The sequence below is a fragment of the Marinobacterium ramblicola genome (genome assembly GCF_019084545.1).
Classification (GTDB): domain Bacteria; phylum Pseudomonadota; class Gammaproteobacteria; order Pseudomonadales; family Balneatricaceae; genus Marinobacterium_D; species Marinobacterium_D ramblicola.
In genome coordinates this window covers 1-57671 of sequence record NZ_JAHREP010000019.1, presented here as the reverse complement: position 1 = coordinate 57671, position 57671 = coordinate 1, and the positions used below count along the sequence as shown (strand labels likewise).

Sequence of the window (57671 nt, the reverse complement as noted above, 5' to 3'; positions counted from 1 at the left end):
GCTGCTGGAGCGACCTGCGCGATGCCGCGCAGGTGCTCAAATCCCGTCACCTGAGCGAACTGCTCGGTGACGATAACCGCTTCGATGCGCTGACCTTCGAGCACGACGGTCTGCTGCTCGACCTGAGCCGCCAGCGTCTGTTGCCGGAGACGCTGGATCAACTGGTCGCACTGGCCGATGCCTGTCAGTTGAAGCAGAAGATCGACGACCTGATCAGCGGCGAGCCGGTCAACTGCACCGAGGGCCGCGCAGCGCTGCATACGGCACTGCGTACGCCGGCCGGTAAAAGCCTGAGCGTGAATGGCGAGGATATTATCGCCGGCGTGCAGTCGACCCTGGCAAAGATGGAGGCCCTGGTCGCCACCCTGCACTCGGGACAGTGGCGCGGATACAGTGGCGAAGCGATCGACACCGTGGTCAATATCGGTGTCGGCGGATCCGATCTCGGCCCGCTGATGACCTGTCGTGCACTGAGTGACTTCAAACCGAAAGCCGCACAGGGGATAGAGCTGCATTTCGTGTCATCGATGGATGGCAGCCAGCTATCCGGACTGCTCAGTCGCCTCAATCCGGCCACGACGCTGTTCGTACTCTCGTCCAAGTCGTTCACCACCATCGACACTCTGGCCAATGCCGCGACCGCCCGCCAGTGGCTGGTCGATGCCAGCGGCCTGGACAGCGACGTGATTCTGCGCCACCACTTCATCGGTATTACCGCGCAACCGGAGAAAGCCGGCGAATGGGGTATCCCGAGTCAGAACCAGCTGCTGTTCTGGGATTGGACCGGTGGGCGCTATTCGATGTGGTCTGCGATCGGGCTGCCGATCGCGATCTCCATCGGCATGGAGGGTTTCCGCCGTCTGTTGGCCGGTGCCCACAGCATCGACACTCACTTCCACCAGGCACCGCTACGCGAAAATCTGCCCGTACTGCTGGCCCTGGTCGGCATCTGGAATATCAACCTGCTCGATATTCACGCCCATGCGATCCTGCCCTACGACGGTCGCCTGGCCCACCTGCCCGCCTATCTGGAGCAGCTGGAGATGGAGAGCAACGGCAAGAGCGTGCGTCTGGATGGCAGCGCCACCGAAGGACACACCTGCCCGGTACTCTGGGGCGAGATCGGCCCCAACGCCCAGCATGCGTTCTACCAACTGCTGCACCAGGGTACCGAGTCGGTGATGTGCGACTTCATCGTGCCGGCCAAGCGCTACACCGACCGCGGTCAGGAGCTGCAACAGCAGCACCGCCTGGCACTGGCCAACTGTCTGGCCCAGGCGCGCGTGCTGGCACTGGGCGACAAGGCGTTGGCCGACGACAGCGCGGACGCTGCGCCACCCTGGAAACGCTATCGCGGCAATCAGCCCAGCACTGTCATCCTGCTCGATGAGCTGACCCCCTATGCCCTGGGCCAGCTGATCGCCATGTATGAGCACAAGGTGTACACCCAGGCGGTTATCTGGGGTATCAATCCGTTCGATCAGTGGGGCGTGGAACTGGGCAAGAAGATGGCCACCGCGATGCTGGACGAACTTGACAATCCCGACCGCTCGGCGTCACTGGACAGCGCTACCCGCGGCCTGCTCCTGCGCATCAACACCCTGCGCGAGCAAGCCTGAGCGGATGACAGGAGCTGAGAATGAAGATCTGTGTATGGGGCGATGAGCTCGCCGCCTGGATCGCTGCGGCGCAGTTGGCGAGCTACGGCAACGATATCATCAAGGCGGGATCGGCGCTGGCACCGGCGGAGAGCGCCATCCGCATCGAGCCGGGGCTGATGGACCGGCTTGAGCAGGGCATTATCGGTGGCCAGATCCGCTCCAGCGAGGAGGAGGATCCGTTCTCCGCCGAGATCCATTGGCTCGCGATCGCCCCCGGCGAGCTGGAAGCGGCCGGCGAGATCGTCGCTCACCTGGCAGCGGTGCATCAGGGCTCGCTGCTGGTGGTCAACCAGAGTAACCTGGGCACCGGCGCCAGCGATCAGCTGCAGTCACGGCTGGATGAAAACAAGCAGCAGCACGTGGTCTATCTGCCGGACATGCTGCAGGGCGGTCAGGCGATGCGCCAGTTTGCCCATCCTGAGGTGATGCTGGTCGGTTGCGAGAACGACTCGGCCGGCACCATGTTTACTGCGCTGATGCGCCCGTTTACCCGTGAGGGTACCGAACTGCGGTTGATGAGTCGGCGTGAAGCGGAGTTCACCAAATTCGCCATCACCGGCATGCTCGCCCTGCGTCTGGGCTACATCAACGAGCTGGCGATGCTGGCGGATCACGTCGGTGTCGATATCGAGACCGTGCGCGATGGCATGAGCACCGACCAGCGCGTCGGCCCCTACTACCTGTCGCCCGGCTGCGGCTTCGGTGGCCAGCACTTTACCCAATATATCGAGGGTCTCGCCGGGTTGCTCAGCAAGACCCGCGGTTCGACACTGCTGGAAACCGTGCTCAAGCAGAACGAACAGCACAAGGAGCTGCCGTTCCGCAAACTCTGGCAGCACTACCAGTGCGATCTGCATGGCCGTCGCATCGCGCTCTGGGGTCTGGCGTTCAAACCCGGGGTGGCGACGGTGGAGAGCGCGCCCAGCCTGCGCGTGGTCGATGCGCTGCTGGCCCAGGGTGCGACCATCCAGCTGCACGACCCGGAGGCGCTGGAGGATTTCCGCTTCCATTACGGCGACCACCCCCAACTGGTGTACTGCGCCAAGCCATACGAGGCGGTAAACGGCGTGGACGCCCTGTTGCTGCTGACCGCCTGGCCCGAATACTGGTCGCCCAACTATACCGAGTTGCACCGCCTGATGCGCGAGCCGGTGATCGTCGACGGCCGCAACGTTTACGACCCTCAGTTGCTGCATGACCTGGGCTTCACCTACTACGGCGTCGGTCGCGCCAGCCACTGAAACGACTTGGATCCAACCCGATTGAACAGGCGCGACGAAAAATTGACACCGGCCGAGCTGAGCTGGCAGGACAACACCCCGGTATCGGTGCAGTTCGACGACATCTACTTCAACAAGGCCGGCGGACTGGCGGAGACCGAGTACGTATTCCTCGCCGCCAACCAGCTGGATACACGCTGGCGGGAGCTGGCGCCGGGGTCCCGGTTCACGCTGGCGGAAACCGGCTTCGGTACCGGGCTGAATTTCCTCTGTGCCCGTCGTCTCTGGCTGGCGCAGGCCCCGGAGTCGGCCCGGCTGCACTACATCTCCTGTGAAAAACACCCACTTCTGCCGGAGGATCTGGCCCAGGCGCTGGCGCAGTGGCCGGAGCTCGAGTCCGGCGCCCGTCAGTTGCTGACCTGCTGGCCTGCACCGCTACGCGGTTTCTATACCCTGGTGTTCGACGGCGGGCGCATCCTGCTGACCCTCGCCTTTGGCGACGCCGCCGAGATGCTGGCCGAGCTCGACGGCCAGGTCGATGCCTGGTTCCTCGATGGCTTCGCACCGGCGCGCAACCCCGGCATGTGGAGCCCGGAACTGTTCCAGCAGATCGCCGCCCATTCACACATCGGCACCACCTTCGCCACCTTTACGGCGGCGGGACTGGTCCGTCGCGGCTTGGCCGAGGTTGGCTTTGCTGTCAGCAAACTGCCCGGTTTCGGGCGCAAGCGGGAGATGCTCAACGGCCGCTTCGAATCCACCCCTGATGCCGCCCCGCAACGCCAACCCTGGCTGGCCCGACCGTCGCCGCTGGCCAACACTGAGCGACATGCCATTGTTGTCGGTGCCGGTATCGCCGGTTGCAGCGCTGCCGCCGCGCTGGCCCGACGCGGATGGCGGGTCGATCTGCTGGAGCGTAACGCGGCCCCCGCCCTGGAGGGCTCCGGCAACCCCCAGGGCGCGCTGTTTATCAAGCTCGCCACCCGGCCGACCCGGCAGAGCGAGCTGCATGTGGCGGGCTTGCACTACTCCGCGGCCCTGATCCGCAGGTTGGCCGATCAGCAACCCGAACTCGGCGATATCTGCGGCGTATTGAGCTTGGCGCTGAGCGACAAAGAGGCCCGGCATCAGCAGCAATTGGCCGACTCCGGGATCTATCCCGAGCAGCTGGCCCGTCAGGTTACGCAGCAGCAGGCCTGCGAACTGGCCGGGCTCGAGCTCAGCGCCGGCGGGCTGTACTTCCCCGAGGCAGGCTGGGCGTCGCCGCCGCTGCTGTGTCAGCGCCTGCTCGCCGACAGCACCATCCGTTGCCACTTCGATACGCCGGTGCAATCACTGCACTATAACGCGGAATCAGCCCATTGGGAGATCAACGGCGGTGCGCATTGCGCCCCGGTGGTGATCGTCTGCAGCGCGGCCGAAGCCAATCGTCTCGAACCGCTGGCCAGTTTGCCGCTCAAACCGATTCGCGGCCAGACCACGCAAACGGAGCAGCCCGAGCACCCGGCACCGCTGAAACGGGTGGTGTGCGGCGAGGGTTATATCTCGCCGGCGCTTGACGGCCGTTACTGCTTTGGCGCCAGCTTCAAACTGCATGACCTGGCGCTCGATATCCGCGCAGAGGAGCATCAGGCCAATCTCGACCTGCTCGAGCGGGCCATACCGGAGTTGGCCCGGGCGCTGGACATCACAAAGGCAGAGGGGCGCGTGGCCTACCGCGCGACGACACCCGACTACCTGCCGATCGTCGGCCCGGTGCCGGAGTTTGACTGGGTAGAGCAACGCTTCGCCCGTTTAAGACAGGATTCCAAGTGGCGCTTCGAACCCGGCATGCGCCACCTGCCCGGCCTGTACGTCAATGCCGGTCATGGATCGAAAGGGCTGGTCAGCTGTCCAATAAGTGCCGAGTTCATCGCGGCACTGGTGGATAACGCCCCCCTGCCACTTCCCCGCAGGGTGGCCGACGCGCTGAATCCGGTACGCTTCGTGATCAAGAATCTGATCAGACGGACGATATAGTACCAACAGTCCTTACGCGAGGTTACACCATGGCGTTGGTTGTCTATGACCAGGGGTATCGAATCCAGACCCCTGTCTCGGCGCTGTTCAAACCCAAGGGCGTCGATCAGCTGACCGAGCTCAGCCGTACCACATCGCTACCGGAAAGCGACGATATCGCCCGCGACGAAGCCAAAGAGCTCGAAGACGCCCTGGCCAATGCCGGTCGCCAGAGCCGGCAGCGACGCCTGCCGGGCGCCGAACAGCAACCGGAGAGTCCGAACACCTATGGCAATTCGGGCTATGGCGATCGCGAGCGGCGCAAGAAAGGACTTACGGCGCGGCAGTTGATGGTGTCGCCGGTCTACACCACGCGCACCGCCGACACCCTGAACAGTGCAGCGCAGAAGATGCAGGCACACAATATCCACCATCTCGCCGTTGTCGACGAGGAGGGTCTCCCGCTGGGGCTGCTGTCGGATCGGGATATCGAGCCCTATGGCAACAACTCCGCACTGCCGGTATCCCAGGCCTACCAGCGCCAGGTGATCGTTGCCGCGCTGGATACCGAGCTGTCGGTTCTCGCCGCCACCTTCGTCAACTATCCGGTCCGCGCCATTCCGGTTATCGATGAAGAGGAGCGGGTGATCGGCATCATCACCCGCTCCGACCTGCTGAGGCTACTGATCAATAACGCCCGGGTCGAAAGCTGGGCTTGAAAAACTAGCGGCCGTTCGAGCCCGGGGGCAGGCGGTTACTGCCAGGCGCTGCCGATGGCGGATCCGATTGGGGGGTCGTATTGCCGTTGCCCGAAAACAGACGACCAAGGAAACCGAACACCCGCTTGATCCCTCGCCACAGCTTGGGCAGTACCCAGATCAGGAACAGCACGAACAGGATCAGCGCACCGATAAACCACCAGGGGTGGTTGAGTGCCGTCCACAGCCCACCGATCACGATCAGGTCTTCGCTGATCGATGCCGTCCAGTTGGTCACCGGCTCCGGCGAGGTATTGATCATCACCCGCGTACCGGCCTTGAGACTGTGACTGCCGGCAGCGAGCGAACCACCGACCAGCGCCGCGGCCAGCCCCACCGCCGGTGACAGGTCACCTACGGCACCGGCTGCCAGCGCGGCGCCCGCGGGAATCCGAACGAAGGTGTGCAGGGTGTCCCAGCCGGTATCCACGCCGGGCACCTTGTCGGCAAAGAACTCCACGCAATACATCAATCCGGCCGCCATCAGCACCAGCGGATCGGAGACGATCTCCAGCCCCGGCGGCAGCGTGATATGGCCCATATTGGCCAGCACGCCCAGCATCAGCACCGTGGCATAGAGGTTGATACCGCTGGCCCAGGCAACGCCCATCGACAGCGCGATCAGGCTGGTGATCTGATCAAGTTGCTCCACGGCAACCTCCTTCTACTTATCTATCCTGTCCTTGGCGACTATAGAGCACTCAGCTGTACTTTCACTGAACAGCAACACGGCCTCGCCGGAACGCAGCCGCGCCAGCACCTGCTCGACGCGGCGCTCCAGCGAAACCTCACTTTCACCATAGTCGGTGCCGTCGCGGGTCACAAACTCCTCGATCAGCCCGCGCAGCGCCTCGGGCGACAGCTGCTGCCAGGGGACTATCACGCGCCCCGGCCCTCGGCGTCCAGCAGTGCCAGCAGCTGCGCCTCATCGAGTACGCGGACACCCAGCTGTTCCGCCTTGGCCAGCTTGGACCCGGCCTTGTCGCCGGCCACCACGGCCGAGGTCTTCGCCGATACGCTGCCCGCCACCTTGGCCCCCAATGCCTGCAGCCTGGCCTTGGCATCGTCACGGGTCAGGCTCTCGAGGGTGCCGGTGAGCACCCAGGTTTCCCCGGCCAGCGGCAGGCTCTGCAGCGGCTGCTCGGCCTTGCACTCCCAATGCATGCCAAACTCACGCAGCTGATGCTCCAACGCCCTGGCATTGTCACGCCAGTGCGCATCGTTCAGACGCTCCTGCAGCCCGACACGGGCCCTGCTGCCGAAGCGGGGGATGGCGCTCAGTGTAGCTTCATCGGCCGCGAGCAGTGCATCGAGGCTCAGGAAACGATCGGCCAACAGCGCAGCCCCTGTCTTGGCCACCCCGGCGATGTTCAGCTTGTCGATCAGCTCGGCAAAGCTGATGCTGCCCTGCAGTTCCGGCGCCAGTGTGCCCGGCTCGCCAGGCTTGACTCCAAGTGAAAGCAGATCTCCGATCACCCGGGTGTTGTGCTCATCCTGCATGAAGTTGTGAATCTCATGCGCCACCTCCAGACCGATATCCGGCAGCCAGGTCAGCAGTTCCGGCAGCGCCTGCTGTATCCTGCTCAGGCTACCCAGACTGTTGGCCAGTACCCTCGCGGTCTCCTCGCCGACCTCGGGAATCCCCAAGGCATAGATAAACTTGTCCAGCGTCACCGTCCTGCTGTCATCGATCGCTTTGATCAGGTTGTCACTGGAGAGCTCGGCAAAACCCTCCAGGCGCAGCAGCTGGCTTTTGCTCAAGCGGTACAGGTCGGCCGGCGATGCGACCATTTCGCGCTCCACCAGCTGATCGATATTCTTCTCGCCCAGGCCGTCGATATCCATCGCCTTGCGTGACACGAAGTGGATCAACGCCTGCTTCAGTTGCGCCTGACAGGCCAGACGCCCCACGCAGCGGTAGATCGCCCCTTCACTGACCTGCTGTCCGCTCTTGCCACGTTTGACCAGCTGGGTGCGCTCGATCTCCGAGCCGCACACCGGACAGTGTTCGGGCAGTTGCACCCGTCGCTCGTCGCCGGTGCGTCTTTCGGTAACCACGCTGACGATCTGGGGAATCACGTCACCGGCCCGGCGCACCATAACGTAATCACCGATGCGCACATCCAGGCGGGCGATCTCGTCCATATTGTGCAGCGTGGCATTGCTCACGGTGACGCCGCCGACAAACACCGGTTCCAGACGCGCCACCGGTGTTACCGCGCCGGTACGGCCGACCTGGAACTCCACGTCATTGAGACGGGTGATCTCCTCCTGGGCCGGGAACTTGTGTGCAATCGCCCAGCGTGGCGCGCGGGCGACAAAGCCCAGCTGCTGTTGCAGTTCGCGATCATCCACCTTGAATACCAGACCGTCGATGTCGTACGGAAGCAAGGCCCGCTTCCGCTCCATCTGCCGGTAGTACTCCAGACACCCCTCGGCACCCTCGACCACCCGCATCTCCGGGTTGATCCTGATGCCCCATTCTCGTAGCAGTCGCAGGGTTTCGCTGTGGCTGGCCGGCAGCTCTCCGCCCTCCACGATACCGGTGCTGTAGCAGCAGAACTCCAGCGGTCGCTTCGCGGTAATGGCAGGGTCGAGCTGACGCAAACTGCCGGCGGCGGCATTACGTGGATTGACGAAGGTCTTCTCGTCACGCGCCCTGGCCTCGGCGTTGAGCGCCTCGAAACCCGCCTTGGGCATGTACACCTCGCCGCGCACCTCAAGCCGTTGCGGCCACCCTTCGCCCATCAAGCGCAACGGAATATTGGCGATGGTACGCACATTGAGGGTGATATCCTCGCCGGTATAGCCGTCGCCGCGGGTGGCGCCGCGCACCAGCACCCCCTGCTCATAGATCAGGCTGATCGCCAGGCCATCGAGCTTGGGCTCGCAGGCGAACCGGAGTTTGGCCGTGTCCACGCCCTTGAGCCGGTCACCGATACGGCGGACGAAGGCGCGCAACTCGTCGCCACTGAAGGCGTTGTCGAGCGACAGCATCGGCAGCTCATGAGCCACCTCGGCGAAGCCGCCGCTGGGTTTGGCGCCCACACGCTGGGTCGGCGAATCGGGTGTGATCAGCTCCGGGTTGGCCTGCTCCAGCTCGCGCAGCTCGCGGAACAAACGATCGTATTCCGCATCGGGGATGCTGGGCTCATCGAGTACGTAGTAACGGTGGTTATGCAGATCGATCTGTTCACGTAGCGCCTGAATTCGCGCCGAAACGGAGGTGTTCATCGGTCAAAAGCTATCTCTGGAGGGGAGCCTGGGAAAGCCTGTCGTTCGCAGCCGCGAACGACAGGGCCATACGGGCCATCTGCTTCAGTGCGCGCGCTTCACCCGTTTGTGGATCTCGAAATCACGGATCCGCTCGCGGTAATGTTCCTTGGTTTGCGGGCGCATCACCGAGCGGTCGCCATCGAGCAGTTCGGCATCCAGGTGGCGAGCCAGGGTTTCCGCCGTCGCCAGCATGCACTCGTACGCTTCCAGCGGGTCGGCCGGATCGTGCATCGACATGAAGAAGGTCACGGCCGGCAGCTCGGCATTATCCATCGTATCCAGGTCAAAGGTACCGGGCTGCAGGGCATTGGCCATGTTGAACTGCAGCGCACCCTGGGCGTTGGGCCGCTCGTAGCGGTGGAAGATCCCCATCTCGCCGAACTCCAGGCCGCAGGCATCGACGATCCTGTGGATCACCGCGCCCGGCAGCACCTCACCACGCCTGGCAACGACAAAGATCACCAACATATCTTCCGGATTGGGGGTGATCGCCGGTGCCGGACGCTTGGGTGCCGACTCGGCCTGCGCCTGGCTCGGCCTGGTGTCGGCCCGCACGCCGGTATGAGACGCCTCTTGCCGAGCGGCAACAGCGGCTTTCTGCTCCGATACGGATTCCGTTTCGGCACTCTGTTCCGCGCCGTCAAACGGCAGTTCCGGATGCCTGTCCGCATTGCGCCGCCGTTTCGAGGATTCCCGTTTCGGGGCGGAAGCCTGCTCTTCAGCACTTGTTACCGGCGCCTGTGTCTCTTTAGCTTGAGTAGCAGTGGCTTGAGCACGCACGCGGTCCATCAACACCGGAATCGGCTGTTCAGGATCGAACTCGAAGCTCATTGCGAAGGGCGGGTCATCCTCTTCATCGAGGCGGATGTCGTCATGTCGGGATTCGTCACGCTGCGCGCGCAACGGTGCGGCTGCACGCTGCTCTCGCGGCTCGGGCTCCGGCTCGGTTGCCGATAGGCCAGGTTCTGCGGTCAGTGCCTCGGCGTCCGCCGACTGGTCAACGCTCTCCGGCCGCTGCGGCCCGCGTTCAGCACGCAGGGGGCGGGGCTCGACCGGTACATCGTCGAACAGGGGGTCCATTTCATGCAGCGGGTTGGGCGCCGGCGACCGGGGCGGCTCAGGGGGTTCATGCTTCGATACGTCGCCGGATTGATCCGGTGCACGCCCGCTGGAGACGACGTCTACCACCGCCGGCTCGAACTCCGGCAGGCGATCCGATTCGTCTTCCAGATCGCTGGAGTCGGCCGCAAACGTGGGTTCATGCCGCTCATGCTCGGCAGCGTGCGTGCGACGCCTGGCGCCGCCGTTGGGCAACTCCGGGTTGGATTGCGGAACATCCTCTGCCGAGCCGTCACCGATCGCCGAGCGGTCGATATCCATGCGGATACGATTGCGATTACCCCGGATACGACGCCAGCCGTCAAACAGAATCAGCGCAATTACCAGAATTCCGCCAATGATAAGCCATTCGCGCAGACTGATCTCCATGATTAGGCTCTATTCCTATCCGCTATCTGATTCATGTTCTAATTATTGGGTACCAGACTACTCTACTACCCTGTCGATCACCAGTTTAACCGACTGTGCCCCGGTGCCAACAGTGATCGGTGACTGGCTGCCGATCAGGTCACCGGGCGCGGCGATCGCCTGGCCCGTGTTACTGATACGCGCTCCAATTTCGACTGTATCGACACTGGAGAGTTCAGCACCGGGCATCATCGCCAGGCTGTCGTTCAGCTCCACCTCCAACGGTAGATCCGATACCTTGCGCCGCACCGCGGCCAAAGGCATGCGCCCCCCCACGGGACGGGCATAGATGAACACCACCTGGTCGGGCGTCACCCGGGCCTTAAGTTCATCGGCGATGTCGACACTGACGGTGATCACCGGGCCAGTGACGGCCGGCATCTCCGGCACCGGCTCGCCGGCCGCCGCCAGCTGCTGCCGCGCCTGATCGATACCGGAGCGTAATGACTGTGCGGCGTCGCCGGAGGCACCCGGCAACGCCCGCCCCCAGTAGTCGATCGCTTCACGGTACCGCCCCTGTTCGTAGGCATCGATACCGAGAATGCCCAGCGCCGCGATATCACTCGGGTCCAGCGACAGGGTGAGATCGATCTGTGCGCGCACCTCGTCGGTCATCCTGCCTTCGGATTGGAAGTAGAGCGCCTGCGCAATCTGCCCCTGCACTCCGGCATACTGCGGCGCATCTTCGGGCAGGATCTCGAGCACCTTGCGAAACGCCTGCAGCCCCTCGTCGAAACGCCCTTGATTAACGTAGGTGTTGGCCAGCAGATACCAGCCCTCGGCGTTCTCGGGATTACGCTCGAGCTCCTGCTCCAGTTGAGCCAGCGCCTCCTCCAGCGTGGTCGGTGCCGGTGGCGGATTGAGCGAGACCTCGAGATCGGCGGCCCGCCCCAGATGCTGATAAAGGCCGAGCGCCGCTACCGGAACCAGCATCGCCAGCAACACCACGGTGATCAGCTGAGCCGTGTTCGGTCGTGGATGCTCAAGCACCTTGCCGGGCTGTTCGGCATCGATCAGCAGGTTGCGCTCCAGCTCGAGCTTGAGGATATCGAAGTTTTCCTCATCCAGCGTGCCGGCATCGCGCTCACTGGCCAACTCGGCCAGGCGTTCACGGTAGATCTCGATGTTCTGATGCTGGCGATCATCCGCCTGCGCCGCCGCGCTGCGGCCCCGTCGGGAGGCACTCAACAGTGGCCAAAACACCACCGCCACAGCGATCAGGGTCAGCAGCGCGATTGCGCCCCAGAGTGCCATCATCGTTTTTTATCCTGTTCCAGCAGTTGATTCAGTCGCTCACGCTCGGCGGCATCCAACCCGACCTTGGGGCCTTCGGCAGTTGACTGGCGCCGCCGTCTGCTGATCAGCAGCACGGCCAACGCACCGATGCCGAGCAGTACGAACGGGCCGTACCAGAGAATCCAGGTCATCTCCGTTACCCGCGGACGGTAGAGCACGAACTCGCCGTAGCGGGTAACCATGAAGTCGATCACCTCGTCGTCGCTGGCGCCCTGATTCAGCATGCGGTAGACCTCGCGCCGCAGGTCGGAGGCGATCGGCGAGTTGGAGTCGGCGATGTTGTTGTTCTGGCACTTGGGGCAGCGCAGCTCTTCGGTCAGCTGCTGAAACCGCTCCTCGGTGGCCTTGTCGTCAAATTCGTAGGCTTCGATGGTGGCCTGCGCGGTTACCGAACCCAGTGCCAGCAGCCCGCCCAGCAACAGGGAGTGCAGCCATGACTTCATGACGCGCCTCCGGTAGCCAACTGATCCATCACCTGCTTGAGCTGTTTCCAGACCTTGGCATCGACGGCGCCGACATGGCGGTAGCGGATCACGCCCTGGGCGTCGATCACATAGGTTTCAGGCGCACCATAGACCCCCAGGTCGATACCGAGAGCACCATCCTGATCGAGGACAACCTCGGTATAGGGGTCGCGGTAGCGCTTGAGCCACTCCCGTGCCTTCAGCGGCTCGTCCTTGTAGTTGATGCCGTAGATGGTCACCCCCTGCTGCGCCAACCCGTTGAGAAAGGCATGCTCCTCCTTACAGGTCGGACACCAGGTGGCCCAGATATTGACCAGGGCCGGCCGCCCCTTCAGGTCCGCCTCGGTCAGCGTCCGCTCCGGCTCGGTCAGCGAGGCAAGCTGGAACTGTGGAAACGGCTGATTCAGACGTGCCGAGGGCAGCTCGGTCGGGTCGATCGACAGTCCGCGCCAGAGAAAATAGCCCAGGCCGATAAAGATCAACAGCGGTACAAAAAGCAAAATACGACGCATAGTCACTCTTTCCTATCCAGGTATTCAGGCGCCGGCCAAGTCTCGACGCGCCTGTTTACGGTAACGCGGGTCGGTGGCGGCCAACAGCCCGCCGACGGTCATCATCAGGCCACCGAGCCAGAGCCAGCGTACGAAGGGCTTGTACTGCACCCGCACGGCCCAGGCATCACCGCCCAGCGACTCACCAAGCGCCACATACAGGTCGCGGAACAGGCCCGGATCGATCGCCGCCTCGGTCATCACGTTGCCCCGCGCGGTGTAAAGGCGTTTTTCCGGATACATTTCGGTGTAGGTTTCGCCCTTGTACAACACCCGGATCACCCCGGTATCGGAGTGGAAGTTGGGACCGTCGACCTTGCGGATACCGTCGAATACGAACTCGTAGTCGTTGAACTGTTTGCGGTCGCCCGGCTCCATACGCAGATCGCTGTGTTCGCTGAACGTCGAAACCAGTGCGATACCAACCATCAGCACCGCGATACCGCCATGCGCCAACATCATGCCGTAGTAGGCGCGCGACTGGGCGAAGATGGCGGCCAGGCCCGCGCTTCTATTGCGCATCCGGTTTAGCAGATCCCGTGCGCCGGTGAACACCACCCACCAGGCCAATACCAGCCCCAATGAGGTCCAGAACCCGGGCCATTGCGGCAACAGAAACAACGATACACCACCCGCCAGCAACGCCAGCACACCCGGCAACCAAAGCTGCTTGATCAGTAGTTGCAACGATGTCTGTTTCCAGCGCAGCAGCACCCCGATCCCAAGCGTCAGCACCAACAGCGCACCCAAGGGCACGAACAGGGCATTGAAGTAGGGAGGTCCGACCGAGATCTTGCCCAAATTGAGCGCATCGACCAGCAGCGGGTAGAGCGTGCCCAGCAATACCGTGGCGCAGAAAACGGTCAGCAGAACGTTGTTGATCAGCATGAAGCTTTCGCGCGACAGCAAAGCGAAACTCGACTCGCTTTTCACATGGGACGCCTTGATCGCGTAGAGCAGCAGCGAGCCGCCGATGGCGATGGCCAGCAGCGCGAGGATGAAGAACCCGCGATCCGGATCGGACGCAAAGGCGTGCACCGAGGTCAGCACACCGGAACGCACCAGGAAGGTACCGAGCAGGCTAAGGGAGAAGGCAAAGATCGCCAACAGCACGGTCCAGCTTTTGAATACACCACGTTTTTCGGTCACCGCAAGGCTGTGCACCAGCGCGGTACCGATCAGCCAAGGCATCAGCGAGGCGTTTTCCACCGGATCCCAGAACCACCAGCCGCCCCAGCCAAGCTCGTAATAGGCCCACCAGCTGCCCAGTGCGATACCCAGGGTCAGAAATGCCCAGGCGATGATGGTCCAGGGGCGTGACCAACGCGCCCAGGCGGCATCGAGCCGCCCGCTTAGCAGTGCGGCGATGGCAAAGGCAAAGGCCACCGAGAAACCGACATAGCCCATATACAGCATCGGTGGATGCATGATCAGGCCGATATCCTGCAACAGCGGGTTGAGATCGGCGCCCTGCTCCGGGATTCTCGGCAGATAGCGCTCGAACGGGCTGGAGGTCAACAGGATAAACAGGGTGAAACCGATGGTGATCAGGCCCATGACAGAGAGCACCCGGGCCTGGATATCTTCCGGCAAATTCCCGCTCTTCAATGCCACCGCCACAGTCCAGCCGGTCAGAATCAGCAGCCACAGCAGCAGCGAGCCCTCATGTCCGCCCCAGACCGCGCTCAGCCGGTAGTACCAGGGCAGGGCCGTATTGGAGTTGCTGGCCACGTATACGACCGAGAAGTCGCTTTGCAGAAACGACCAGCTCAAGCAGAGGAAACTGAACAGCACGAAACCGAACATGGCGATCGCCAGCGGCCGTGCGTAGCTGCACCAAAGGGCGTTGCCGACCGTCGCGCCGACCATCGGCACAGTACCCAACAAAACCGCCAGACAGGCGGTCAGAATCAGCGCATATTGACCAAGTTCAGGGATCATTTATTGAACTCCTGACCCGCGGGTTTAGGCATTTTACCCGCCTTTTCCAACGCGTCCGCCACCTCTGGCGGCATGTAGTTCTCATCATGCTTGGCCAGCACTTCCACCGCTTGCAGCACGCCCCGGCTGTCCAGTTCGCCCTGGGCGACTATACCCTGACCCTCACGGAACAGGTCCGGCAAGATGCCGGTGTACTCGACCCGCACGGTCTTCTCGTAATCGGTGATATCGAAACTGACCGCCAGACTCTCGGTGGAGCGCTGTACACTGCCATCGACGACCATGCCGCCGGCACGGATACGGGTACCCTCGGGCGCCTCGCCCGCGGCGATCTGGGTTGGCGAGTAGAACAGGTTAATGTTCTGATTCAGGGCGAACAGGGTCAGCCCTACCGCAACACCAACGCCAATGACGATAAATAGAACAATCAGCAGACGCTGCTTGCGTTTCGGATTCATGAGCCCTGTTTCTCCCTCAGTAAACGGCGGGTCAGCTGTACACGCAGACGCTTACCGGCCTGCAGCGGTACGATCAAGTTAGCCAGAATCACCACCAGCCCAAGCCCATAGCTGAGCCAGACATACAGGCCGTGCCCGCCCATCGTCAGAAATTCGGATATGGAATTGAAGCTCACGTCTACCTCACTCGAACCACGTGCTTAAACAGCAGATTTAGACAGCAGAAGTTCCTTGACCCAACCGGCACGGCGCTCACGACGCAAGATCTCGTTGCGCAGGCGCATCATCAGTGTCACGGCAAAGAAGGCATAGAAGCCGATCACCATCACCAGCAGCGGCAGCCACATCTCCACCGGCATCGCCGGTTTTTCGGTCAGTTTAAAGGTTGCCGGCTGGTGCAGCGTGTTCCACCACTCGACGGAGTACTTGATGATCGGAATGTTGACCAGTCCCACCAGCGCCAGTACAGCGGTTGCCTGTGCAGCGGTAGACTCGCTCTCGATGGCGGAGTTCAACGCCATGACGCCGAGATAGAGGAAAAACAGAATCAGCATCGAGGTCAGACGCGCATCCCATACCCACCATGAACCCCAGGTCGGCTTACCCCAGATCGCGCCGGTCAGCAGTGCCAAAACCGCCAGCGAGGCCCCGATCGGCGCACAGGATTTGGCCACCATGTCGGCCACCTTCATCTTCCAGATCAGGCCGATGGCACCGGCGATCGCCATCAGCATGTAGCAGGACTGGGCAAGGATCGCCGATGGCACGTGCAGATAGATGATCCTGAAGCTGTTGCCCTGCTGGTAATCGGCCGGTGCAAAAACCAGGGCCCAGATGGTACCGCCGATCAGCAAGCCCAGCGCAAGCGCCGTAAACCAGGGCAGCAGTTTGCCGCAGATCTGATAACACCAGCGCGGCGAAGCCAGTTGATAAAACCAGCGAGGCATCCATTTCTTATCCGACATATCTATCCACTCACCGAAATTCTTAACGCCGCGCCGATCGCCAGCGGTGCGAGTGCCAGGCCCAGCGCCAGCAACGCACCGAGCAGCGCCAGATAGCCGCCCAGCGGCAGTCCGGTTACCGCGGCCTGTACCGCGCTGGTGCCGAAGATCAGCACCGGTATGTAGAGCGGTAGCACCAACAGCGAAATCAGTACACCACCGCGTTTGAGCCCCACAGTCAACGCCGCGCCGATCGCTCCGACCAAACTCAGCGTCGGCGTACCGATCAGCAGGCTCAGCATCAGCCCCGGCATCCCCTCGGCGGGCAGGAACAGCATCACCGCGATCACCGGCGCCACCAGGGTCAGCGCCAGTCCGCTGAGCATCCAGTGCGCCAGTACCTTGGCCAGTACCACGATAAACAGCGGCTGCGGACTGAGCAGCAGCTGTTCCAGCGAGCCGTCGTCATAGTCCGTCCGAAACAACGCGTCCATCGACAGCAGCGTGGCCAGCAATGCCGCCACCCAGAGCGCGCCGGGCGCCAGTTGCGCCAGGAAACCGGGTTCCGGGCTGACGCCCAGCGGAAACAGCGTAATCACCATCAAAAAGAAGATCAGCGGGTTGACCAACTCGCTCTTGCGGCGAAGCGACAACAGCAGATCTCGCCTCAGCGTCGCCATAAACAGCCCACCGGGCCCGATCTGGGCCTGCTCGGCTGCGGCGTTAGTAAGCAGATCAGCCATCAAGTTCCACCCTGCCGATCCAGATTTATCGCGCGCACGGCGCTACTCCCCTGCAGATCCTGGTGCGTGGTCAGGATTACGCTGCCGCCGCGGGCAATATGGCGGCCGATCAGCGCCTCTTTCGCTGCCACCCCGCGCTTGTCGATGGCGGTAAAGGGTTCGTCGAGAATCCACAACGGCGCATCGCTGAGATAGAGGCGCGCCAGAGAGACGCGTCGATGCTGGCCTGCCGAGAGCGAGTGACAGGGCACATCCTCGAAGCCGCGCAGTCCGACCTGCTCCAGCGCCTCGCTGACCCGGGAGGCATCGAGCGCGGGGTGCAGGGCACAGTACCAACGCAGGTTCTCCTCCGGCGTCAGCAACGCCTTGACCCCCGGTTGATGCCCGAAATAGAGCAGCTCGCGGCGAAACTGGTCGCGCACACGCTCAATCGGTTCGCCACGCCAGTAGATCTCACCCTCATAGTTACGCGACAGACCGCTGAGAATGCGCAACAGGGTGGTTTTTCCGCTGCCGTTGGCGCCCTCGATCTGAACGATCTCCCCGGCATCGACGGAGAACCCCAGGCCATCGAAAAGTACACGGTCATCCCGCTCGCAGAACAGGTTTTCCACTTGTAACATCGGCCCGGACAAACAGTGACTCTCCACCCAAGATTTTTCGCCGCCAGCAGCGATCAATGCATACTTCAGTTGTGCCGGCGCTGGCCGACATTTTTCAAACGCGCCATTATAAACGGATTCCCCCTCGGCGTCAGGCAGGAAGGGGACAACCCGGGGCCGATTCGGTCTAAGGTTGTAGATTTTTGTATGGTTTTGTAAACCCTCGGCCTACATCGGTCTTCAGTGGAGAGAACAGGTTGGCAGTTACGCTCAGTGTGCAATCGATGCAAACACTCAGCCGTCCCGGTGACGGTCAGGGCGTCGACCTGCGCGCACAGCTCGACGCCGGCCGCACGCTGAGCGCGAGTGTAAAGGAAGTTGTCGTCGATACGCAGCGCCCGAACCTGTTCCGGATCAAGGTTGAAGTGCAAAACATGCTGATGGAGCTGATGACCTCTCGCCCCCTCGTCATCGGTGCCCAGGTAACGCTGAACCGTGCGGGCGACGGGCAACTGCTGCTGAGTCTGGCCGGCCAGGCCGGTACCACCGGGCGCGCCGAAGCCCCACCGCAAGCGCCGGCGCAGCAGACACCAGCCTCGGGAAGCAACAGCGGCATTCGACTGCAGATCCCGATAGCACAGCTGCAAAGCGAAGCGCTCCAGCGCGCTTTGCCGCTGAATCAACCACAACTCGGCAGAGTGCTGCCCAGCGTCACCACTCCCGCGGAACCGGCCAGCGGTAGCGCACCCGCCAATACTGCGGCGACAACCGGCACTCAGACGCCTGCGCCGGCGGCATCGGGCGCCGCCAGCGGCGTGGCACCATCCGCTACCGGATCGGCTGCAACCCCAACCTCTTCCGCTGCACAACAGAGCAGTCAGCCAGGCGTGGCAGGCCAGATCAACACCCTGCGCAACGGTGAACAGCCACAACCGGCAACAACCAGCCAGCCGGACAACCCCAGGCCAAGCTCGACGGCGGCGACGGCCAGCACAGCATCGAATGCCGGCACCCCGTCGCCCGCCGGTACGACGACCGCCGGTTCGACAACCGCAACGACGACGCCATCGCCAGCCTCGGCTCAGCCGCAGACTCAGACACAACCCCAGCCGCCGAACCCGGCACCGCCGCAATCAACACTCCAGGCCGCCGGCGCCTCGTCAGATCAGCCCCGCGGCGCGGAGAGCGCACCTCCCCGCCAGCCCCCGGCAGCGCCTGCGACGCGGCCGCTGCCTGCCGCTGCTACCGACACAGCATCCGGCGCCGCATTGAACAGAAGCGGTCCCAACCCGGTACAGATCTCGATCAACGGTCAAACGATCGAGCTGCTGACGCCGCGACCGCTGCAGGCGGGCATGACGATACAGTTGACGCGGACAGACCAGGCCAATGTACAGCTGGAGATACTCCCTCCCCGGATCGCACCGGACGCTCAACAACGCCTGCAGGAGGGACTGCAGCAGATTTTGCGTGACAGCCTGCCACAACAGATTCCGATGGCGGAGGCGTTCAATCAGTTACGCCAGCTCGACCGTGCCAGCGGAGGCACAGGGCGACAGCAGGATGCGATCGGTCAGGTGGTTCGCTCGATGCTTAGCCTGTTCAGCGTCTCCACCAAGCCCGACGCTCAAACCACTCGCCAGGCCGTCGAGCAGCAGCTTCACTCCAGCGGACTGATCGCAGGCAAAAAAGGCGCCCAGCAGTCAAACGAAGGCGGTCCGGCAACACTGAAGGATCAACTTGCGCGCCTGCAGCAGCTCGGTGAACGCCTGCCACCGGAAGCGCGCGAGCGACTCCAGTCACTGTTGCAGGGGATTCAGGCGCGCACGGCCACGCATCAGGCTTCGAGCCTGCAACACTGGCAGGATCTGCCGGACGGCAGCGTCGAACGCCAATACCGGCTCGACCTTCCGGTACGAGTGCATGAGCAGCAGCTGGACAATACGGAGATCCGCATCACCCAGCACAAACGGCGCGACGAACAGGACAGGTTCATATCAGAGTGGTCGATCAATCTGCACTTTGATCTGCAGGATCTGGGGGCGATCGACAGCCGCATCAGTCTGCAGCAGGAGTGGCAACTCAGTGCGCGCTTCTGGGCCGAGCACGGAGCAACCGCGCAACTGATCCGCGACAGACTGGAGGTTTTTGCCAACCATTTAAGCAGCTGCGGCTTCGAGATCGATACCCTGCATGTGCAGCAGGGACGTCAACCGCGTGAAACCAACCCTCCTGTCAGTCGCCGACTGGTGGATCTGCATACATGAGCGAACTGGACGAAGAGTTGAAGCGGCGCAGAGCCATTGCGCTGAAATATGACCCCGAAACCGGTGCCGCACCGCGGGTTACCGCCAAAGGCAGCGGTCTGATCGCGGAGCAGATTATCAAGCTCGCCCGCGAACATGACGTGCACATTTATGAAAGCCCGGAACTGCTGGAGGTGTTGATCCGTCTTGAGCTGGGCGACGAAATCCCGGAATCCCTCTATCGCGCAATTGCCGAGGTGATCGCCTTCGCCTACGGGCTCAAACCCCGACCGGATAGAGAGCAGGAACCGAACCAGGCTCAGTGACGTGAGGGCAGCGACGCTTCGTTATGCAGCTCGCGGTGCAGCAACGCCATCAGCTCAGCCTCTGGACGGCCGATACCGCAGCTGCGGACAAGATCATCCACGTCGGCCCCCATCTCCATCAGCCGCGCCGCCTGATTATAGGCCAGCACCCCTGGATCCCTGTTCTCCAGCTCCTGCTGTTTCTCCACGGTGATATTGAGCTTATGCTCGATCGCCAAGAGACGATTGCCCATGCCGATGGAACCGTTGGTCATCGCCCGGATCTCGTTGCGCAGTACGTTGATCAGCGCCTGATGACGACGCTCCTGCCGCTGGACACGCACCAGCAGATAGGCGCAGAGCGCAGCGGTCAACAACGTCAGCGCCGCCAGAACCAGCAGCATAGTGTTGGAGCCCAGCAGATCGGTCACGCCGACATCGCCTCGAACTCTTCGACCATCTGGTCAATATCGAGAATCGCACAGCGTTCGGCCATATAGGTCCCCAGCAACCAGGAGCGATGATCCTTGTCCTGGTTCAGATTGACCTTATCCATCGGAATCTGCAGCGACTTGACCAGACCATCGCAGGCCAGCGCCCACTTGCGACCATGGAGGATCACGATCTCCTCATATTTGGAGTGTTCCGGCTGGTAACGTTCAGGGATCAACCAGAGCGCCGTATCGACCACCAGCGTCTTGCCATACTCGGGACCAAAAGCCCCCAACACCCAGTCCGGATGCCCCGCGATATCCAGTGACAGGTCGTTCATCTGCAGTGCGCCTTCGATACGGTCGAAGTTAATCGCCAGCTTAAGGCCATGCATATCGATCAACACGCAGTTCAACACCTGCACAGGTGTTTTTCGTGCCGGCGCTGACGCTTGGGGCGCAGCTACTACTTCGCGTTCTACCACAGGCTCTGCCACAGGTTCGGGCTCGGGCTCGGGCTCGGGCTCGGGCTCGGGCTCGGGCTCTACAGTATAAAACTTCTCGTCCACAGCCGGGTCAACTTCAATATCGTCAAAGAACCCGTCACTCTGCCGAGGTGCCTCAGCCTCGGCATCGGCCTGCATGTCGGCGGTCTTGTCGCTTGCCTCAGATTTAGGAATATACCCCTCTTCCAGCTCGGTATCGGCCAGCAAGGCTTCGATATACTCAAATACGACTTTTTTCTGATCAGCCATCGACATTACCCTGTCTGCGTCTCTCCAGCAGATTCCTCAGCAGTTTGGCATAAGCGTGCACACCACGACTACCGGCATCCAGCGACGAGGGCACCAGGCCCTTGAGACTGGCGTTACGGAACTTGGTATCGATCGGCACCACCGCCGTGGAGATGTTCTCCTCATAAAGCCGGTGCAACTCGCGCAAGCTGCTGACCGACGCCTGGGTGCGGCGATCGTAAAATGTCGGCACGATGGTATATTCCAGCTTGTTGCGACGGGCACGGTTGACCATCTCGATGGTCCTGATCATCCGCTGCAACCCTTTCAGGGCAAGAAACTCGGTCTGTACCGGCACCAGCAGATGATTGCAGGCGGCCAGCGCATTCACCATCAACACACCGAGCACCGGCGGGCTGTCGATCAGCGCGAAATCGTAGCTCTGTTTCTGCGTTGCCAACGCCTTGGCAACCTGCAGCCCCATCCCCTCTTTACCCACCGCCCGCCGCTCCAGCGTAGCCAGCGCCGTGGACGCAGGCATCAGGTGCACGCCGTCCCGGTTGGTATCGACGATCAGGCCACGTGTACGCTCGGGCTCGACCTGCAGCTGCTCGAAAAGGTCGTAGACACTGTGCTCCAGCTCGTCCGGATCGTAACGAAAATAGCTGGTCAGCGATCCGTGCGGGTCGAGATCGACCAGCAACACCTTATAGCCAACCTCCGCCAATAGACCCGCCAGCGTAACGACGGTCGTCGTCTTGCCGACCCCCCCTTTCTGGTTAGCAACAGCCCATACCTGCATAGAGTCTCTTCCCGTTATTGTTCCGGCTTCGCCTGTCGAAACAGTATCCCATCTTCCGTTTCTATCTGCTCCAGCGCCCCTGAGGCGTCCGGAGCGTTGCGCTCATTGAGCAACATGGTACTGACCGCATCCGAACTGACCTGCTCGCTGCCGTAGGAGACCACGGCCCGCCGCACCTTTTCGTTACGCGATACGACGATCACGATGCGCCGGTTCAGCCTGCGTCCCTCCGCCGTGCGATTGCTGTAGGCCGGCTGATACTCACCATATCCTACCGCTGCCATACGCGAGGGATCGATACCGTTCGATTCCAGCAATCTCACAACTGCGGCGGCTCGTGCCGCAGACAGCTCCCAGTTGGAGGGAAACTGATCGGTTGAGATCGGCTCGTTGTCGGTAAACCCCTCGACATGGATCGGATTATCCAGCCCCTCAAGACGCTTGGCGATAAGCGCCAGTATGCTGTCCGCGGCGATCGAGGGTATCGCGCCACCGCTATCGAACAGCAGGCTGGAGCGCAGCTCGATCGAAAACCAGAGGTCGGAGCCCTCCACCTCGATTTCGCCGGAGGATGCATGCTGGCTGAAATCGGACTCCAGCTGCGCCCGCACCTGCTTCAGTTGCAGGGTGGCGCGTTCGTCCGCCGGCCCGATCAGATCTGCCGGCGCCTTGGTCGAGGACTCGCCACCTTCCAGGAATCCGCTCCCCCCCTCCAGCGCGGGGTTAGTGCCCCTGGGCGCGCCCGGACCGGAGAACACCTGCGACAGGGCCTCCGACATCGATTTGTACTTCTCCTCGTTGACCGAGGAGATGGCGTACATGACAACGAAGAACGCAAACAGCAGGGTCAGAAAATCCGCCCAGGAGAGCACCCAGCGATCGAGCGGCGCATCGGGCTCAGGCGGTCTTCGACGCGGCATTGTCCGCCCCCAGATAGCCCTGCAGGCGCTGGCGTATCACCTCCGGATTCTGCCCCTCGGCGATATAGACCAGGCCGTCCATCAGCATCTCATGATACTGAGCACGCCCCTGCACCAGGCGCTTGATCTTGTTCGCGGTAGGGATCAACAGCAGGTTGGCGACACCGACACCGTAGATGGTCGAGACAAACGCCGTGGCGATACCCTGACCGAGGGTTTCCGGCGCGGCCAGGTTGGCCATCACCTGAATCAAGCCGAGCACAGTACCGATGATACCCAGGGTCGGCGCATAACCGCCCAGACTCTCGATCACTCTGACCGCCTGCAGATCGCGCTGCTCGTTGGCGATCAGCTCCACCTCGAGGACCGAACGGATCACCTCCGGCGAGCGACCGTCGGCAAGCAGCTGAAGACCGTTGGCAACGAACGGATCGTCAACCTTGCGCCCCTCAGCCTCCAGCGCCACCATGCCGCGACGACGCGCCAACAGGCACCAGCTACGCAGCGATGTCATACCCGCCTGAAAATCGGGACTGGCTGCCGTGTAGGCCCAGCCAAACAGCCGCCATGCGCGCTTGAAATCTTCGCGCGGCGCCTGGATCACGGCCGCGGCCAAGGTGCCTCCGACAACGATCATCGCCGCGGTGGGGTTATACAGTTCGGAAAGCTTGCCACCACCGAGGTAGTTGCCGCCCACTATCGCCAGAAAGGCGAGCAATATCCCTAAAAACCCAAACATCAGCCACGCCTGCGCTGCTGGGCCAAAAGCGGCCCGATATCGTCCAGATCAAGCACCTCGTCCGCAAGCCCGGCGTTGACCACCGCTTGCGGCATTCCATAGATGGTGCAGCTCGCGCGATTCTGCGCCCAGATGGTTGCTCCCTCACGCTTGAGCAGGCGAGCACCGTCACAGCCATCCGCGCCCATACCGGTCAGTATCAGCGCCAGCACTCGAGCGCCGTATGCCCTTGCCGCCGAGGCGTAGGTTACGTCCACGCTGGGCTTGTAGGTCAGCTTCACGTCCCCCTCGAGCACCCGCACCCGATCGGACTGGCGGGGATCGATCATCATCTGCAGGCCCCCCGGCGCCAACAATGCCAGGCCAGGCTTCAGCCGATCGCCGTCCTCAGCCTCTTTAACCGCTATCTGGCACTGCTGGTTCAGCCGCTCGGCGAACACCTGGGTGAACGTCTTCGGCATGTGCTGTACAAGCAGAATCGGATAGGGAAAGTCGGCCGGTATCTGCGTCAAAATGCGCTGCAACGCCGCCGGTCCACCGGTGGAGGTACCGATCACGACGATGCGGCAATCCGGAAAACGTACCTTGGCCGGGTGACTGGTGGGTGGATCCTTCTCCTCGCCGGTCATCCGCGGGCGTAGCGCCGGAGAGGTCAAGGGTCTGGCAGATTCGCGCTCCGGTACTCTCGAAGTAACGGGAGTACGTCTTGCGGCGGGCGCCACTTCCCGTGCAGACGTGGCCCGGGAAGCCGTCGTCGACTCAGGCCGAAACACCATGGTGGAGCTGCCGGTCGCACGCGAGCTGGGGTAGCGATGATCGAATACCGATCCCGAGCGGAATCGACGCGAGGTGCCCAGCGCCAGGATGCGCTCGATCAGCTGCTGGCGGATGCCCTGACTCTTGTCCATCCAGGCACGAATATCCTTGGGCAGATAGTCGGCAGCGCCGGCTTCCATCGCCTCAAGCGTAATCCGCGCGCCCTCATGCGTCAGCGAAGAGAGCATCAGCACGTTGGTGGGGCATTCGCGCATGATGATGCGGACCGCATCGATGCCGTTAAGCTGCGGCATCTCCACATCCATGGTGATGACGTCAGGCTTCAGCGCACGCGCCTTCTCTACAGCCTCCTTACCGTTGACCGCGCTGCCGACCACTTCAATTCGCTTGTCCTCGCGCAGAATCTCTTCGATACGATGACGGAAGAAACCCGAGTCGTCGACGATCAGCACTTTTATCGCCATCGACACCCTCCGCAACACCTACCCTGCATTGGATCAGGCTTGAGCATAGTGTTTAAGCAGATTCGGTATATCGATGATCAACGCAATGCGTCCGTCGCCGGTGATCGTAGCGCCGGAAAGGCCGGGCGTGCCGTGCAGAATCGTACCCAGCGGTTTGATCACGACCTCCTCCTGACCCACCAGCTGATCCACCACGAACCCAACACGGGTGGTACCAACGGTGACGATCACCACATGACCCTGCTCAGGCAGCGGCGCATGAGCCTCGCCATTGACCAGCCAGCGCTTGAGATGGAACAGCGGCAACGCCTGCTCACGCACGATAATCGCCTGCTGACCATCTACGATGTTGGTCTTGGTCAGGTCGAGATTGAAGATCTCGTTGACGTTGACCAGCGGCAGAGCGAACGCCTGCCCCTCCAGAATCACCATCAGCGTGGGCATGATCGCCAGCGTCAGCGGTACCTGAATCGCGATCCGGGTGCCCTGACCGATGACCGAGTCGATGCTGAGGGTGCCGTTGAGCTGGGTGATCTTGGTCTTGACCACGTCCATCCCCACGCCACGCCCCGATACGTCAGACACCTCGGTCTTGGTCGAGAAACCGGCCTGGAAGATCAGATTGAAACACTCCTGATCGCTCAGCCGGCGTGCCGCTTCAACATCCAGCATGCCACGCTTGACTGCCAGGCTGCGCAGCTTCTCCGGATCCATGCCCGCGCCATCGTCCTGAATAATCAGCAGGATATGATCGCCCTCCTGCTCCGCCGACAGCAACACATGACCTTCACGCGGCTTGCCGGCCTTGGCGCGGACCTCCGGTGGCTCGATACCATGGTCGACAGCATTGCGCACCAGGTGAATCAGCGGATCAGCCAATGCCTCGACCAGGTTCTTGTCGAGATCGGTCTCCTCTCCGCGCAGCTCCAGCGCCACCTCTTTCTTGAGGTTGCGCGACAGATCACGGATCAATCGGGGGAAGCGGCCAAACACCTTTTTGACCGGCTGCATTCGCGTCTTCATAACCGAGGACTGCAGATCGGCGGTCACCATATCGAGGGTGCCAAGCGCCTTACCCATCTCCTCATCTTCATGGGTCACGCCCAGACGCACGAGACGGTTACGTACCAGTACCAGCTCGCCGACCATATTCATGATCTTATCGAGCAGACGGGTATCGACACGGACGTTGGTTTCGGGTGCCGGCTTCTGATTGCCGCCGGATCGAGCCGGGGCTGCTACGGCTACTCCTGCGCCCCCCGCCGCCTCGGAGGAGGGGCGTGCCGCCGGCGGGGAAGCCGATGCGGCACGCTGCTCCGGCGCCGCGTCCCCAACGGTCGTACCGCCGTATGCAAAAGCGCCCTTGCCTTCCGACTGCAGCTGATCCAGCAGATCTTCAAATTCATCGTCGGTGATCAGGTCACCACCGGCGCTGCTCTCGTCTACCACCGGCTGCCTGACGGTCGACGGTTGAACGTCCTTTTCAGCACCTGGCGCACCGCCGGGGCCATGGAGCTCATCGAGCAACGCTTCGAACTCATCCTCGGTGATCAGGTCCGATCCGCCACCTGCGTCCTCAGCCTCGGAAGCGCTCGTCGCGGAGACACCGGCAAGATCGCCCAACAGGGATTCGAAATCATCGTTCGGCGTATTCGGATTGGCGGCGATAGGCTCAACGGCTCGTGGCGCTTTGGCAGGAGCCGGTGCTTTGGCGGGCGCCGCAGCCTTGGCGGGTGCCGATGCGGCAACCGGCGCTGCCGCACTGGGCCCATGCCCTTCAGCGAAATCCTGCAACCGTTGCAGAAGTTCAGGTGATGCGTGCTCGGGTTCGACGCCATTGCGTACCGAATCGAACATGGAGTTGACGGCATCCAGGGCTTGGAGCACGACATCCATCAGCTCCGAGGAGACTGCAAGTTCGCCATTTCGCAGCTGATCGAAGAGGTTCTCCGCTTTGTGACAGCACTCGACCATCGCTTCCAGTTGCAGGAAGCCCGCGCCCCCCTTGACGGTATGGAAGCCCCGGAAGATGGCATTCAACAGATCGCGGTCGTCCGGGCGTTGTTCGAGATCCACAAGCTGCTCGGAGAGCTGCTCAAGAATCTCCCCCGCTTCAACAAGAAAATCCTCGAGAATCTCCTGATCAACATCGAAACTCATAGGGCGCTCCTAATCAAAAGCCTAGGCTGGAAAGCAGTTCGTCAACATCGTCCTGATCGCAGGCTACGGTTGAGTCGCCTTTTGGAATCTGAGGACCTTCAGCCTTTACGTCGCTGCTATCATCGCTTTTCTGTTCTTTTTTTGTCGCTACTTTCCGCGTCTGGGAGGGCTTTCTCAGTGTTGCACTGGACTCCATACCGCTGAGGCGCTCGACCTTGGATGCCATGTCCATCAACTTCACCAGCTGACTTTCCACCTGGGTCAGCAAGGTAATAACGCGGCGAATCAACTGCCCGGTAATATCCTGAAAACCTTGTGACACCAGGATGTCGGTCAACGCGGTGCGCAGCTCTTCGACTGTCTTCTCGGACTCGTCCTTCAGCTGGCAGGTGCGATCATAGACACCGTTCAGCGCCTCGAACTCACCCTCGAGCTGACCGACCAGCATCAGCAGATCGCGAAAGCGGCCACTGTAGGAATCCAGCCGATCGACGAGGGACAACGATTGATCGACCCTGTCCATGGTTTTGTGCGCTGTTTCCTCAGTCAACTCGATCACGTAGGCAAGACGATCCGATGCATCACTCATCGCATCGCCACCCTGCTCGAGTTTGCCACCGACATCGCTGCTAAACGACTTGATCGCCTCATGCAATCCGCGCGTGAGATGACCTACTTCGTTGTAGAACACCTCATGACGCGCAGTTTGCAGCTGATTGATCAATTCAATTGCTCGCGGCAGTTGCCCCTGCTCCAGGGCAGCAACCAGATCCTGAGCCTTCTGTTTCAGAACCTCGCCCAGCCCGTCGAGATCGGCCGCCATTTCCTGTTCCGCCATCAGCGTTCCTCAGCCTCAATCAGTCCTGCAGGCGTTCGAAAATCTTGTCGATTTTCTCTTTCAGCACAGCCGCCGTGAAGGGTTTGACAACATAACCGTTCACCCCTGCCTGTGCGGCAGCAATGATCTGCTCACGTTTTGCCTCTGCGGTAACCATCAGCACAGGGATGTGTGCCAGGTTAGGATCTGCACGCACTTCGCGAATAAGATCGATACCTGTCATACCCGGCATGTTCCAGTCGGTGATCAGAAAATCGATTCGGCCCTGTTTCAGAATCGGCAGTGCGGTTTTACCGTCATCGGCCTCTTCCACATTAGTGAACCCCAGATCACGCAACAGGTTTTTGATGATGCGTCTCATCGTAGAAAAGTCATCGACGACAAGAATCTTGGTGTCTTTTTTCAAGACAGGTTCCCCCGGTTATTAACACTACTCATTAGCGCCCATGAAGCCAGAGGCTTCTTACTGCCAGTCACGCAGCCTGGAACGAAGCCTTGCTGCAGCCTGACTGTGTATCTGACTGACCCGTGACTCGGTAACCCCGAGCACCTGTCCTATCTCTTTAAGGTTCAGCTCTTCATCGTAATAAAGCGCCAACACCAGTTTTTCTCTTTCCGGCAACCCCTCGATCGCCTTGGCCAGCGCACCTTGAAAGGCGCCGCCCTGAAATGCCTGAGCAGGGCCAGGATCATCGGCCACAAACTGCTCCCCCGGCGAATCTTCATCGGACTCGGAGAGCTCATCGAAACTGAACAGACGGCTCTCGGCTGAATCCTGCAGCAGCGCATGATAGGCATCGATGCTGATGCCCAATTCAGCCGCAACTTCAGCATCGCCGGCATCCCGACCGGTACGCGCTTCGACACGCATGATCGCTTCACTGACCCGGCGACCGTTACGGTGTACCGAACGCGGCGTCCAGTCCCCCCGGCGCACTTCGTCTATGATGGCGCCACGGATGCGGATGCCGGCATAGGTCTCAAAGCTGGCACCCTTACCCGGGTCGTACTTGGCCGTCGCCTCCAGCAACCCCACCATGCCGGCCTGAATCAAATCGTCCAGCACCACACTGGAGGGCAGCCTGGCCATGAGGTGCCGGGCGATCCGTTTCACAAGTGGTGCGTACTGCTCCACAAGCTCCTGGCCTGATTTGAAATCCAGCTGGTTATACATGGAGGCTACTGTGACGCCCTTACCTATACACCTTGAACCAGACGCTCAACAAAGAACTCCAGATGCCCCCTGGATGTCCTGGGAACAGGCCATTCATCTACTTTGTTGGCGAGCTGCCTGTATGCGATTGCCGACTTACTCGTTGAAAACGCTTTTAAAACAGGCGTTTGTCTCTGAACAGCTTTCCGCACAGACTCATCATAAGGGATTGAGCCAAGGTATTGAAGCGTGACATCAAGGAAGCGGTCGGTAACGGTCAGCAGTTTGCTGAACATGTTGCGCCCCTCTGCCTCGGTACGCACCATGTTGGCCAGCACCCGGAATCGGCTCATACCATAATCCCGGCTGAGCAACTTAATCAAGGCGTACGCATCGGTGATCGAGGTCGGCTCATCGCAGACCACCACCAGCACCTCCTGTGCCGCGCGGATAAAACTGACAACCGATTCAGAAATACCTGCCGCGGTATCGACAACCAGCACGTCAAGGTCGTCAGCTATATCGTTGAAGGCGTGAATCAGCTCAGCGTGCTGATGAGCACTCAGTGCCGTCATCTCCTGGGTACCGGACGAGGCCGGTACGATCCAGAAGTTCTCCCCGGCACTCACCAACACCTCTTTCAGGGTACACTCGCCATTGAGTACATCGGCAATATTGCGTTTCGGCCGCAAGCCCAGCATGACATCGACGTTGGCCAACCCCAGGTCCGCATCCATCAACACGGTACGCCGCCCCATCTCGCCCAATGCCACCGACAGGTTTACCGAGACATTGGTCTTGCCGACCCCGCCCTTACCGCCGGTAACGGCAACGACCTTAACCGGGTGTGACTGCTTCATATTCATACTCTGCTATCAGCCGGCCCGGTGCAGGCGTTCCCTGCCCGACCTGCTGCGCTCACCCTCGCGTTGCGCCGTTACCACTGCCCGACTGACCAGGTCATGTCGACGCGCAATCCCTATATCGTCCGGAATTTTCTGACCATCGGCGACATAAGCGATCGGCAACTGCTTCTCCACCGCCAGCGTCAGCGCCTCACCCAGGCTGCCCGACTCATCCATCTTGCTCAGCACGCAGCCGTTCAACCCCAACGACGAGTATGTCTGCCAGGCACTTTCCATCAACTGCCGCTGACTTGAACAGGAGAGCACCAGCAGCTTCTTGATCCTCATCGAGACCCCTTCCAGCATCTCCAGCTGCAACTGCCCGGCGGGATCCTGTGCATTCATCCCGGCCGTGTCGATCAGCACCAGACGCTTGCCGCTCAGGGACTTCAACACCTCTTCCAGACTGTGGTTTTCATCCACCACACGCACCGGCACATCCAATATTCGACCGAAGGTCTTCAACTGCTCATGCGCCGCGATGCGGAAGCTGTCCGTCGTCACCAGCGCCAGACTCGAGCTGCCATGCTGCAACACATAGCGTGCTGCCAACTTGCCGATGGTGGTCGTTTTACCGACACCAGTGGGACCAACAAACGCCAGCATGCCACCGCGCTCGATCATCTCCTCACCGACAACCGGGATCGAATCGGCCAAACGCGCCAACGCATTACGCCAGGCCTTGTCGATCGCCAGATTGGGCTCGATGGACGCCAGCAGAGAGCGGGACAGACGACCTCCCAGGCCCAGACGCTCAAACCGGCGTTCAAGTTGATCCTTGAGACCAGCGGAAGGCGATGCAGGAGGCGCAAGATCCGGCTCGGCAGCCCGAGCCCTGGCCGGAGACGGCGCTCGCCGAGCCGGCTCGCTTGCGCGCGCATCGAGCTGCTGCTCAAGCAGCGCACGCAGCTGATGTATCTCATCCTGCATATTGCGAATCAGCAGATGCTCTTCATCATCGCCATCCTCAAGCCCAGCCTGCACTTTCGGCGGAGCCTGCACCGACCTGCTCGCTTTCGCACGCGGCTGTGCGGGAACATCAGGTCCGGCCAGCTCGTCATCCAGACCGGCAGCCGCCCGCTCCCGCTGCCGGGCACGCAGAGACTCCAGAATCGACTGCAGCTCTTCATCTTCGGCCAACTGGCGGTTGGCGCTTCGGCTGACCTCCGAGCGGGACACACCCTCCTGAGCCTTGGCGATATCGAGCCGCGCGCGTTCAAGCTCGGCATCCAAACCACCTTGACGCGCCGCCTGTGCGCGCGCCGACGTCAGGATTCGCACCTGCTCCTCACGCCGCCGCTCGCGCTCGCGCTTGAGCTCATGCTGCGCCGCCTCGTACTCGTCCTCGCGCGCGACCACGATCTCCACCCCACCGGCCACTCGATGGTTGGATACGATTACGGCATCAGGACCGACCTCCTCTCGGACTCGTCGCATCGCCTGACGCATGTCTGGTGCAAATATGCGTTTTACTTTCATATTCGTCCCTTATCGGCCGACAAGCGGAAAACTGTTAGCCATTTTGTCCCCCGACGGTCGCCACTATGGTGACATTCTTGTTCTCGGGTATCTCCTGGTATGAGAGCACATGTACCTGCTGCTCCCCGTAACGCACAAACTTGGCCAGCAATGGCCGTATCGGCGCCGAAACCAACAGCACCGAAGGTTGCCCCTTCACTTCCTGGCTCTGCGCGGCCTGGGCCAGCGATTTCTGCAGTCGCTCCGCCATGCCGGGCTCCAGCACCAGCCCCTCTTCCCCCTGCTGGCGCTGCTGCATGGAGCTCAGCAGCATCTGCTCCAGCGGCGGATCCAGGGTAATCACCGGCAGATCCTGACTGGCGCCATTTATCGTCTGCACGATCAACCGCGACAACGCAATGCGCACCGAGGCGGTCAGCGCCAACGGATCCTGGGTACGGTTCACCGCCTCAGCCAGCGCTTCGAGAACGGTTCTAAAGTCTTTCAGCGGCACCTGCTCCATCAACAGATTCTGCAGCACCTTGAGCAACACGCTGATCGACAGTTTTTTGGGCACCAGCTCCTCAACCAGCTTCGGTGATTTCTTCGCCGCCATATCCAGCAACTGCTGCACCTCTTCATGCCCCAGCAGTTCGTGGGAGTGGCTGTGCAGCACTTTGTTGATATGCGTGGCCACCACCGTACTGGCGTCGACTACAGTGTAGCCGAGAGTCTGCGCCCGCTCTTTCTGCGGCTTCTCTATCCAGATCGCGTCCAGACCAAAGGCGGGATCCTTGACTGCGATACCGTCGATCTTGCCAAACACCTGGCCGGGATTGATGGCGAGCTCTCGATCCGGATAGATCTCCGCCTCGCCGACAATAACCCCCATCATGGTGATCCGATAGGCGCCGGGCAGCAGATCGAGATTATCGCGGATATGCACCGATGGCACGAGAAAACCCAACTCCTGGGACAACTTCTTGCGCACTCCCTTGATGCGGTTCAGCAACTGCCCGCCCTGCATCTTGTCCACCATCGGGATCAACCGGTACCCGACCTCAAGGCCGATCATATCCACCGGCATCACATCATCCCAACCCAGCTCCCGCGTCTCTTCGCTCGCTGCCGTGTCTGCCGGTGCTTTCTCCACCGACTGCTCTTCTGCTGCCACCTTACGTCGCTGCTCCTCACGACCTATATACCAGGCTGCCCCTGCTGCAGCGGCAGCCAAAGAGAGGAATGCGAAGTGCGGCATGCCGGGCACTATACCCATGATGGTCAGAATGGCAGCGGACACATACAGCGCACGCGGTGAGGCAAACATCTGCCGAAACACCTGCTGCCCCATCGCTTCGGAGGAGTTGGCACGTGTCACCATGACCGCCGCCGCCGTCGAGAGCAGCAGCGAGGGGATCTGCGCGACCAGACCATCACCGATGGTCAACAGCGCATAGTATTGCAGCGCCAGCTCAAAGCTGAGTCCATGCTGCAGCATGCCGATACCGAAACCACCGAACAGGTTGATCACCAGAATGAGGATGCCGGCGACCGCATCACCACGCACAAATTTCGAGGCACCGTCCATCGCGCCGTAAAAGTCCGCCTCCTGGGTCACCTCACTACGCCGCTCGCGTGCCTCGTCCTGACTGATCAGGCCGGCGTTCAAATCAGCATCGATGGCCATCTGCTTACCGGGCATCGCATCGAGGGTAAAGCGGGCACTCACCTCGGAGATACGACCGGCCCCCTTGGTCACCACGACGAAGTTGATGATCACCAGGATCATGAACACGATTACGCCGACAATGTAGTTACCGCCCACCACCACATCACCGAACGCCTGGATCACCTTACCGGCGGCACCTGTCCCCTCATGGCCATAGAGCAACACGACACGGGTCGAAGCCACGTTCAGCGCCAGACGCATCAAGGTTGCAGCCAGCAGAACGGTAGGAAACACCCCAAAATCGAGCGGTCGCAGGGCATAGATCGCTACCAGCAGAACCACGATCGACAGGGCGATATTGAAGGTGAAGGAGACGTCAAGCAGAAACGGCGGCATCGGCAGCGTCACCATCGCCAAAAGAACCAGCAGCAGAAGCGGAATACCGAGATTCCCCTCTGCCAGGCTGCGAGCATTAGTGATGATGGCTGTACGGTCCAAACGCCCCCCAAAACGACAATAAATTGACGATTAGATCATCGATGGGTATCCGGAGGCGCATCCAGCACCGAAAGACAGCCAATATGAGCTTTAATCACCAATTTTTTGACGCAAAATGATCGATCAACAATAGATTAAGCAAAATCTTCGCCAACTATTCAGGATCGACCCGAAAGGCACTGGGTATTTCGATCTCATTCTCTTCCGGCGCCACCGGTTCTTCACTCTCGAGTCGCTGCCGATAACGTTTAAGCTGGAACACATAGGCCAGCACCTGGGCAACCGACTTGTACAACCCGACCGGCACTTCATCACCCAGTTCGGAGGCGTAATAGAGCGCACGCGCCAGCGCCGGCGAGGCCAAGATCGGTACGTCATGCTCCTGGGCGATCTCACGAATCCTCAGCGCAACGAAGTCCACCCCCATCGCCACCACGAAGGGCGCTCCGCCCCGCTCCGGATCGTAGCGAATTGCGACCGAATAGTGCGTCGGGTTGGTAATGACCACATCGGCCTCCGGGACCTCCTTCATCATCCGACGTCGGGACATCTCCATCTGCATCTGCCTGATCCTGCCCTTGACCTCCGGCTTACCCTCGGCGTTCTTCATCTCATCCTTGACCTCCTGCAGCGTCATTTTCAGCTTCTTGTTGTAGCTGTAGAGCTGAAAAGGCACATCGACCAGGGTGATCAGAATCATCGCCGCACTCATCACCAGAAACGACCAGACAACGATCTCGACCGCATGCCCAATCGCAGGTTCGATCGCCTGCTTGGCCAGAGAGGCGATCTCCGGCCTGTCGACCATCAGCACCAGTATCGCCACAGTACCGACCACCAAAAACTTGGCCGTACCCTTGAGTAGTTCAACCAGGGCATTCAACGAAAACATACGCTTGAGGCCGGAGAGAGGATTGATACGACTCCCCTTGGGCTGCAGTGCCTGGCCACTGAAATTCCAGCCACCCAGGGCAATAGGACTGACGAGTGCGACGATGGCGAGCAGCACGAACAGCCCCCACAGACTCAGAAAGCCATCTACCAGCGACCGCACCAGGTGTTCGATCATCTGCGACGGATCACTGATCGCCTTTCTATCCAGCGCGAAGTTGCCCTTCATCATCGACATCATATCGACGGCGATCTGACTGCCAAATATCAATGCCGCAAAGCCCGCAATCATCAGCAACGCGGTGGTCGTCAGCTCCTTGGATCGGGGAACATCGCCTTTTTCACGCGCATCCTGAAGGCGTTTCGACGTAGGCTCTTCTGTTTTTTCCTGACCGCTCTCGTCAGCCACTGCGAGCAGCCCCCTGCACGAGGCTGGAGATCAACTCCAGGATTCTGGAAGCGATACTCTCGTACTGTCCCAGAAAGCCACTCAAGGATGCCCAGACAATGACAATGCCAAGCAGCATGGTGAAGGGAAACCCGATTGCGAAGATATTGAGCTGCGGCGCCGCCTTGGTCATCACGCCGAAGGCAAAGTTAACCACCAGCAACGCGGTGACCGCCGGCAACGCCATCAACAGCCCCGCCGAGAACAACCATCCGCCCGCCAACACCAGCCCCCATAGACTGGACAGATTGGGCGTCTGGCCGACCGGAAGCACCTCGAAACTTTTGGCCAGTATCTCGATCACGACCAGATGCCCATCCATGGCCAGGAACATCAGCATCACCATCATCAGGTAAAACTGTCCGAGCACCACCACCGATGTACCGTTGGCGGGGTCCGTCATCGAGGCGAAGCCAAGCCCCATCTGGTTGGCGATCATCTGCCCACCCAGGGCGAAGGTTTCCATCAGCAGATTGAGCGTATAGCCCAGCACACTACCAATTAATACCTGCTCGGCTATCAGCAACCACATCCTCAACGAAAGCCCGTCATACGTCGGCATCGGCGGCACCACCGGCACCAGTACGGCGGTAATCGCCAGTGCCAGCCCCAAGCGGGCCCTGATCGGCACCAATCGCGTACCGATCATCGGCATGGTCATCAACATCGACGCGACGCGGAACAGCGGCAACAGCACCGTCGCCACCATACCCTCGATCTGCGCCAGGTCGAACTGCATGGCGCTACCCGATCAGTCGCGGGATGTTGGTAAACATGAAATTGAACTGCTCCATCAGCTGGTTCACGATCCAGGGCCCGGTGGCCATCAGCGCGAGCAGCGTGACAATGAGGCGCGGCAGAAAGCTCAGCATCTGCTCGTTGATCTGGGTCGCGGCCTGAAAAATCGACACAATCAGGCCGACCAGCAGACCCGGCATCACGATCGCGGTGACGATCAACACCACCAGCCAGAGCGCACCACCAAACAGATCCAGCACCATACCGGTTGTCATCGCGACCTCCTACATTCCGAAACTGGCAGCCAGTGTCCCCATCACCATCGCCCAACCGTCAACCAGCACGAACAGCATGATCTTGAATGGCAGCGAGATGATGACCGGGGAGAGCATCATCATCCCCATCGCCATCAACACGCTGGCCACCACGATATCGATCACCAGAAACGGGATAAACAGCATGAACCCGATCTGGAACGCCGTTTTCAGTTCGCTGGTCACGAAGGCCGGCACCAGCACCCGCAGCGGAATATCCTCGGGAGACGCCACCGGCGGCGTATTGGAGATGCGCATGAACAGATCCAGATCGTTCTCGCGCGTATTGCCGACCATAAATTGATGAAACGGCTGACTGGCAGCCTTGACCGCGTCCAGCGTGCTGAGCTCTTCGTTGAGATAGGGCTGAACCGCCTGTTCGTTCACCCTGTCCAGCACCGGCGTCATGATAAACAGGGTCAGGAACAGCGCCAGCCCGAGCAGGACCTGATTCGACGGCGCCTGCGCCAAACCGAGCGCCTGGCGCAGAATAGACAGCACAATGATGATCCGGGTAAAGGAGGTCATCATCATCAGAATGGCCGGCAGGAAGGTCAGCAGCGTCATCAGCGCGAGGATCTGTATCGTCACGCTGTAGTTGGCGGTGCCATCCTCGCCGGTCACCAGGGTTACGGCCGGGATGCCCTGATCCGCCCCCCAGGCGGTCGAACTCAGTATCAGCAGCGGTAATAACAACCAGCGCATCAGGCATCCGACTCCGACCGAGGGGCGGCGATGCTGCCGCGTTGACGCATCACATCCTGAAGCCGCTTGGCGAAGGCACCTTCAGGCGCTCTCCCGGGTTCGATAACCGGAGTATCGAAACGCTCCAGTAGCGTCACCTGAGAGGCGCCGACCCCCAACAGCAGCTGCTGCTCACCGACCTGCACCAGTACGGCACGCTCGCGCTGCCCCAAGGGCAGCACCGCCACTACCTGCATGCCGGATCGCTGCCCCGGCAGCACGTTGATCCGTTTGACTACCCAGGCCAACAGCAGGATCAGCGCAATCACGGCAACCAGTCCCAGCACCAGCTCGAAAACAGCGCCGGCACCGATCGGATCGGACATTTTAACGGCAGAGCTGGCGGTCTCCGCAGCGCCGGCAACCAGGGGGAGCGCAGCAATAAGCATTGCGACGGTGGCTAGCGCGCGCATTACTTCAACCGCCGGATACGTTCCTGCGGACTGATCACGTCGGTCAGGCGAATTCCGTATCGATCATTGACCACCACCACTTCACCGTGCGCAATCAGTGTGCCGTTGATCTTCACATCCAGAGGCTCACCGGCGACCCGATTGAGTTCGATGACCGATCCCTGACTTAGCTGCAGCAGGCTGCGGATAGGAATTTCGGTACCGCCGACCTCCATGGTCATGCGCACCGGGATATCGAGAATCACATCCAGCTTGGGATCATCAACCGGAATCGACTCATCCTTAAGTTCGTCGAGATCGACCGCCTTGGCACCGGAGTCGGTTACGCCACCCTCGGCACTCCCCGTCTGCTCCTCCAGCGCCGCGGCCCACTCGTCCGCCAGGGCCTGCTGATCCAGATCGTTGTTTTCGTCACTCACGCTATATTTCTCCGCGGCTAATCAGGCTGCTTGAACGGCTCCAATACCTTGATTGCCAGATTACCACGAGACGTACCCAGCTGGCAGTTATAGACAGGGATCCCATGAGCATAGAGCGTCAACTTCTCATCCAGTTCGACCGGAATGATATCGCCCGCTTCGAACTGCATCACATCACGCAACGTCATCTCGCACTCGGCAATGATCAGGTTGATATCCAACGGCGCCAGCAGCACGTCACGATTCATCGCCGTGCGCCAGCGCTCGTCCTGCTGATCTTCGGTATTCTGGTAACCCGACACCAGCGTCTCCCGGATCGGCTCCAGCATGGAATAGGGCAATGTAATGTGAAGCTCGCCGGTCCCGCCCTCCAGATCGACCTGGAAGGTACTCACCACCACCACTTCGGTCGGATTGACCACGTTGGCCATCGCCGGGTTCACCTCCGAGCCCACGTGTTCAAACCGCAGGTCCATCACCGGCCGCCAAGCCTCCTGCAGATCGATAAACAGCTGCTGCAGGGTTTTATTGACCAGACGGGTTTCGGTGGGGGTAAACTCTCGCCCCTCGATCTTGGCGTGACGGCCGTCACCACCGAAGAACTGGTCGACCAGCTTGAACACCAGCTTGGCATCCATGATGAACAGGCCGGTGCCCCGCAACGGGTGGACCTTGACCAGATTCATACTGGTGGGAACGTAGAGGGTGTGGATATAGTCGCCGTACTTCATCACCTGAACGCCGCCGACCGTCACATCCGCGGTTCGGCGCAGCAGGTTGAACAGGCTGATTCGGGTATGGCGGGCGAAGCGCTCGTTGATCATCTCCAGCGTCGGCATCCGGCCGCGCACGATGCGCTCATGGCTGGCCAGGTCGTAGCTACGAACCCCACCCTCCTCTTCCGAAGCTTCCTCTTCGGCCGTCTCTACATCGCCGTCGTCGACCCCATGCAACAGCGCATCGATCTCATCCTGCGACAGTAGATCTTTAACCGACATACGGCCGCCCCCGCTTACTGCATGACCAGATTGGTAAACAGGATCGACTCGACACCGGGACGACCGATCTTGTCCTGCATAATCGACTGCACGGTCTCGACCGCCTGCTGCCTGAGTGCACGCTTACCCTCGATGGTCATCAGCGTTTCGAACTTCTGAGTAGAGAAAAGCGTATTAAGCCGTGCCACAACCAGCGGCATATGCAACTCAAGTGCATCGACCACCTCCTGATCGCGACTCTTGGCCTCCACGTAGGCCTGCATATAGTGGCGCTGACCATCATCCGATTGCAGGGTCACCACGAACATCGGCCTCCCCTCCAACGTACGCACCTTGGTATACAGCGCCTCTTTGCGGACCGGCTCCACCGCTTCGACGGTCGCATCCTCTCCGCCGGACAACAGAAAAAATGCGGCTGCACCACCGCCACCAAGCAGCAACAGCGCGGCTATGGCGATGATGATAATCAGCTTCTTTCTGGACCCTTTACCGCTTTCGCCCTCAACCTGGCTCTGAGCATCCTCAGCCATTGCTACCTCGTTACCATGCCGAATGGGCAAGAACATCTGCCCGCCCGATCAAATCAGGCAACTAATATAACACACTGATTTTAGGTCTGAAGCATCAGGCGTAGTAGTCGACAAGACCAACCGCCACCCGCTGCACTCCCGGCGTCGACTCCACCCCATCATCCAGGCCGGAATAGTTCCCAGAACCGCCGCGCCCCCGCGCTTGCGACGACTCATCGCCACCACCCTCAGCGGAGTGATCCGACACCGACGACTGGCTCAACTCGAGCCCCTGCTCGGCAAACATCTCTCTCAAACGCGGCATCTGCTGCTCGATCGCATCTCGAACCGCCGGATGAGGAGAGCTGAAACTGACACTGACTTGGTCCTGACCGGACACGCGGATACGTATCTGCATGGCACCCAGCTCGGGCGGATCCAGCTTGATCTCGGCACTTTTTGGGCCGTACTGAGCCATCATCACGGCCCGCTGCCCCATGGCCCGACTCCAGGCCGGGTCCTGCAGCCGCTGCATCGCCGCAGCACTCATCATCTCGGTACTGGCGTTATTCAGCGCAGGCTGCACAGGGGGTGTGACAGGACTATTGGCCGCCCTGGATCCGGCCGTTTCAGCACCGTTCACCACTGGCTGCCGTCCCGTCTCGGCCTGCAAGCCCACTTCACCCTGGGCTCTAGCCCCCCTCTCTGCGCCACCGGCAGACAACACACGATCCAAAGGCTGACCCTGATCGCGCGGCTGACCGGCGAACTGCTGATTACCAGCATCTCCAGATTCACTGCCGCCCGCTGAGGAAGCTTTCTGATTCGTCACCGAAACGGACTGAGCAACATCGGATTTTGCGACCGTATCGCGTGCGCTCTGCATCCGGTCTCCGGCATCAGCCGGCTTGACCGCGGCAGCCGTCGCCGCCTCGACAGCCCCGCCTGCCTCTACAGGCGACTCCGGATCAAGATCACCACTTTCCGAAACGGGTGCCGCCGAAAAGCGCTCCCCACGCTGCAAATCACCATCCGGCTGCGCCCCAGCTTCGCCTTCACCTCCTTCGGCAACTGTTTCGGCAGCGCCCAGCCCACCCTCCGGAGTTGCCGGCGCTGCTGCTTCCACCGCGCCGCTATTCGACACGTCTGCCACCTCGCCTTCCGCGCCGGCTACCTCACCCGGTACAGACGCAATTGGGTCCACCGCCTCAGCGGCAGCGTCGACCACCGGGCCTTGCCCCTCCGACTCCCGCCCAAACCCTCGAGCAACAGCAGACACCTGCTGCCCATGATTTTCAGCCGAAGCCACCGTCTTTTCACCGGTTTGACCTCGATTCTGCAACGCCGCCTCGCGCACCTCCGGCCGCGCACCCTGAACAGGCATCGACACCACAGCTTCAGTTGATTCACCGTGGGTCACCTGATCGCCCTGCCGCTGACCGGCCTCAGCTTCAACCGGGCCTCGCTGTTCGGCCGTTGCCTCCGCGTCCCCTTGCTGGTTGCCGCTCGCGCCAGCAGCCTGCGCATCCACCGCCAGGTTCACGTCATCCATCTGAGCCTCACCAGACGGCAACGACACAGGAGATTCAGATGCCGCTGCGCCAGCGTGCTCCAGCAACGGCTCGCCGCCCTGGGCTGACGCTACCTCATCACCGGCCGCAGGCTCAGCATCAGCCGCCTGATCGCCAGAGCTCTCGACTTGAGGCTGACTATCGCTGGCCGCTTCAGCTTTCGCTTCTACGTTGACGTCCGCTTCGGCCTCGGTCTCTACCTCGGCGTTCAGCGGGGTGTCATCCTGTTGCCGCTGGACGGGCAGAGTTTTTCCCTCCTCCGGCAATTTTTCTCCGTCGGCACGCTGTGCAGCTCCGCCAGCACTCTGCATCTTTTGCATCCACTGCCCAAAGCCGTGCTCTGCTCCGGCACCCTGCGACACGCCAGCGCCTGCGGGCGCTGCCGCCGATGACGCCGCCGCCACGTTAACGACGCTGATACTGGAAAGCGAAACGCTCGATGCCGGCATGGGCACTCCTCGAACTATTGCATTGATCGACCATCAGTCGAATAAGCAATAACAAGGCCATGTCCGATAAACAGGTAAAAGAAGAGGGGGAGAACTGCCAGAAGGATGGCTCAGATAAACGCGGAGCGGGTATGTTGAGAACGCTCGTCAAGCTGCTGCTGAAGACGCTTCTCATCCAGTTGACGCTTATCCGCTTGCGCTTTCTCCAGCAGCTTCTGCATCGCGCGGTAGTGCGCCTGGGTCTTGCGCCAGTATGCCTCGACCTGTTCGAGCTGAGCCCGGCTCTGCAACAACGCCTCATGCTGCTGCCGCCCGGCGCCGCTGACCTTGCCGATGAACGCCTGATAGGTCTGTAACTGGGCGCAGGTCAGCCCACCCCGACCGGCCTCGGTAAACTGCTGCTGGTATTCAAGCTGATAGGCTTTGAGTTGCTCCAGCCCTTTTTCGGCCTGCTCAACCCGTTGCTGAGACTCGCCCAGCAGACGGTCCGCCTCCTTGCGTTTACGCTCCGCCAGCTTAAGCAGTAACTGAAAGCGCTCGACCCGCCGCTTCATATCACGTACCCCTCAACATCAGGCTCCACCACCAACCCGACGCACGCCCGCTACCGGCTGGCCGGGTTTAGGCTGGGTTGGCGGTGTTTGCATTATGACTGCCAACTCCTGAACCGATCTCTGCATCGGCATAGGTTCCTGCATCCCCTGCTGCAGATAGGCTCTGAGCACCGGCATCAGATCGATAGCGCGGTCCGTTTCCGCGTCAGAGCCACGGGCATAGGCGCCCACCGCGATCAGATCCTCGCTCTGATGATAACGCGCCCAGGCCCACTTCATCTGCATCGCCAGCTGCAGGTGGGAGGGATCCACGATCTGCGGCATGGCACGACTGATAGAGGCCTCGATATCGATCGCCGGGTAGTGTCCGCGCTCGGCCAGATCTCGCGACAACACCACGTGGCCATCCAGAATGGCGCGTGCGGAGTCCGCCACCGGGTCCTGCTGATCATCACCCTCGGTCAACACGGTATAGAAAGCGGTCACCGAGCCGCCGCCGGTTTCGCCATTTCCCGCCCGCTCCACCAGTTTGGGCAGTTTGGCAAAAACAGAGGGCGGATAGCCCTTGGTCGCGGGCGGCTCGCCCACGGCCAGTGCGATTTCACGCTGCGCCTGGGCGTAGCGGGTCAGGGAATCCATCAACAGCAGTACGTTTTTGCCCTGGGCACGGAAGTACTCAGCGATGCGCGTTGCCAACTGCGCGGCTCTTAGACGCATCAATGGAGAATCATCCGCCGGCGATGCCACCACCACCGAGCGCGCCATACCCTCGGCACCCAAACTATGGTCTATGAACTCACGCACCTCTCGTCCACGCTCACCGATCAGGCCGACCACCGTGATCTCGGCTTCGGTATACCGGGTCATCATCCCCAGCAGCACCGACTTGCCGACACCACTGCCGGCAAACAGGCCCAGACGCTGGCCGCGCCCAACCGTCAGCAAGCCGTTGATTGCACGCACACCGACATCCAGCGTTTTCTCTATCGGGTGACGTTTGAGCGGATTGATCGTCTCACCGGCCAGCGGCACCATATCCTCGGCATCCAGCGCGCCCTTGCCATCCAGCGGCCGCCCGATACCATCGATCACACGCCCGAGCAAACCCGGCCCCACCGGCACCAGGCTCGCCCCCACCTTCGGCGTCACCCGCGCCCCCGGGCTGAGGCCGTCGATACTGTGCAGCGGCATCAGATAGATCCGATCCCCGGCAAAGCCAACCACTTCGGCCTCCGCCTGTTGACCGCCACCCACTTCAACCAGGCAATAATCGCCCAACGCTACACGCAGCCCTACCGCCTCCAGCGTCAGGCCGATAAGACGGGTGATCTGCCCCTCGGTACTGGGTCGGGGAGATTGATAGGGGATATCGAGATAACGGGAGAGCCGTCTAGCCAGCGTACTCATGACGTGGCCCCGTCGTCACTATTCGTGGAGGTAGCCGGCAGCAGATGCTCCAGAAACTGTTTGGCTATCTGATCAAATCGCGTTTCGACGCTGGCATCGACACGGCAGGCACCGGCGCGCAAAACACAGCCGCCAGGAGTGAGCGATGGGTCTGCAACCAGCTCCCAGCCCTGCTGCTCGGCCTCCGGCTGAACCAAAGGAAGGTCATCCGGATGCAGAGCGAGTATTGGGTTACCGGCGTGGGGAGGGATGCAGGCCAGCGCGCCGCTGATCGTTTTCTGCAGCACCTCGGGACGACTGCGCAGCTCTGCCTGCACCACCGCCTCGGACAGCTGCGTCACCAAACGGACCAGCTGCGTCTCCAGCTCCGCCCCCTGCTGTTCAAGGGGGCGTTGCAGCTGGTCGATAACGCACGCCAGACGAGCGACCTGCTCGTCAATCCGGGCCCGCCCCTCATCCAGTCCCTGCTGCACCCCCTGTTCGAAGCCCTCTTTACGCCCCGCCTCAAGACCTTCGTTGCGCCCCTGCTCCAGCCCCTCGGCACGGGCCGCTTCGCAGATCTCCTCCCACTGCGCCAGCGTCAATTTTTCGGCGTATATCTCCTCCTCAACCACCTGTACTTCAGGCTGAGGCTTCTCCGGGCGCTTCTGCGCCAGCGCGATCAGGCGCTCGTGTTCGGTTTCGCTCATATCCGGCAACTGCCAGGAGCTGACCTCACGCACCTCGCTTGCACGGATACGGATGGGCTTTCGAGAGTCGGGCTTCATATCCTTAGATCATATCTTCACCGCCACCGCCGAGGATAATCTCTCCCTCGTCGGCCAGACGGCGCGCCACTGACAGAATCTCTTTCTGCGCCGCCTCAACCTCGCTGACCCGCACCGGCCCCTTCGCCTCGAGGTCGTCACGCAGCAGTTCGGCAGCACGTTTGGACATGTTCTTGAAGATCTTCTCCTGCAGTGCCGTGTCGGCCCCCTTCAGCGCCACCACCAGGATATCGGTGGAGATCTCGCGCAGGATCACCTGAATACTCATATCGTCCACGTCGAGCAGATTGTCGAACACGAACATCAGGTCCTGAATCTCCTGCGCCAGACCCTCGTCGGTATCCTTGATCGCATCCATCAACTCGGCTTCGATGGTGGAGTCCAGATAGTTCATGATATCTGCAGTATGGCGCACACCACCCAGGCGCGTGGTCTGACTGGTGCGCGTACCGGTGAACTGGGACTCCAGCATATCGTTGAGCTCCTGCAGCGCCTGGGGCTGGATACGATCCAGCGCGGCGATGCGCATCACCATATCGGTACGCACCTTATCATCGAAAAAACTCAGCACGCTGGCCGCCTGATCCGGATCCAGATAGGCCACCACCACCGCCTGTATCTGCGGATGCTCATAGCGCAGCAGCTCCGCCACCTGACGCGGGTCCATCCAGCGCAGCGTATCGAGCCCCGAGGTATTGGTGGTCATCAGTATGCGGTCGATCAGCGTCTTGGCCTTCTCTTCGCCCAGCGCCTGATTCAGCATCGCCTTGATGTAGCGGTCGTTATTGATACCGATACCGGTCTGGTCACTGACCACACCAAGAAAATCGGTTACTACCGCTTCTACTCGGGATTGGGGAACGTTATCCAGCTGGGTCATCGCCTCGCCGATGCGCTGCACCTCTTTGGGACCAAGGTGTTTAAGCACCTCTGCCGCATCGGACTCGCCCAGACTGATCAGCAGGATGGCGGCCTTCTCAATATCGGTCAGCTCACTCACGCTCAACCACCCACTGGCGAACAGCCTGAGCTACCTTTGCCGGATCCTCTGCGACCATGCTGCGTATGGCATTGAGCTGATACTCGAAACTTTCGTTGGGTGTTGCCATCATGCTTTTATCGATACCACCGAAGGTAACCTTGTCATCGGCGATCCCGGCCCCCTCCAAACCTTCGAGTTCAGCCGACACATCGCCGGCTGGCCCCAGTTTGATCTCCTCTTTGCCGGAGCCGGCATTGGCAAGGCTCTTCAAAATCGGCCGCAATACGCCGAGTACCAGAATCAGCACGAACAGCGCCGCCATCAGCTGCTTGCCGAGATCCCAGAACCACTCCTGCTGCCAGAATGAGAGCTCCTCCTCCTGCACCTGTTCCGGTGGCACGAAGGGGGAGTTCACCACGGTCACGCTATCGCCACGCACCGCGGAGTAACCAACCGCGTTCTGCACCAGCAGGCGCAGACGCTCCAGCTCGCCCTGCTGCCACTGGGTGCGAATCTGGCTGCCATCCTCGGGGTTAATACTGACCAGGTCATCGACCACCACCGCAACACTCAGCCGCTGTACCCGGCCCTGCTGATGCTTGGTATAGCTGACGGTGCGATCCAGCTCGTAGTTGCGTACCGCCTGCTCGCGACTCGAACCGCTGGCGGTACCGCCTGCCGCCATCGAGCCGCCATCGGTACCAACCTGCTCAGGCACACTGCTCGGCCCCGGCGGCTGATTCGACAGCGCACCCGGCACGCCGCCGACATCGACGCCGGCCGCCCGGTTCTCCTCCAGCGTTTTCTCGCTGCGCAGGGCGGGCAGATCAGGATTGAACATCTCGTCAGCCTGCTCGATCTGGGTAAAATCGATCTCGGCCGACACCTCAGCCCTGAAATTACCCAACCCAAGCACCGGCTGCAGAATGCTGTTCACGCGATTGAGCAGCGTATCTTCGACACTGCGGGTGTACTCCAGCTGTTTTGCCGCCAGCACCACATCGACATCGGCATCGCGGGTATTGAGCAGACGCCCCTTCTGATCGACCACCGTCACATCGTTGACGTCCAACTCGGGGATACTGGAGGCGACAAGATTGGCGATGGCGGCGACCTGGTTACGCTCCAGCGTGCGACCGGAAAACAGTTCAACGAATACCGACGCACGGGGTTTACGGGAGTCACGAATAAACACCGACTCTTTGGGAATCGCCAGATGCACCCTGGCGCTGCGGATCGCCAGCATGCTTGAGATCGTTCGCGCCAGCTCGCCCTCAAGGCCACGGCGGTAACGCGCCGTCTCCATGAACTGACTGGTTCCCAGCCCCTGCTCCCGGTCCAGCAGCTCGAAACCCACCGTTTTATCGTTGGTAAAGCCATCGGCGGCCAACCTCAGCCGAGCCTGGTGCACACGATCCTGCGGCACCAGAATGGCGCGACCGGCCGCATCGAATTCATAGGGTATCTGCAACTGATCGAGCTGCGCGATGACGTCATTGGCGTCGGCAAAGCTGAGATTGGAAAACAGTACGCGGTAGTCCGGTTCCTGAGACCAGAGCACTACGGCAAAGCCGATCGCGATGCTGGCAGCCAGCCCCACCATCAAACCGAGCTGACGCAGGATCCCCAGGCTATTAAAGCCCGACATCCAGCCCCCCTTCGCTCCGATTTGTCCCGCGGTGTTATCCATGCAGCCTCAAAACACTAGTTCAAGCGATGATCAGATCGACATGCTCATTATATCTTCATAAGCCTTGACCAGGCGATTGCGCACCTGGGTCATGGCCTGGAACGAGACCGACGCTTTCTGCGCCTGAATCATCACCTGCGGCAGATCGACGCTTGGATCGCCCAGCTCATATGCAGTCGCCAATTTTTTGGCTTCTGCCTGCTGAGAGTTCACCTCATCGATCGCCATCTTCAACAGGTCGCCGAAGCCCCCCTTCTGAGCTTCCTCGACCTTTTGACCGGCGACAACCTGGGGCATCTCGATCTGCCGAGCCCCTTGCTGAGCCTGCGCTTTCAGCGCCCGCATCTGTTCGAGAACCCCGTTGATATCGGCACGTTCGATCATGCAACACCCCTAACCTGCGCGGCAATATTTTGACATTATAGATTTCAACCGCTCGGCATCAACCTTTTACGACTGCAAAAGCGACAATTTTTCGTCAGAAATAGTGAACTTATCGCTCCAGCATAGGCCAAGCAAAAAACGGGCCATCGGCCCGTTTGATTATATGCAGCATGCAGGAGATCAGTGCGTATTCGTCGGGGACTGCCCGTGCTTCAGGCGAACATACATCAAGGCCACGGTGATCGCATCGCCCAGGGCGGTGTGACGCTGGATAATCGGTATATCGAGCTTGCTGGCGATGGTATCGAAGCGCAGATCCACATCGCCACCGACATGCTTCCACTTGATGATGTCGTGATAGACATGGGACAGCTCGATCGCTTTATTTGGCAAGCCAAAACCGTACCGCGGACGCAGGAACTTGTCGATGACGCGGATATCGTAGTTGACGTAATAGCCGAGAATCGGCCGGTTACCAATGAAATTCAGCAACTGCTCAAGCGCGTCCTCAAGCTCGATACCGTCGCTGAGGTCACTGGCGCGGATCTTATGCACCTTGATCGACTCACCGGTCAGGCTGTGCGGTGGCTTGAGCCGGATATCCAGGCGGTCGCTGGTCTTCACCCTCTTGCCCTGAATGCGGACCGCGCCGATGGAGAGTATCTCGGCCTGGGCGACATCCAGGCTAGTGGTTTCGCAATCCAGGGAGACCACCTCGTCGCCATCATAGGATTCGAACAGATTCGCCCAAGGACCGTTCCTGTGCGTGCGACGATCCTGCAGGCGCCTTATCGTTCTCGGAATTATCATCTCAGCCTCCCAGGTGATAGCGTAGCGTCAGATGCTTCTTGAAGCTCTTCACCACCTGCAATGCATCGCGCAACAGATCGCGCTCCATTCTATTAAGTCGCTGCAACTCGATCAGGTTCGGAGTCGGATCGAACCCATCCGCACTCTCCTCCACCCGGCGCATCTGCTGCCTGAGTCGCAGCTGGACGAAGAGGGACAGCGCCTCGGAGATCTCCCTGCCCTCTCTCTCCTGCAGCTGGCCGGATTCGATTAACGCTTCGATACGCTTATAAGTGTTGGTCGCCAGGATCCGGTGTTCAAGCGCCAGCGTGCGTACTCCATGCACTATCGGGAAAATACCGCCCTTCTTTATATCCAGCTCTGACTTGTCCTTGAGGTTACCGAAGAAGGTCAACGGGGTATCAAACTCGATAGCGGCCCGCGCAAAGTGGGAAAAGAAGACATCATTATTACGCAGGTGACGCAAGAACCAATTGCGCGCCACCTTGAACAGGGCCTGATTCCCCGCCACCGGCTTGGCATCGACGGCAATAGCCAGCTTCATCTGCGCTTCGCCTTCACAGGTTTCCGCCCAGTCACTCAACTTCTGCGTCCAGTCACCGACCGAATTCACCCACTCCGGGTTGGACACCATGATATTGCCCGGACAGGGCGGGAAGCCGAACGATATCAGCTTCTCACTGAATCTGTTCATGACCTCCTGCATCGAGGCCCAGGAGAGCCCGTCACGGTAGATCAACGCATTGTCCTGGTCGGTCTTCATGATCTGCTCGCCGCGCCCCTCCGAGCCCATCACGATCAGACAAACATGGGGCTGCATATCGGCGGGAATGACCAGATCGAACAGCTTGGCGATGATACGCCCATTCATGGCAGCCAACAGGTCCATGGTGAAGCGTATCTTGACCCCGGTCGAGATCAGCGCCTTGATCAGGTCGTTCAACCCCTGCGCCGCCTCGCGCAGATCATCGATCGACGAGGCACGTTCGATACGGATGCCGATCACATGAGAGTGGCTGGAGAAGTAACTGAGCACGTCGGTCAGCTCCACCACACCAAGCAGCGTCTGACCGCTCATCACCACCACACGCTCGATCTGCTGCCGGGTCATCATGACCAACGCGTTGAACAGGTAATCATCGGGATCGGCGGTGACCAAGCGGTAGGAGGCCAGGTCCGACACATCGCTATCCAGCGCCATCTCTTTCAACACCACAGCATCGAGCAGATCGGTGCCGGTCACCATGCCGAAACGCCCCCCCTTACGCGCCAGCAGGCAGTCCGCCTTGGATTCGCGCATCAGCCGTGTCGCGTCGCGGATGCTGGTACCCTCCTCTACGATCAGCGGTTCACGTATGGTAGCGCTGGTAATTTTCGACAGCATGAACTCGGCCATATCCTGACCCTTGCCATGCTGAGCGGCGATCTCGGTTTTAACCGCAAAGTCCTGCTGAAAGTAATCAGCAAACAGCGCATTGCTCTGCATCAACTCAAGCAGAATGCGAGTCGGCAGGATATGGCAGATCGTCTCCTCTTCCGCGATGAAATCGTGAATCGCCCGCCCTCGCAGCGCCGACCAACCGCCAAAGTAATCCTCGTTTTCATAGTGGACATAGACTTGCCGCTGATCTTCGCCCGCTTCGCTTTCGCGCACCCGCCCCTTGAGAATCACGTGCACGCCTTCCGGCACCTCGCCGGCGGCAATGATCTTCTCCCCCTGCTGGAAGTAAGCGAGATCCAGGTTGGCACTGACCAGAGCCTGCTCGCTTTGATCCAGCAAACTGAATGGAATGTTGTCCATCTTGAATGAATCTGGCATTCGATCCTCCTCGTATGCGCCGGGCCTTGCTCAGTAAGTCATACCAAGATTATGGCCCGTGATACGGGCTTACCCTCGAAAAGCAGAAGGGGCACACCAACCTGCGCCGGCGTGCCCCTCCTTGTTATTGCGACCGATTCAGGGATCAGTGCGCATGAGCTGCACCGGCACCGCGCGGGATACGGATATCCTCAACGATGTGCTGGATCTCTTCCGGCGGCGGCGGGGTCATTGACGACACCACGTAGGCCACGATGAAGTTCAGGATCATGCCGACAGTACCGAAGCCTTCCGGGGAGATACCCAGGATCAGCTGGTCAGCGGAACCACCCATGAACTTGAAGTAGATGATGTAGGACATGGTGCTGACCAGACCCACCAGCATACCGCTAACCGCGCCCTGGGTATTCATGCGAGTGCTGAAGATACCCATGATGATGACCGGGAACACCGAAGAGGCTGCCAGACCGAAGGCCAGGGCGACCACCTGGGCCACGAAGCCCGGCGGGTTGATACCGAAGTAACCGGCGATCAGGATGGCGACGATAGCGGCGAGACGCGCGTACATCAGCTCCTGCTTGTCGGTGATATTCGGATTCAGGGTCTTCTTCATCAGGTCATGCGAGATCGAGGTCGAGATAACCAGCAGCAGACCGGCCGCAGTGGACAGGGCCGCAGCAACCGCACCGGCGGCAACCAGGGCGATAACCCAGTTCGGCAGCTGCGCGATCTCCGGGTTGGCCAGTACCATGATGTCGCGGTCGACATAGACTTCGTTGACACCGTCGGACGGGTTGGTGGTGATACGCTGCATATCGGCGTTGCCGTCTACACGACCGTCGCCGAAGGCAGGCTTACCCTTGAACGCATCGCCGGCAGAGTAGTGCACCTTGCCGTCGCCGTTCTTGTCGTTCCACGCGATCAGACCGGCATTCTCCCAGTTCTTGAACCAGGACGGCATCTCGGCGTAGGCGACACCTGCTTTGTCCTGACCGTTGATGGTCTGGATCAGGTTCACACGGCCGAATCCTGCAACCGCCGGAACGGTGGTGTACAGAATGGCGATGAAGATCAGCGCCCAGCCGGCGGACAGACGGGCATCCTTTACGCGCGGCACGGTGAAGAAACGTACGATAACGTGTGGCAGACCTGCGGTACCACACATCAGTGCAGCGGTCAGGAAGAAGATGTCGATAGTGGTTTTCTTACCGGCTGTATACTCGGCAAAGCCCAGCTCCACGGAGAGCTCGTTCAGCGTGGTCAGAACGGACTTACCGTTTTCCAGGGTAGCACCCAGACCGGTCTGCGGCAGGAAGTGGCCGGTAACCTGCATGGACAGGAAGATCGCCGGCACCATGAACGCCAGAATCAGCACCACGTACTGAGCCACCTGAGTGTAGGTGATCCCTTTCATACCGCCGAGTACAGCGTAGAAGAACACGATCGCCATACCGATGATAACGCCGGTATTGATGTCCACGTGCAGGTAACGCGAGAACACGATGCCAACACCGCGCATCTGACCTGCCACGTAGGTGAAGGAGATGACGATGGTGCAGATAACCGCAATGGTGCGCGCGGTGTTGGAGTAGTAGCGGTCACCAACGAAGTCAGGCACGGTGAACTTGCCGAACTTACGCAGGTAGGGCGCCAGCAGCATCGCCAGCAGCACGTAACCGCCGGTCCAGCCCATCAGGTAGGCGGTACCGTCACGGCCGATAAAGGAGACGATACCGGCCAGGGAGATAAACGATGCAGCCGACATCCAGTCAGCGGCAGTCGCCATACCGTTGGCGATCGGCGGTACACCGCCACCGGCCACGTAGAACTCTTTGGTTGAACCCGCGCGCGCCCATATCGCGATCCCGATATAGAGTGCGAACGACCCCCCGATAAACAGGTATGTGAGCAGATCAAGACTCATAGTGAGCGTCCTTCGTACTTATAGTTATTCGTGAACGTCATACTTCTCGTCGAGCTTGTTCATGCTGAACACGTATGCCCAGATCAGCCCGAGGAAGACGTAGATTGAACCCTGTTGCGCGAACCAGAACCCCAGCGGGAAGCCGAAGAACTGGATCTGGTCCAGAGCATCAACGAACAGGATGCCGCACCCGTAGGAGACGACAAACCAGATCGCGAGGTAGGTCATGATGATACGCAGGTTTTCTTTCCAGTAGGCCTGCGCACTGCTGTTGCTAGACATGGCACCATCCTTACTATTGTTTTTATACAAGACATGGAAGCAGACAGGCTGAATCTAACAAAGGCGCCGGGAGATAAAATCCCCGACTTTAGTCTGATTCATACTGTCTACAATCCGGCCCTCAGCGCTGCATCGCCCGCGCCAGTAGCGTCAGCCTCACAATAGTGCGCCGGCTGGGTGAAAAACAACCTAGACCAAGGTCTTAGGGTTCTGATTCCAATATTTACGGGCACAACCGGCACTGGCTCCCCTGTGCCGGAAAGGCAGGTTACACTGGCAGTATGAATTTTCTTTGAAAAGCGGAAAGTGTCGACATGTTATCAGGCTGGACCATCATACTGATCTCACTTGCCTACCTCTGCCTGCTCTTCGCCCTAGCCTATTACGGCGATAAAAGCAGCTCAGGCAAGCAGTGGGCGAGCAACCCTTGGGTCTACTCGCTGTCGCTGGCGGTGTACTGCTCCTCCTGGACCTTTTACGGTGCCGTAGGCCGCGCCGCATCGACCGGCTGGGAGTTCATGGCCACTTACCTGGGGCCGGCACTGGTATTCCTGTTCGCTTGGCGGGTAATCGAAAAGATCATCCTGATCAGCAAGCAGCAGAACATCACCTCCATCTCCGACTTCATCTCCTCTCGCTACGGCAAGAGCCAAAGCCTGGCGGTGTTGGTCACCGTCATCGCGGTATTGGGCACCATCCCCTATATCGCGCTGCAGTTGAAGGCCGTAGCGATCAGCTACAACGCGCTCGCCCCCGGCGCCACCGAGGCGTTGAGCAAGGGTAGCGATACCGCACTGTTCGTCGCGCTGGCGATGGCGGTGTTCGGCATTCTGTTCGGCACCCGCCACATCGATGCTACCGAACACCACGAGGGCCTGGTACTGGCGGTAGCCTTTGAGTCGATCATCAAGCTGATGGCGTTTATCGCCATCGGATTATTTGTCACCTTCGGTCTGTTCGGCGGCATCGATGGCCTGGTCAGCAATATTCAGCTACAGCTGCGCGACAATGCCAACTTCAGCTCCCTGTTTGGTGGCAGTTTTTTGACGGAGGTGCTGCTTGCCTGTGGCGCAGCCATCTGCCTGCCTCGTCAATTTCATGTCACCATCGTCGAGAATACCGACAGCCGCAATCTGCGTACCGCCCGCTGGGTGTTCCCGCTCTATCTGCTCCTGCTCTCGCTTTTCGTACTGCCGATCGCCACCGGCGGACTGAACTACTTCGGTCAAAACGGTGTGGATGCCGACACCTTTGTGCTGATGCTGCCACTGGCCGAGGGCCGCGAGTTTCTCGCCACCTTTGCCTTTATCGGGGGCCTCTCCGCAGCCACCAGCATGGTGATTGTCGCCAGCATCACTCTGGCCACCATGGTCTGTAACGACATCGTGATTCCGGTACTGCTGCGCATTCCGCAGCTGCATCTATCCGAGTCCGCCGACATGGGCGCCCTGCTGCTGAGGGTGCGTCGCGTCACCATCATCACCCTGCTGCTGCTCGGCTACTTCTACTACCGCATTCTTGGCGAGCAGGGCTCCCTGGCCTCCTTCGGCCTGCTCGCCTTTGTCGCAGCGATCCAGTTCCTGCCCGCCATCCTGGGCGGCATCTACTGGAAGCGCGGCAACCGTCATGGCGTACTCGCCGGGCTCAGCGCCGGCTTCCTGCTGTGGATCTACACTCTGGTGCTGCCGTCGATGCAAAGCGCGCATCTGGTACCGACCTACCTGCTCGAGGGTAGCTGGATCACACCGCACTGGCTGGCGCCAACCGGCCTGCTGGGAATCGATTTCCTCGACCCTCTGACTCACGGAGTGCTCTGGAGCCTGAGCCTGAACACCCTGCTCTATATCCTCGTTTCCGCACTAACCAACCAGCGCCTGGTCGATCGCATCCAGGCCAGTGCGTTTACCAACGTCCACGCCAAGGGGTTTTCCGAACCCGGCCGCCTCACCAGTCAGGTAACGGTCGGTGACCTGCAGATGCTGACCGAGCGCTTTCTCGGCATCAGTCGCACCCAGCACGCCTTTACCGGCTTTGCCCTGCAACGCGGTGAGGAGCCTGCGTTGGCCGGCAGCAAGGCGGCGCCCGAGCTGATTCAATACACGGAACGTCTGCTGGCGGGCGCCATAGGCGCCTCCTCTGCCCGCATCGTCATGGATTCGACCCTGCGCGGCAAGGAGATGGAGATCGGCGACGTGGTCGCCATCGTCGACGAGGCGTCTCAAGCGTTGCGCTTCAACCGCTCGCTGCTGCAATCCACGATCGAGAACATCAGCCTGGGGATCAGCGTAGTCGATCAACGGATGCGTCTGGTGGCTTGGAATCAACGCTATATCGACATGTTCAACTACCCGGAGGGGCTGGTCTGCGTTGGCCGGCCGATCGAGGAGGTGTTCCGCTATAACGCGGTCCGTGGCGAGTACGGTATGAGCAACGGCAGTATCGATGAGCAGGTGGAGGAGCGACTGTCACTGATAAGCTCGGGCCAGCCGCATGCATTCGAGCGCTACCGCCCCGACGGCACCGTACTTGAGGTACGCGGCAACCCGATGCCGAACGGCGGCTACGTCAACACCTACATGGATATCACTCAGCACAAACGCACCGAGGAGGCGCTGCGCGAGAGCGAGCAGAACGTGCGTATCTACACCGATAATGTTCCGGTGCTGATCGCCTACCTGGACCCCGACCGTAACTTCCTGTTCGTCAACAAGGCCTACGCCGATGCGTTCGGCATCGACCGGCATACCATCGCCGGTACGCCGTCACACAAGATTCTGCCGAAAGAGGAGCACGAACAGCGCCAGCACTATATCCGCAAGGTGCTATCCGGTGAGCGCCAGCGCTTCGAGACCCGGATGCCGACGCGGGACGACTCGGTGCGCTACGCCGAGGTCACCTATATCCCCCATATCGGCGAATATGGCGATGTGCTGGGTTACTTCACGCTGTACCAGGACATTACCGAGCGCCGTAACGCCGAGATCGCGCTGCAGGAGACCAACGAGAATCTGGAGCAGCGTGTCCGTGAGCGCACCCACGCCCTATCGGTGGTCAACAAGGAGCTGCGCAAGGAGAACACCGTCCGCGCACTGATGGAGGACGAGCTGCGTCAGGCCAAGTCCGACGCGGAAGCGGCCAACCTGGGCAAGACCCGCTTCCTCGCCGCCGCCAGCCACGACCTGCTGCAACCGCTGAACGCTGCCCGCCTGTTTACCTCGGCGCTGGCCCAGCAGACCCACCAGCCGGAGACCAACCAGCTGGTGGAGAACCTGGATAACGCGCTGCGTGCAGCGGAGGAGCTGATCACCGCGATACTCGATATCTCCAAACTGGATGCCGGCGCCCTGGAGCCCAACTTCAGCCACTTCGCGCTGGATGCCCTGTTCCAGCATCTGGCAGCCGAGTTCACCGCCGTCGCCAAGGAGAAGGGGCTGAACTTCCACCACGTCAACTGCAAACAGGTGGTGCATTCGGACCAGGCGCTGCTGCGGCGCATATTGCAGAACTTTCTCTCCAACGCCATCCGCTACACCACCAAGGGCAAGGTACTGCTCGGCGCGCGCCATCTGGGCGAGAGCCTGAGACTGGAGGTGTGGGATACCGGCGTCGGCATACCCGAAAGCAAGTTGGGCGAGGTGTTCGAGGAGTTTCGCCGCATCGACAACCCCAAGCATAGCGAAGTAAAGGGCCTTGGCCTGGGGCTGGCGATCACCGAGCGCATCGCCCGCATGCTCGGCCATCACCTCAGCGTTCGCTCCTGGCCGGGACAGGGCACGGTATTCAGCATCACCGTCCCGTTGGGCGACCCGAGTCGTGCGGAGCGGCCCAAACCTGAACAGCGCGGCTGGATCCGCAGCAAGGGGCTGAACGGCATCCGCGTGCTGGTGATCGATAATGAACCGAAGATTCTGGAGGGGATGTCGGCACTGCTGCAGGGCTGGTCCTGCGAGGTCCGTACCGCGCTTTCAGGCGCCCAGGCACTGGAGAGGGCAACCGGCGATAGCTGGGTTCCGGATATCGTCCTGGCCGACTACCATCTCGGCGAAACGGAAACCGGGTTGATGGCGCTGGCGCAACTGGCCCCCAGTCTGGACAAACCCGTTCCGGCCATTGTCATTACCGCGGACAGGACCGATGAGGTCACCAATGAGATCCGTGAATCGGGTGCACAACTGCTGAACAAGCCGATCAAACCGGCAGCGCTGCGTGCCCTGATCAACAAGATGATTGCCGGCAGCCGCAGCTGACACCGGCAGAGCGGAACAAAAAAGCGCTCTAACCGGGTCAGAGCGCCTTGATTGGACTGCCGCCGATACGGCGTTACACGGCGGGCTTGGGCAGCTCTACCCCCAAACGCTGGGCGGCGATGACCGCCTGGGTGCGGCTATGCACACCGAGCTTGCGCAGAATAGCGGTCACGTGAGCCTTGATCGTCGCCTCCGACACGTTCAACTCGTAGGCGATCTGCTTGTTCAGCAGCCCCTCGGTCAGCATCGTGAGTACGCGGAACTGTTGCGGTGTCAGCGATGCGAGTGCGGCGGCGAACTGCTGATCCTCCTCGGTGACCAGGTCATCCAGACTGTCGGAGATCTCCTGCGGCAACCACTCCTCGCCCTGCAGCACGGCGACGATTGCCTCCGAAATCACTTCCAGCGGTGCCGACTTGGGGATGAATCCCGACGCGCCGTAGTCTATCGCCCGCTTCATCACCTGCAGCTCTTCGCTGCCGGACACCACGACAACGGGAATGCCGGGATATTGTCCCCGCAGGAACACAAGACCGGAGAAGCCCTGAGCGCCCGGCATATGGATATCGAGAAGTACCAGGTCGGCATCGTCGTGAGATTCCACCCGCTCCTGAACCGCAGCCAGCGTGTCCGCCTCGAGAATGGTGACACCGGGAACGGCCTGCGTAACCGCCTGTTTCAAGGCAGCACGAAACAGCGGATGATCATCGGCAATAACGATCTTCTGGGCCAGTTGCATGCATTACTCCCCCACTTGTACCCGCAATCCTTTGACAGTTTTTATATCCCGATAGGCCGGCATCATATCAGGAATAGCGACTTTAAGGACACTTATTACACTCTAACAACAGCATATTTCCAGCCAACGACCCTGTCCAACTCCGCTTCTCCCCGCGGGATAGCGTACATCCTGTCATATCCTGCTCATGCGCTTCCCTGCGCTCGAAGGATACCGTACATCCTGTACATCGCCGCTCCTGCGCCTCCATGCGCTCGCGGCATACCGTACATCCTGTACGTAAAAACGCCCTGCCGGTCAGGGCAGGGCGTTTTCTTCAGCTGTCAGTAGTGCGGCGACTATTTGCTCTTGCGGTTCATGCGGTGCTCGATCAGATCATCGACTACGCTCGGATCCGCCAGGGTGGAGGTGTCGCCCAGCGCGCCGAAATCGTCCTCGGCGATCTTGCGCAGGATGCGGCGCATGATCTTGCCGGAGCGGGTTTTCGGCATGCCCGGTGCGAACTGGATCAGGTCCGGCGAGGCGATCGGGCCGATCTCGGAGCGAACCCAGTTACGCAGCTCCTTCATCAGCTCATCGCTCTGTTCGAAGCCCGACTGCAGCGTGACGTAGACGTAGATACCCTGACCCTTGAGGTCGTGCGGATAACCCACTACAGCGGCTTCAGCGACTGCCGGGTGCGCCACCAGTGCGGACTCGACCTCGGCGGTACCCATGCGGTGACCGGAGACGTTGATCACGTCGTCGACACGGCCGGTGATCCAGTAGTAACCGTCAGCATCGCGGCGGGCACCGTCACCGGTGGTGTAGTAGCCCTTGAAGCTGGTGAAGTAGGTATTGGTGAAGCGCTCGTGGTCACCCCAGATCGAGCGGCTCTGGCCCGGCCAGGAGTCCTTGATCACCAGGTTGCCTTCGGTAGCGCCCTCCAGCTCGTTACCCTCGTTGTCGACCAGCGCCGGCTGCACGCCGAAGAAGGGACGGGTTGCCGAACCCGGCTTGGTCGGCGTCGCGCCCGGCAGCGGCACGATCATGAT

The 57671-nt window shown here is 60.7% G+C and carries 54 protein-coding genes (1 of these 54 running past the window's edge); 7 read left to right on the top strand and 47 right to left on the bottom strand.

Annotated elements, in window-relative coordinates:
• The 4 genes in view from pgi to KQ940_RS15080 are tightly spaced (at most 29 nt apart) and all read left to right on the top strand, a layout consistent with a single transcriptional unit that may run on beyond the window.
• On the top strand, window positions 1-1619 hold the 3' portion of the coding sequence (pgi, locus tag KQ940_RS15095) for a glucose-6-phosphate isomerase (RefSeq protein WP_217414568.1). 13 nt of this gene lie to the left of the window's left edge; 1619 of the gene's 1632 nt are visible here — the last part of the coding sequence; the start codon falls outside the window, past its left edge; its stop codon occupies window positions 1617-1619.
• Between the two features lie 20 nt (window positions 1620-1639).
• Window positions 1640-2902, top strand: coding sequence for a UDP binding domain-containing protein (locus KQ940_RS15090; RefSeq protein ID WP_217414567.1), 1263 nt, complete (start codon window positions 1640-1642; stop codon window positions 2900-2902).
• Between the two features lie 21 nt (window positions 2903-2923).
• On the top strand, window positions 2924-4900 hold the full coding sequence (mnmC, locus tag KQ940_RS15085; protein ID WP_217414566.1) for a bifunctional tRNA (5-methylaminomethyl-2-thiouridine)(34)-methyltransferase MnmC2/FAD-dependent 5-carboxymethylaminomethyl-2-thiouridine(34) oxidoreductase MnmC1: 1977 nt from the start codon (window positions 2924-2926) through the stop codon (window positions 4898-4900).
• Window positions 4901-4929: 29 nt separating this feature from the next.
• Window positions 4930-5598: a CBS domain-containing protein gene (locus KQ940_RS15080; protein ID WP_217414565.1), complete on the top strand. Its 669-nt coding sequence runs from the start codon at window positions 4930-4932 to the stop codon at window positions 5596-5598.
• 4 nt (window positions 5599-5602) lie between these two features.
• On the opposite strand, the gene KQ940_RS15075 is transcribed toward KQ940_RS15080, so the two are convergent.
• The 13 genes from KQ940_RS15075 to ccmA all read right to left on the bottom strand — a co-directional run bounded on the left by KQ940_RS15075 (window position 5603) and on the right by ccmA (window position 17460).
• Window positions 5603-6289: a DUF4126 domain-containing protein gene (locus KQ940_RS15075; protein WP_217414564.1), complete on the bottom strand. Its 687-nt coding sequence runs from the start codon at window positions 6287-6289 to the stop codon at window positions 5603-5605.
• A 12-nt stretch (window positions 6290-6301) separates the two neighbouring features.
• Window positions 6302-6520, bottom strand: a complete 219-nt coding sequence (locus tag KQ940_RS15070) for a YheU family protein (RefSeq protein WP_217414563.1) — start codon at window positions 6518-6520, stop codon at window positions 6302-6304.
• Window positions 6517-8871 carry an NAD-dependent DNA ligase LigA gene (ligA, locus tag KQ940_RS15065; protein ID WP_217414562.1) on the bottom strand — a complete coding sequence of 785 codons (2355 nt, stop codon included), beginning with the start codon at window positions 8869-8871 and terminating at the stop codon, window positions 6517-6519. The genes KQ940_RS15070 and ligA overlap by 4 nt, the downstream gene beginning before the upstream one ends.
• 84 nt (window positions 8872-8955) lie before the next feature.
• Window positions 8956-10401, bottom strand: a complete 1446-nt coding sequence (gene zipA / locus KQ940_RS15060; RefSeq protein WP_217414561.1) for a cell division protein ZipA — start codon at window positions 10399-10401, stop codon at window positions 8956-8958.
• 57 nt (window positions 10402-10458) lie between these two features.
• Window positions 10459-11697: a c-type cytochrome biogenesis protein CcmI gene (ccmI, locus tag KQ940_RS15055; RefSeq protein WP_217414560.1), complete on the bottom strand. Its 1239-nt coding sequence runs from the start codon at window positions 11695-11697 to the stop codon at window positions 10459-10461.
• Window positions 11694-12179, bottom strand: coding sequence for a cytochrome c-type biogenesis protein (locus tag KQ940_RS15050; protein WP_217414559.1), 486 nt, complete (start codon window positions 12177-12179; stop codon window positions 11694-11696). The genes ccmI and KQ940_RS15050 overlap by 4 nt, the downstream gene beginning before the upstream one ends.
• On the bottom strand, window positions 12176-12712 hold the full coding sequence (locus tag KQ940_RS15045) for a DsbE family thiol:disulfide interchange protein (protein WP_217414558.1): 537 nt from the start codon (window positions 12710-12712) through the stop codon (window positions 12176-12178). Before KQ940_RS15045 ends, KQ940_RS15050 begins: the two co-directional genes overlap by 4 nt.
• Before the next feature lie 24 nt (window positions 12713-12736).
• Window positions 12737-14692, bottom strand: coding sequence for a heme lyase CcmF/NrfE family subunit (locus KQ940_RS15040; protein WP_217414557.1), 1956 nt, complete (start codon window positions 14690-14692; stop codon window positions 12737-12739).
• Complete coding sequence (ccmE, locus tag KQ940_RS15035) at window positions 14689-15150, bottom strand: cytochrome c maturation protein CcmE (RefSeq protein WP_217414556.1); 462 nt, start codon at window positions 15148-15150, stop codon at window positions 14689-14691. Before ccmE ends, KQ940_RS15040 begins: the two co-directional genes overlap by 4 nt.
• Complete coding sequence (gene ccmD / locus KQ940_RS15030) at window positions 15147-15326, bottom strand: heme exporter protein CcmD (RefSeq protein ID WP_217414555.1); 180 nt, start codon at window positions 15324-15326, stop codon at window positions 15147-15149. The genes ccmE and ccmD overlap by 4 nt, the downstream gene beginning before the upstream one ends.
• Window positions 15327-15350: 24 nt before the next feature.
• Window positions 15351-16097 (bottom strand): heme ABC transporter permease, encoded by a 747-nt coding sequence (locus tag KQ940_RS15025; RefSeq protein ID WP_217414554.1) that lies wholly within the window; start codon window positions 16095-16097, stop codon window positions 15351-15353.
• Window positions 16098-16117: 20 nt separating this feature from the next.
• Window positions 16118-16837 (bottom strand): heme exporter protein CcmB, encoded by a 720-nt coding sequence (gene ccmB / locus KQ940_RS15020; protein ID WP_217414553.1) that lies wholly within the window; start codon window positions 16835-16837, stop codon window positions 16118-16120.
• Window positions 16837-17460, bottom strand: coding sequence for a cytochrome c biogenesis heme-transporting ATPase CcmA (gene ccmA / locus KQ940_RS15015; protein WP_246590102.1), 624 nt, complete (start codon window positions 17458-17460; stop codon window positions 16837-16839). The genes ccmB and ccmA overlap by 1 nt, the downstream gene beginning before the upstream one ends.
• 263 nt (window positions 17461-17723) lie before the next feature.
• On the opposite strand from ccmA, the gene fliK reads away from it, so the two are divergent.
• Entirely contained in the window at window positions 17724-19706 is a 1983-nt protein-coding gene (fliK, locus tag KQ940_RS15010) for a flagellar hook-length control protein FliK (protein WP_217414552.1), read from the top strand.
• Window positions 19703-20011: an EscU/YscU/HrcU family type III secretion system export apparatus switch protein gene (locus KQ940_RS15005; protein ID WP_217414551.1), complete on the top strand. Its 309-nt coding sequence runs from the start codon at window positions 19703-19705 to the stop codon at window positions 20009-20011. The genes fliK and KQ940_RS15005 overlap by 4 nt, the downstream gene beginning before the upstream one ends.
• Here KQ940_RS15005 and KQ940_RS15000 read toward each other — a convergent pair.
• The 32 genes from KQ940_RS15000 to KQ940_RS14845 form a co-directional block, all read right to left on the bottom strand.
• Entirely contained in the window at window positions 20005-20421 is a 417-nt protein-coding gene (locus tag KQ940_RS15000; protein WP_343222666.1) for a DUF2802 domain-containing protein, read from the bottom strand. The two genes, KQ940_RS15005 and KQ940_RS15000, sit on opposite strands and share 7 nt — an antisense overlap.
• A complete protein-coding gene (locus KQ940_RS14995; protein ID WP_217414550.1) occupies window positions 20418-21176 on the bottom strand; it encodes a chemotaxis protein CheW in 759 nt (252 codons plus the stop codon). Before KQ940_RS14995 ends, KQ940_RS15000 begins: the two co-directional genes overlap by 4 nt.
• Window positions 21169-21957, bottom strand: coding sequence for a ParA family protein (locus KQ940_RS14990; RefSeq protein WP_217414549.1), 789 nt, complete (start codon window positions 21955-21957; stop codon window positions 21169-21171). The genes KQ940_RS14995 and KQ940_RS14990 overlap by 8 nt, the downstream gene beginning before the upstream one ends.
• Window positions 21958-21971: 14 nt before the next feature.
• The gene (locus tag KQ940_RS14985) at window positions 21972-22877 is read right to left on the bottom strand and encodes a flagellar motor protein MotB (protein WP_217414548.1); all 906 of its coding nucleotides are present in this window, start codon (window positions 22875-22877) and stop codon (window positions 21972-21974) included.
• Window positions 22855-23616 (bottom strand): flagellar motor protein, encoded by a 762-nt coding sequence (locus KQ940_RS14980; protein WP_217414547.1) that lies wholly within the window; start codon window positions 23614-23616, stop codon window positions 22855-22857. The genes KQ940_RS14985 and KQ940_RS14980 overlap by 23 nt, the downstream gene beginning before the upstream one ends.
• The gene (locus tag KQ940_RS14975; protein ID WP_217414546.1) at window positions 23616-24857 is read right to left on the bottom strand and encodes a protein-glutamate methylesterase/protein-glutamine glutaminase; all 1242 of its coding nucleotides are present in this window, start codon (window positions 24855-24857) and stop codon (window positions 23616-23618) included. Before KQ940_RS14975 ends, KQ940_RS14980 begins: the two co-directional genes overlap by 1 nt.
• Window positions 24858-24890: 33 nt before the next feature.
• Window positions 24891-27017, bottom strand: coding sequence for a chemotaxis protein CheA (locus KQ940_RS14970; RefSeq protein WP_217414545.1), 2127 nt, complete (start codon window positions 27015-27017; stop codon window positions 24891-24893).
• Window positions 27018-27030: 13 nt separating this feature from the next.
• On the bottom strand, window positions 27031-27855 hold the full coding sequence (locus KQ940_RS14965) for a protein phosphatase CheZ (RefSeq protein ID WP_217414544.1): 825 nt from the start codon (window positions 27853-27855) through the stop codon (window positions 27031-27033).
• Window positions 27856-27874: 19 nt separating this feature from the next.
• Window positions 27875-28261: a chemotaxis response regulator CheY gene (gene cheY, locus KQ940_RS14960; protein WP_188751052.1), complete on the bottom strand. Its 387-nt coding sequence runs from the start codon at window positions 28259-28261 to the stop codon at window positions 27875-27877.
• A gap of 57 nt (window positions 28262-28318) precedes the next feature.
• Window positions 28319-29029, bottom strand: a complete 711-nt coding sequence (locus KQ940_RS14955) for an RNA polymerase sigma factor FliA (RefSeq protein ID WP_217414543.1) — start codon at window positions 29027-29029, stop codon at window positions 28319-28321.
• Window positions 29030-29052: 23 nt separating this feature from the next.
• Window positions 29053-29868: a MinD/ParA family protein gene (locus tag KQ940_RS14950; protein WP_217414542.1), complete on the bottom strand. Its 816-nt coding sequence runs from the start codon at window positions 29866-29868 to the stop codon at window positions 29053-29055.
• A 15-nt stretch (window positions 29869-29883) separates the two neighbouring features.
• Window positions 29884-31392 carry a flagellar biosynthesis GTPase FlhF gene (flhF, locus tag KQ940_RS14945; protein ID WP_217414541.1) on the bottom strand — a complete coding sequence of 503 codons (1509 nt, stop codon included), beginning with the start codon at window positions 31390-31392 and terminating at the stop codon, window positions 29884-29886.
• Window positions 31393-31426: 34 nt separating this feature from the next.
• Window positions 31427-33538, bottom strand: coding sequence for a flagellar biosynthesis protein FlhA (flhA, locus tag KQ940_RS14940; RefSeq protein ID WP_217414540.1), 2112 nt, complete (start codon window positions 33536-33538; stop codon window positions 31427-31429).
• A 154-nt stretch (window positions 33539-33692) separates the two neighbouring features.
• Window positions 33693-34838 (bottom strand): flagellar biosynthesis protein FlhB, encoded by a 1146-nt coding sequence (gene flhB / locus KQ940_RS14935; RefSeq protein ID WP_217414539.1) that lies wholly within the window; start codon window positions 34836-34838, stop codon window positions 33693-33695.
• Window positions 34831-35616, bottom strand: coding sequence for a flagellar biosynthetic protein FliR (fliR, locus tag KQ940_RS14930; RefSeq protein ID WP_217414538.1), 786 nt, complete (start codon window positions 35614-35616; stop codon window positions 34831-34833). The genes flhB and fliR overlap by 8 nt, the downstream gene beginning before the upstream one ends.
• 4 nt (window positions 35617-35620) lie before the next feature.
• Window positions 35621-35890 carry a flagellar biosynthesis protein FliQ gene (fliQ, locus tag KQ940_RS14925; RefSeq protein WP_217414537.1) on the bottom strand — a complete coding sequence of 90 codons (270 nt, stop codon included), beginning with the start codon at window positions 35888-35890 and terminating at the stop codon, window positions 35621-35623.
• 9 nt (window positions 35891-35899) lie between these two features.
• Complete coding sequence (gene fliP, locus KQ940_RS14920) at window positions 35900-36634, bottom strand: flagellar type III secretion system pore protein FliP (RefSeq protein ID WP_217414536.1); 735 nt, start codon at window positions 36632-36634, stop codon at window positions 35900-35902.
• Window positions 36634-37062 carry a flagellar biosynthetic protein FliO gene (gene fliO / locus KQ940_RS14915; protein ID WP_246590101.1) on the bottom strand — a complete coding sequence of 143 codons (429 nt, stop codon included), beginning with the start codon at window positions 37060-37062 and terminating at the stop codon, window positions 36634-36636. Before fliO ends, fliP begins: the two co-directional genes overlap by 1 nt.
• A gap of 23 nt (window positions 37063-37085) precedes the next feature.
• Entirely contained in the window at window positions 37086-37505 is a 420-nt protein-coding gene (fliN, locus tag KQ940_RS14910; protein WP_217414534.1) for a flagellar motor switch protein FliN, read from the bottom strand.
• 17 nt (window positions 37506-37522) lie between these two features.
• A complete protein-coding gene (gene fliM, locus KQ940_RS14905) occupies window positions 37523-38503 on the bottom strand; it encodes a flagellar motor switch protein FliM (protein WP_217414533.1) in 981 nt (326 codons plus the stop codon).
• Between the two features lie 14 nt (window positions 38504-38517).
• Window positions 38518-39033 (bottom strand): flagellar basal body-associated FliL family protein, encoded by a 516-nt coding sequence (locus tag KQ940_RS14900; protein WP_217414532.1) that lies wholly within the window; start codon window positions 39031-39033, stop codon window positions 38518-38520.
• Window positions 39034-39127: 94 nt separating this feature from the next.
• Entirely contained in the window at window positions 39128-41032 is a 1905-nt protein-coding gene (locus KQ940_RS14895; protein WP_217414531.1) for a flagellar hook-length control protein FliK, read from the bottom strand.
• A 110-nt stretch (window positions 41033-41142) separates the two neighbouring features.
• Window positions 41143-41586: a flagellar export protein FliJ gene (fliJ, locus tag KQ940_RS14890; protein WP_217414530.1), complete on the bottom strand. Its 444-nt coding sequence runs from the start codon at window positions 41584-41586 to the stop codon at window positions 41143-41145.
• An 18-nt stretch (window positions 41587-41604) separates the two neighbouring features.
• Window positions 41605-42993, bottom strand: a complete 1389-nt coding sequence (fliI, locus tag KQ940_RS14885; protein WP_217414529.1) for a flagellar protein export ATPase FliI — start codon at window positions 42991-42993, stop codon at window positions 41605-41607.
• Window positions 42990-43760 carry a flagellar assembly protein FliH gene (locus KQ940_RS14880; protein ID WP_217414528.1) on the bottom strand — a complete coding sequence of 257 codons (771 nt, stop codon included), beginning with the start codon at window positions 43758-43760 and terminating at the stop codon, window positions 42990-42992. The genes fliI and KQ940_RS14880 overlap by 4 nt, the downstream gene beginning before the upstream one ends.
• A gap of 4 nt (window positions 43761-43764) precedes the next feature.
• Window positions 43765-44760, bottom strand: coding sequence for a flagellar motor switch protein FliG (fliG, locus tag KQ940_RS14875; RefSeq protein ID WP_343222665.1), 996 nt, complete (start codon window positions 44758-44760; stop codon window positions 43765-43767).
• Window positions 44753-46432 (bottom strand): flagellar basal-body MS-ring/collar protein FliF, encoded by a 1680-nt coding sequence (gene fliF / locus KQ940_RS14870; protein ID WP_217414526.1) that lies wholly within the window; start codon window positions 46430-46432, stop codon window positions 44753-44755. The genes fliG and fliF overlap by 8 nt, the downstream gene beginning before the upstream one ends.
• 30 nt (window positions 46433-46462) lie before the next feature.
• The gene (gene fliE / locus KQ940_RS14865) at window positions 46463-46816 is read right to left on the bottom strand and encodes a flagellar hook-basal body complex protein FliE (protein ID WP_217414525.1); all 354 of its coding nucleotides are present in this window, start codon (window positions 46814-46816) and stop codon (window positions 46463-46465) included.
• 180 nt (window positions 46817-46996) lie between these two features.
• On the bottom strand, window positions 46997-47626 hold the full coding sequence (locus KQ940_RS14860) for a 3'-5' exonuclease (RefSeq protein ID WP_217414524.1): 630 nt from the start codon (window positions 47624-47626) through the stop codon (window positions 46997-46999).
• 1 nt (window position 47627) lies between these two features.
• The gene (locus KQ940_RS14855; protein WP_217414523.1) at window positions 47628-49445 is read right to left on the bottom strand and encodes a DUF294 nucleotidyltransferase-like domain-containing protein; all 1818 of its coding nucleotides are present in this window, start codon (window positions 49443-49445) and stop codon (window positions 47628-47630) included.
• A 145-nt stretch (window positions 49446-49590) separates the two neighbouring features.
• Window positions 49591-51369, bottom strand: coding sequence for a sodium:solute symporter family protein (locus KQ940_RS14850; RefSeq protein ID WP_217414522.1), 1779 nt, complete (start codon window positions 51367-51369; stop codon window positions 49591-49593).
• A gap of 24 nt (window positions 51370-51393) precedes the next feature.
• Window positions 51394-51651: a DUF4212 domain-containing protein gene (locus KQ940_RS14845; protein ID WP_188751095.1), complete on the bottom strand. Its 258-nt coding sequence runs from the start codon at window positions 51649-51651 to the stop codon at window positions 51394-51396.
• Between the two features lie 314 nt (window positions 51652-51965).
• Between KQ940_RS14845 and KQ940_RS14840 the strand changes: the two genes are divergently transcribed.
• Window positions 51966-55898, top strand: coding sequence for a hybrid sensor histidine kinase/response regulator (locus KQ940_RS14840; protein ID WP_217414521.1), 3933 nt, complete (start codon window positions 51966-51968; stop codon window positions 55896-55898).
• Between the two features lie 73 nt (window positions 55899-55971).
• Here KQ940_RS14840 and KQ940_RS14835 read toward each other — a convergent pair whose 3' ends face one another.
• Both KQ940_RS14835 and KQ940_RS14830 read right to left on the bottom strand, forming a co-directional pair.
• The gene (locus KQ940_RS14835; protein WP_217414520.1) at window positions 55972-56637 is read right to left on the bottom strand and encodes a response regulator transcription factor; all 666 of its coding nucleotides are present in this window, start codon (window positions 56635-56637) and stop codon (window positions 55972-55974) included.
• A gap of 338 nt (window positions 56638-56975) precedes the next feature.
• The coding region (locus KQ940_RS14830) for an AMP-binding enzyme (protein WP_217414519.1) at window positions 56976-57671 on the bottom strand (696 nt) is incomplete at its 5' end.

Coding starts and splice junctions, on each gene's coding strand:
- KQ940_RS14950 (WP_217414542.1), bottom strand. CDS start 29,868: ATGAAGCAGTCACACCCGGTTAAGGTCGTTGCCGTTACCGGCGGTAAG.
- KQ940_RS15045 (WP_217414558.1), bottom strand. CDS start 12,712: ATGCGTCGTATTTTGCTTTTTGTACCGCTGTTGATCTTTATCGGCCTG.
- fliJ (WP_217414530.1), bottom strand. CDS start 41,586: ATGAAGCGGCGGGTCGAGCGCTTTCAGTTACTGCTTAAGCTGGCGGAG.
- KQ940_RS14840 (WP_217414521.1), top strand. CDS start 51,966: ATGTTATCAGGCTGGACCATCATACTGATCTCACTTGCCTACCTCTGC.
- fliE (WP_217414525.1), bottom strand. CDS start 46,816: ATGATCGAACGTGCCGATATCAACGGGGTTCTCGAACAGATGCGGGCG.
- fliQ (WP_217414537.1), bottom strand. CDS start 35,890: ATGACAACCGGTATGGTGCTGGATCTGTTTGGTGGTGCGCTCTGGCTG.
- ccmE (WP_217414556.1), bottom strand. CDS start 15,150: ATGAATCCGAAACGCAAGCAGCGTCTGCTGATTGTTCTATTTATCGTC.
- KQ940_RS15090 (WP_217414567.1), top strand. CDS start 1,640: ATGAAGATCTGTGTATGGGGCGATGAGCTCGCCGCCTGGATCGCTGCG.
- KQ940_RS15025 (WP_217414554.1), bottom strand. CDS start 16,097: ATGCCTCGCTGGTTTTATCAACTGGCTTCGCCGCGCTGGTGTTATCAG.
- KQ940_RS14880 (WP_217414528.1), bottom strand. CDS start 43,760: ATGAAGCCCGACTCTCGAAAGCCCATCCGTATCCGTGCAAGCGAGGTG.
- KQ940_RS14980 (WP_217414547.1), bottom strand. CDS start 23,616: ATGTTTGGGTTTTTAGGGATATTGCTCGCCTTTCTGGCGATAGTGGGC.
- KQ940_RS14895 (WP_217414531.1), bottom strand. CDS start 41,032: ATGCCGGCATCGAGCGTTTCGCTTTCCAGTATCAGCGTCGTTAACGTG.
- KQ940_RS14835 (WP_217414520.1), bottom strand. CDS start 56,637: ATGCAACTGGCCCAGAAGATCGTTATTGCCGATGATCATCCGCTGTTT.
- fliK (WP_217414552.1), top strand. CDS start 17,724: ATGCAAACACTCAGCCGTCCCGGTGACGGTCAGGGCGTCGACCTGCGC.
- ligA (WP_217414562.1), bottom strand. CDS start 8,871: ATGAACACCTCCGTTTCGGCGCGAATTCAGGCGCTACGTGAACAGATC.
- KQ940_RS15040 (WP_217414557.1), bottom strand. CDS start 14,692: ATGATCCCTGAACTTGGTCAATATGCGCTGATTCTGACCGCCTGTCTG.
- fliO (WP_246590101.1), bottom strand. CDS start 37,062: ATGCTTATTGCTGCGCTCCCCCTGGTTGCCGGCGCTGCGGAGACCGCC.
- fliF (WP_217414526.1), bottom strand. CDS start 46,432: ATGGATAACACCGCGGGACAAATCGGAGCGAAGGGGGGCTGGATGTCG.
- KQ940_RS14955 (WP_217414543.1), bottom strand. CDS start 29,029: ATGTATAACCAGCTGGATTTCAAATCAGGCCAGGAGCTTGTGGAGCAG.
- KQ940_RS14985 (WP_217414548.1), bottom strand. CDS start 22,877: ATGCCGCGTCGAAGACCGCCTGAGCCCGATGCGCCGCTCGATCGCTGG.
- KQ940_RS15005 (WP_217414551.1), top strand. CDS start 19,703: ATGAGCGAACTGGACGAAGAGTTGAAGCGGCGCAGAGCCATTGCGCTG.
- KQ940_RS14845 (WP_188751095.1), bottom strand. CDS start 51,651: ATGTCTAGCAACAGCAGTGCGCAGGCCTACTGGAAAGAAAACCTGCGT.
- KQ940_RS14970 (WP_217414545.1), bottom strand. CDS start 27,017: ATGAGTTTCGATGTTGATCAGGAGATTCTCGAGGATTTTCTTGTTGAA.
- KQ940_RS14975 (WP_217414546.1), bottom strand. CDS start 24,857: ATGGCGATAAAAGTGCTGATCGTCGACGACTCGGGTTTCTTCCGTCAT.
- KQ940_RS14860 (WP_217414524.1), bottom strand. CDS start 47,626: ATGATAATTCCGAGAACGATAAGGCGCCTGCAGGATCGTCGCACGCAC.
- KQ940_RS14850 (WP_217414522.1), bottom strand. CDS start 51,369: ATGAGTCTTGATCTGCTCACATACCTGTTTATCGGGGGGTCGTTCGCA.
- ccmA (WP_246590102.1), bottom strand. CDS start 17,460: ATGTTACAAGTGGAAAACCTGTTCTGCGAGCGGGATGACCGTGTACTT.
- KQ940_RS15050 (WP_217414559.1), bottom strand. CDS start 12,179: ATGAAGTCATGGCTGCACTCCCTGTTGCTGGGCGGGCTGCTGGCACTG.
- fliM (WP_217414533.1), bottom strand. CDS start 38,503: ATGTCGGTTAAAGATCTACTGTCGCAGGATGAGATCGATGCGCTGTTG.
- fliI (WP_217414529.1), bottom strand. CDS start 42,993: ATGAGTACGCTGGCTAGACGGCTCTCCCGTTATCTCGATATCCCCTAT.
- zipA (WP_217414561.1), bottom strand. CDS start 10,401: ATGGAGATCAGTCTGCGCGAATGGCTTATCATTGGCGGAATTCTGGTA.
- ccmB (WP_217414553.1), bottom strand. CDS start 16,837: ATGGCTGATCTGCTTACTAACGCCGCAGCCGAGCAGGCCCAGATCGGG.
- KQ940_RS14855 (WP_217414523.1), bottom strand. CDS start 49,445: ATGCCAGATTCATTCAAGATGGACAACATTCCATTCAGTTTGCTGGAT.
- fliP (WP_217414536.1), bottom strand. CDS start 36,634: ATGCGCTGGTTGTTATTACCGCTGCTGATACTGAGTTCGACCGCCTGG.
- KQ940_RS15080 (WP_217414565.1), top strand. CDS start 4,930: ATGGCGTTGGTTGTCTATGACCAGGGGTATCGAATCCAGACCCCTGTC.
- flhF (WP_217414541.1), bottom strand. CDS start 31,392: ATGAAAGTAAAACGCATATTTGCACCAGACATGCGTCAGGCGATGCGA.
- fliR (WP_217414538.1), bottom strand. CDS start 35,616: ATGCAGTTCGACCTGGCGCAGATCGAGGGTATGGTGGCGACGGTGCTG.
- KQ940_RS14900 (WP_217414532.1), bottom strand. CDS start 39,033: ATGGCTGAGGATGCTCAGAGCCAGGTTGAGGGCGAAAGCGGTAAAGGG.
- ccmI (WP_217414560.1), bottom strand. CDS start 11,697: ATGATGGCACTCTGGGGCGCAATCGCGCTGCTGACCCTGATCGCTGTG.
- KQ940_RS14965 (WP_217414544.1), bottom strand. CDS start 27,855: ATGGCGGAACAGGAAATGGCGGCCGATCTCGACGGGCTGGGCGAGGTT.
- KQ940_RS14990 (WP_217414549.1), bottom strand. CDS start 21,957: ATGCAGGTATGGGCTGTTGCTAACCAGAAAGGGGGGGTCGGCAAGACG.
- KQ940_RS14995 (WP_217414550.1), bottom strand. CDS start 21,176: ATGGCTGATCAGAAAAAAGTCGTATTTGAGTATATCGAAGCCTTGCTG.